This is a genomic window from Pseudophaeobacter sp. 1A16562, assembly GCF_041008785.1.
Taxonomy (GTDB): domain Bacteria; phylum Pseudomonadota; class Alphaproteobacteria; order Rhodobacterales; family Rhodobacteraceae; genus Phycobacter; species Phycobacter gallaeciensis_A.
The window spans coordinates 1-55,903 of record NZ_JAXGFT010000007.1; the positions used below are offsets into that span (position 1 = coordinate 1).

Annotated in this window: 52 protein-coding genes and 1 tRNA gene (1 of these 53 cut by a window edge); 24 read left to right on the forward strand and 29 right to left on the reverse strand. The window is 62.5% G+C overall.

The window, feature by feature from the left end; translation table 11 throughout:
- Positions 1 to 579 precede the first annotated feature (579 nt).
- From SM764_RS11090 to SM764_RS11100, 3 genes are all read right to left on the reverse strand, one after another.
- Positions 580 to 654: transfer RNA gene (locus SM764_RS11090), tRNA-Asn, on the reverse strand.
- 318 nt (positions 655 to 972) lie between these two features.
- Complete coding sequence (locus SM764_RS11095; RefSeq protein ID WP_369001801.1) at positions 973 to 3,471, reverse strand: hybrid sensor histidine kinase/response regulator; 2,499 nt, start codon at positions 3,469 to 3,471, stop codon at positions 973 to 975.
- Between the two features lie 12 nt (positions 3,472 to 3,483).
- The gene (locus SM764_RS11100) at positions 3,484 to 3,993 is read right to left on the reverse strand and encodes a putative pterin-binding protein (protein WP_274839260.1); all 510 of its coding nucleotides are present in this window, start codon (positions 3,991 to 3,993) and stop codon (positions 3,484 to 3,486) included.
- Positions 3,994 to 4,320: 327 nt separating this feature from the next.
- Between SM764_RS11100 and SM764_RS11105 the strand changes: the two genes are divergently transcribed.
- A complete protein-coding gene (locus SM764_RS11105; RefSeq protein WP_274828475.1) occupies positions 4,321 to 4,935 on the forward strand; it encodes a response regulator transcription factor in 615 nt (204 codons plus the stop codon).
- A 91-nt stretch (positions 4,936 to 5,026) separates the two neighbouring features.
- On the opposite strand, the gene SM764_RS11110 is transcribed toward SM764_RS11105, so the two are convergent.
- Complete coding sequence (locus tag SM764_RS11110) at positions 5,027 to 5,887, reverse strand: hypothetical protein (protein WP_368947362.1); 861 nt, start codon at positions 5,885 to 5,887, stop codon at positions 5,027 to 5,029.
- Positions 5,888 to 6,036: 149 nt separating this feature from the next.
- Positions 6,037 to 7,263 carry a cytochrome P450 gene (locus SM764_RS11115; protein ID WP_369001802.1) on the reverse strand — a complete coding sequence of 409 codons (1,227 nt, stop codon included), beginning with the start codon at positions 7,261 to 7,263 and terminating at the stop codon, positions 6,037 to 6,039.
- Between the two features lie 123 nt (positions 7,264 to 7,386).
- On the opposite strand from SM764_RS11115, the gene SM764_RS11120 reads away from it, so the two are divergent.
- Positions 7,387 to 7,734 (forward strand): TfoX/Sxy family protein, encoded by a 348-nt coding sequence (locus SM764_RS11120; protein ID WP_369001803.1) that lies wholly within the window; start codon positions 7,387 to 7,389, stop codon positions 7,732 to 7,734.
- 95 nt (positions 7,735 to 7,829) lie between these two features.
- On the opposite strand, the gene ndk is transcribed toward SM764_RS11120, so the two are convergent.
- The gene (ndk, locus tag SM764_RS11125) at positions 7,830 to 8,252 is read right to left on the reverse strand and encodes a nucleoside-diphosphate kinase (protein ID WP_065273293.1); all 423 of its coding nucleotides are present in this window, start codon (positions 8,250 to 8,252) and stop codon (positions 7,830 to 7,832) included.
- A 140-nt stretch (positions 8,253 to 8,392) separates the two neighbouring features.
- Positions 8,393 to 9,595, reverse strand: a complete 1,203-nt coding sequence (locus tag SM764_RS11130; protein ID WP_274828479.1) for a multidrug effflux MFS transporter — start codon at positions 9,593 to 9,595, stop codon at positions 8,393 to 8,395.
- A gap of 145 nt (positions 9,596 to 9,740) precedes the next feature.
- On the opposite strand from SM764_RS11130, the gene SM764_RS11135 reads away from it, so the two are divergent.
- The 3 genes from SM764_RS11135 to SM764_RS11145 are packed head-to-tail and all read left to right on the forward strand — an operon-like array spanning position 9,741 to position 12,844.
- The gene (locus SM764_RS11135; RefSeq protein ID WP_369001804.1) at positions 9,741 to 11,594 is read left to right on the forward strand and encodes an ABC-F family ATP-binding cassette domain-containing protein; all 1,854 of its coding nucleotides are present in this window, start codon (positions 9,741 to 9,743) and stop codon (positions 11,592 to 11,594) included.
- Positions 11,591 to 12,217, forward strand: coding sequence for a MarC family protein (locus SM764_RS11140; RefSeq protein ID WP_065273291.1), 627 nt, complete (start codon positions 11,591 to 11,593; stop codon positions 12,215 to 12,217). The genes SM764_RS11135 and SM764_RS11140 overlap by 4 nt, the downstream gene beginning before the upstream one ends.
- A 45-nt stretch (positions 12,218 to 12,262) precedes the next feature.
- A complete protein-coding gene (locus tag SM764_RS11145; protein WP_369001805.1) occupies positions 12,263 to 12,844 on the forward strand; it encodes a retropepsin-like aspartic protease family protein in 582 nt (193 codons plus the stop codon).
- Between the two features lie 72 nt (positions 12,845 to 12,916).
- Here the strand turns inward: SM764_RS11145 and SM764_RS11150 are convergent, their stop codons facing one another.
- The 6 genes from SM764_RS11150 to SM764_RS11175 form a co-directional block, all read right to left on the reverse strand.
- Positions 12,917 to 14,290 (reverse strand): SPOR domain-containing protein, encoded by a 1,374-nt coding sequence (locus SM764_RS11150; protein ID WP_369001806.1) that lies wholly within the window; start codon positions 14,288 to 14,290, stop codon positions 12,917 to 12,919.
- A gap of 150 nt (positions 14,291 to 14,440) precedes the next feature.
- Positions 14,441 to 15,073 (reverse strand): uracil phosphoribosyltransferase, encoded by a 633-nt coding sequence (gene upp, locus SM764_RS11155; RefSeq protein WP_065273288.1) that lies wholly within the window; start codon positions 15,071 to 15,073, stop codon positions 14,441 to 14,443.
- Positions 15,074 to 15,152: 79 nt separating this feature from the next.
- Entirely contained in the window at positions 15,153 to 16,388 is a 1,236-nt protein-coding gene (locus SM764_RS11160) for a phosphopentomutase (protein ID WP_369001807.1), read from the reverse strand.
- Positions 16,388 to 17,692 carry a thymidine phosphorylase gene (locus SM764_RS11165; RefSeq protein ID WP_369001808.1) on the reverse strand — a complete coding sequence of 435 codons (1,305 nt, stop codon included), beginning with the start codon at positions 17,690 to 17,692 and terminating at the stop codon, positions 16,388 to 16,390. Before SM764_RS11165 ends, SM764_RS11160 begins: the two co-directional genes overlap by 1 nt.
- Before the next feature lie 6 nt (positions 17,693 to 17,698).
- A complete protein-coding gene (locus tag SM764_RS11170; RefSeq protein ID WP_368947371.1) occupies positions 17,699 to 18,091 on the reverse strand; it encodes a cytidine deaminase in 393 nt (130 codons plus the stop codon).
- Positions 18,088 to 19,191, reverse strand: coding sequence for a cupin domain-containing protein (locus SM764_RS11175; protein ID WP_368947372.1), 1,104 nt, complete (start codon positions 19,189 to 19,191; stop codon positions 18,088 to 18,090). The genes SM764_RS11170 and SM764_RS11175 overlap by 4 nt, the downstream gene beginning before the upstream one ends.
- A 161-nt stretch (positions 19,192 to 19,352) precedes the next feature.
- Here SM764_RS11175 and SM764_RS11180 point away from each other — a divergent pair, with 161 nt between their 5' ends.
- Both SM764_RS11180 and SM764_RS11185 read left to right on the forward strand, forming a co-directional pair.
- Positions 19,353 to 21,626: an NADP-dependent malic enzyme gene (locus tag SM764_RS11180; RefSeq protein ID WP_274868774.1), complete on the forward strand. Its 2,274-nt coding sequence runs from the start codon at positions 19,353 to 19,355 to the stop codon at positions 21,624 to 21,626.
- A gap of 271 nt (positions 21,627 to 21,897) precedes the next feature.
- Positions 21,898 to 23,982: a putative bifunctional diguanylate cyclase/phosphodiesterase gene (locus SM764_RS11185; RefSeq protein ID WP_274831175.1), complete on the forward strand. Its 2,085-nt coding sequence runs from the start codon at positions 21,898 to 21,900 to the stop codon at positions 23,980 to 23,982.
- Between the two features lie 25 nt (positions 23,983 to 24,007).
- Here SM764_RS11185 and SM764_RS11190 read toward each other — a convergent pair whose 3' ends face one another.
- Complete coding sequence (locus SM764_RS11190) at positions 24,008 to 24,466, reverse strand: DNA polymerase III subunit chi (protein ID WP_065273281.1); 459 nt, start codon at positions 24,464 to 24,466, stop codon at positions 24,008 to 24,010.
- 7 nt (positions 24,467 to 24,473) lie between these two features.
- A complete protein-coding gene (locus SM764_RS11195; RefSeq protein ID WP_274833738.1) occupies positions 24,474 to 25,949 on the reverse strand; it encodes a leucyl aminopeptidase in 1,476 nt (491 codons plus the stop codon).
- 195 nt (positions 25,950 to 26,144) lie between these two features.
- On the opposite strand from SM764_RS11195, the gene lptF reads away from it, so the two are divergent.
- From lptF to rsmA, 6 genes are all read left to right on the forward strand, one after another.
- Positions 26,145 to 27,284: an LPS export ABC transporter permease LptF gene (gene lptF, locus SM764_RS11200; RefSeq protein ID WP_369001903.1), complete on the forward strand. Its 1,140-nt coding sequence runs from the start codon at positions 26,145 to 26,147 to the stop codon at positions 27,282 to 27,284.
- The gene (gene lptG, locus SM764_RS11205) at positions 27,281 to 28,414 is read left to right on the forward strand and encodes an LPS export ABC transporter permease LptG (RefSeq protein WP_065273279.1); all 1,134 of its coding nucleotides are present in this window, start codon (positions 27,281 to 27,283) and stop codon (positions 28,412 to 28,414) included. Before lptF ends, lptG begins: the two co-directional genes overlap by 4 nt.
- A gap of 1 nt (position 28,415) precedes the next feature.
- Positions 28,416 to 30,578 carry an LPS-assembly protein LptD gene (locus SM764_RS11210; protein WP_369001809.1) on the forward strand — a complete coding sequence of 721 codons (2,163 nt, stop codon included), beginning with the start codon at positions 28,416 to 28,418 and terminating at the stop codon, positions 30,576 to 30,578.
- Entirely contained in the window at positions 30,563 to 31,831 is a 1,269-nt protein-coding gene (locus SM764_RS11215; protein ID WP_065273277.1) for a peptidylprolyl isomerase, read from the forward strand. Before SM764_RS11210 ends, SM764_RS11215 begins: the two co-directional genes overlap by 16 nt.
- The gene (gene pdxA / locus SM764_RS11220) at positions 31,828 to 32,805 is read left to right on the forward strand and encodes a 4-hydroxythreonine-4-phosphate dehydrogenase PdxA (RefSeq protein WP_369001810.1); all 978 of its coding nucleotides are present in this window, start codon (positions 31,828 to 31,830) and stop codon (positions 32,803 to 32,805) included. The genes SM764_RS11215 and pdxA overlap by 4 nt, the downstream gene beginning before the upstream one ends.
- A 70-nt stretch (positions 32,806 to 32,875) precedes the next feature.
- Positions 32,876 to 33,721 (forward strand): 16S rRNA (adenine(1518)-N(6)/adenine(1519)-N(6))-dimethyltransferase RsmA, encoded by an 846-nt coding sequence (gene rsmA / locus SM764_RS11225; protein WP_274828493.1) that lies wholly within the window; start codon positions 32,876 to 32,878, stop codon positions 33,719 to 33,721.
- Positions 33,722 to 33,898: 177 nt separating this feature from the next.
- Here rsmA and SM764_RS11230 read toward each other — a convergent pair whose 3' ends face one another.
- The 3 genes from SM764_RS11230 to prfA form a co-directional block, all read right to left on the reverse strand.
- Positions 33,899 to 34,585, reverse strand: coding sequence for a DUF4167 domain-containing protein (locus tag SM764_RS11230; RefSeq protein WP_274828494.1), 687 nt, complete (start codon positions 34,583 to 34,585; stop codon positions 33,899 to 33,901).
- Between the two features lie 221 nt (positions 34,586 to 34,806).
- A complete protein-coding gene (gene prmC / locus SM764_RS11235) occupies positions 34,807 to 35,694 on the reverse strand; it encodes a peptide chain release factor N(5)-glutamine methyltransferase (protein WP_369001811.1) in 888 nt (295 codons plus the stop codon).
- The gene (gene prfA, locus SM764_RS11240) at positions 35,657 to 36,712 is read right to left on the reverse strand and encodes a peptide chain release factor 1 (protein WP_065273272.1); all 1,056 of its coding nucleotides are present in this window, start codon (positions 36,710 to 36,712) and stop codon (positions 35,657 to 35,659) included. The genes prmC and prfA overlap by 38 nt, the downstream gene beginning before the upstream one ends.
- A gap of 87 nt (positions 36,713 to 36,799) precedes the next feature.
- Between prfA and SM764_RS11245 the strand changes: the two genes are divergently transcribed.
- Positions 36,800 to 37,102, forward strand: coding sequence for a hypothetical protein (locus SM764_RS11245; RefSeq protein WP_369001812.1), 303 nt, complete (start codon positions 36,800 to 36,802; stop codon positions 37,100 to 37,102).
- Positions 37,103 to 37,252: 150 nt separating this feature from the next.
- Here the strand turns inward: SM764_RS11245 and SM764_RS11250 are convergent, their stop codons facing one another.
- From SM764_RS11250 to SM764_RS11265, 4 genes are all read right to left on the reverse strand, one after another.
- On the reverse strand, positions 37,253 to 37,690 hold the full coding sequence (locus tag SM764_RS11250) for a DUF1499 domain-containing protein (RefSeq protein WP_065273270.1): 438 nt from the start codon (positions 37,688 to 37,690) through the stop codon (positions 37,253 to 37,255).
- A gap of 67 nt (positions 37,691 to 37,757) precedes the next feature.
- The gene (speB, locus tag SM764_RS11255) at positions 37,758 to 38,705 is read right to left on the reverse strand and encodes an agmatinase (protein WP_274828932.1); all 948 of its coding nucleotides are present in this window, start codon (positions 38,703 to 38,705) and stop codon (positions 37,758 to 37,760) included.
- A gap of 7 nt (positions 38,706 to 38,712) precedes the next feature.
- The gene (gene speB / locus SM764_RS11260; protein ID WP_274833723.1) at positions 38,713 to 39,684 is read right to left on the reverse strand and encodes an agmatinase; all 972 of its coding nucleotides are present in this window, start codon (positions 39,682 to 39,684) and stop codon (positions 38,713 to 38,715) included.
- 108 nt (positions 39,685 to 39,792) lie between these two features.
- On the reverse strand, positions 39,793 to 40,968 hold the full coding sequence (locus SM764_RS11265; RefSeq protein ID WP_369001813.1) for a M20 aminoacylase family protein: 1,176 nt from the start codon (positions 40,966 to 40,968) through the stop codon (positions 39,793 to 39,795).
- A gap of 62 nt (positions 40,969 to 41,030) precedes the next feature.
- Between SM764_RS11265 and mazG the strand changes: the two genes are divergently transcribed.
- From mazG to SM764_RS11290, 5 genes are all read left to right on the forward strand, one after another.
- The gene (gene mazG / locus SM764_RS11270; RefSeq protein WP_369001814.1) at positions 41,031 to 41,855 is read left to right on the forward strand and encodes a nucleoside triphosphate pyrophosphohydrolase; all 825 of its coding nucleotides are present in this window, start codon (positions 41,031 to 41,033) and stop codon (positions 41,853 to 41,855) included.
- A gap of 32 nt (positions 41,856 to 41,887) precedes the next feature.
- Complete coding sequence (locus SM764_RS11275; RefSeq protein WP_369001815.1) at positions 41,888 to 42,829, forward strand: nucleoside hydrolase; 942 nt, start codon at positions 41,888 to 41,890, stop codon at positions 42,827 to 42,829.
- A complete protein-coding gene (locus SM764_RS11280; RefSeq protein ID WP_369001816.1) occupies positions 42,826 to 43,281 on the forward strand; it encodes a GNAT family N-acetyltransferase in 456 nt (151 codons plus the stop codon). The genes SM764_RS11275 and SM764_RS11280 overlap by 4 nt, the downstream gene beginning before the upstream one ends.
- Before the next feature lie 139 nt (positions 43,282 to 43,420).
- On the forward strand, positions 43,421 to 43,696 hold the full coding sequence (locus SM764_RS11285) for a YMGG-like glycine zipper-containing protein (RefSeq protein WP_369001817.1): 276 nt from the start codon (positions 43,421 to 43,423) through the stop codon (positions 43,694 to 43,696).
- A 251-nt stretch (positions 43,697 to 43,947) separates the two neighbouring features.
- Entirely contained in the window at positions 43,948 to 44,196 is a 249-nt protein-coding gene (locus SM764_RS11290) for a DUF2798 domain-containing protein (protein WP_274828503.1), read from the forward strand.
- Positions 44,197 to 44,267: 71 nt separating this feature from the next.
- Here the strand turns inward: SM764_RS11290 and eno are convergent, their stop codons facing one another.
- The 3 genes from eno to SM764_RS11305 form a co-directional block, all read right to left on the reverse strand.
- On the reverse strand, positions 44,268 to 45,542 hold the full coding sequence (gene eno / locus SM764_RS11295) for a phosphopyruvate hydratase (RefSeq protein ID WP_065273261.1): 1,275 nt from the start codon (positions 45,540 to 45,542) through the stop codon (positions 44,268 to 44,270).
- 160 nt (positions 45,543 to 45,702) lie between these two features.
- Positions 45,703 to 46,584 (reverse strand): DMT family transporter, encoded by an 882-nt coding sequence (locus tag SM764_RS11300; RefSeq protein ID WP_065273260.1) that lies wholly within the window; start codon positions 46,582 to 46,584, stop codon positions 45,703 to 45,705.
- A gap of 150 nt (positions 46,585 to 46,734) precedes the next feature.
- Positions 46,735 to 47,148 (reverse strand): Fur family transcriptional regulator, encoded by a 414-nt coding sequence (locus tag SM764_RS11305; RefSeq protein WP_065273259.1) that lies wholly within the window; start codon positions 47,146 to 47,148, stop codon positions 46,735 to 46,737.
- A 364-nt stretch (positions 47,149 to 47,512) separates the two neighbouring features.
- On the opposite strand from SM764_RS11305, the gene SM764_RS11310 reads away from it, so the two are divergent.
- The gene (locus SM764_RS11310) at positions 47,513 to 48,844 is read left to right on the forward strand and encodes a DEAD/DEAH box helicase (protein ID WP_065273258.1); all 1,332 of its coding nucleotides are present in this window, start codon (positions 47,513 to 47,515) and stop codon (positions 48,842 to 48,844) included.
- A 77-nt stretch (positions 48,845 to 48,921) separates the two neighbouring features.
- Here the strand turns inward: SM764_RS11310 and SM764_RS11315 are convergent, their stop codons facing one another.
- A complete protein-coding gene (locus tag SM764_RS11315) occupies positions 48,922 to 49,623 on the reverse strand; it encodes an endonuclease/exonuclease/phosphatase family protein (RefSeq protein WP_274832005.1) in 702 nt (233 codons plus the stop codon).
- A gap of 148 nt (positions 49,624 to 49,771) precedes the next feature.
- Between SM764_RS11315 and SM764_RS11320 the strand changes: the two genes are divergently transcribed.
- A complete protein-coding gene (locus SM764_RS11320; protein ID WP_369001818.1) occupies positions 49,772 to 50,680 on the forward strand; it encodes a DMT family transporter in 909 nt (302 codons plus the stop codon).
- 167 nt (positions 50,681 to 50,847) lie between these two features.
- Here SM764_RS11320 and SM764_RS11325 read toward each other — a convergent pair whose 3' ends face one another.
- Complete coding sequence (locus SM764_RS11325) at positions 50,848 to 52,266, reverse strand: protein adenylyltransferase SelO (protein ID WP_369001819.1); 1,419 nt, start codon at positions 52,264 to 52,266, stop codon at positions 50,848 to 50,850.
- 71 nt (positions 52,267 to 52,337) lie between these two features.
- On the opposite strand from SM764_RS11325, the gene SM764_RS11330 reads away from it, so the two are divergent.
- Positions 52,338 to 52,757: a cupin domain-containing protein gene (locus tag SM764_RS11330; protein ID WP_369001820.1), complete on the forward strand. Its 420-nt coding sequence runs from the start codon at positions 52,338 to 52,340 to the stop codon at positions 52,755 to 52,757.
- 122 nt (positions 52,758 to 52,879) lie between these two features.
- Here the strand turns inward: SM764_RS11330 and SM764_RS11335 are convergent, their stop codons facing one another.
- Positions 52,880 to 53,992 (reverse strand): anhydro-N-acetylmuramic acid kinase, encoded by a 1,113-nt coding sequence (locus SM764_RS11335; RefSeq protein WP_369001821.1) that lies wholly within the window; start codon positions 53,990 to 53,992, stop codon positions 52,880 to 52,882.
- Positions 53,993 to 54,134: 142 nt separating this feature from the next.
- Here SM764_RS11335 and tyrS point away from each other — a divergent pair, with 142 nt between their 5' ends.
- Entirely contained in the window at positions 54,135 to 55,388 is a 1,254-nt protein-coding gene (gene tyrS / locus SM764_RS11340; RefSeq protein WP_274868799.1) for a tyrosine--tRNA ligase, read from the forward strand.
- Between the two features lie 160 nt (positions 55,389 to 55,548).
- Here tyrS and SM764_RS11345 read toward each other — a convergent pair whose 3' ends face one another.
- A complete protein-coding gene (locus SM764_RS11345) occupies positions 55,549 to 55,686 on the reverse strand; it encodes a hypothetical protein (RefSeq protein ID WP_165832663.1) in 138 nt (45 codons plus the stop codon).
- A 48-nt stretch (positions 55,687 to 55,734) separates the two neighbouring features.
- Here SM764_RS11345 and SM764_RS11350 point away from each other — a divergent pair, with 48 nt between their 5' ends.
- Positions 55,735 to 55,903, forward strand: the beginning of a protein-coding gene (locus SM764_RS11350; RefSeq protein ID WP_369001822.1) for a GNAT family N-acetyltransferase. It continues 773 nt past the right edge of the window; 169 of the gene's 942 nt are visible here — the first part of the coding sequence; the start codon lies at positions 55,735 to 55,737; the stop codon falls past the right edge of the window.

The following is a 55,903-nucleotide window of genomic DNA, read 5'->3' on the forward strand; positions in this document are numbered from 1 at the left end:
GTTCTTTGATCATTCCGATGATCTGTGCTTCTGTAAAACGGCTCTTTCGCATCTGTTTGCTCCATCAAGAGGTTGAGCAAACTCTACATTAAAGTGCGGGAGATTTCGGGGGGCAGGTCACCTGCTGGCCTTCTAAGTTACATTCTGGTCTCCAGTTGAGCGCTAGAGGTCAGAATGGCGAAGCGCCACGTCCGCGTTCTGCGGTCCGAATCCTGTGTCCGTGGATGTGGCATTTGAGGCCATCAATTACTCCATTTAATGCGACAGCTTTTTGTGTTCCTTACCGTCCTCCGAGATGTGAAAGAGAGTGCAGTGGGGCACTGCCCTTGCGCCATGCTTTTTGAGCTCAAACCCAAAGACAGACGTTTTGATTTCCAACAAAGAGGAAAAATTATCTATGCGTTTGGAAGTCCAGACGCCAGAGGTAATCAGTTGGTAACTCAGGTTGCTTGGCCACCCTTAAGGAAGGTGCAGTGCCTCTCCCCTAAGCGCAGGCTTTCATCAAAAGGATGGAGCTATGGCGTCAAACTCTCCGACACCAAAAAAGCCCTCAGGTCTGCGCGACCTGAGGGCTTTTTATGGCTCCGGCGGTAGGGATCGAACCTACGACCAATTGATTAACAGTCAACTGCTCTACCGCTGAGCTACGCCGGAATGTGAGGCGTGGTATAGAATCTCCGCTCTGCCGCGTCCAGAGAAAATTCTCTCCAAGCTGCAGTTTTTTTCAGCCCCTAAAGTCAGAGCGCGCTTTCTGCCTAACATATTGGTCTTAAGCCCTCTTTCGTCTCCGCGCCGACACCCCCTGTCACCTTAATAGGCCCACTGTGGAACCGACCTCTGTCCACGCGTCTTCGGCAACAAGGGGATCCAAAAGCCCGACCGGATTGCCACGTTGTCCGGCTCGGCGCCGAAGCCCCCCTTCCCCTGTTGATGGTCAACAGCGCGGAGAGCCTGTGCCGCGGTGCGCCGACTTCAGGCGCACATATGGACGGACAAAAAGCTCTCGGCCTCGCACCAGATCTCATCGAGCAGTTCGATCTGGGTGATGTCGCAGCCTTCTGCGTGTTCGATCTCCAGCATCAGCTCGCGGAACCGGGTCAGGCCCAGGACCGCTGCCGATCCCGCCAGGCGGTGTGCCTCCTGGCGCAGCTCTGTCGTCAGCTCCTCGGCCTCGGCCAAAGCTGCCTTCAGCCGCTCCACGTCCTCGCAATATGTCGCGAGGAAGCCGCGAGCGCGTTCCGGGCCAAGCGCATCGAAGAACTGCACGATGTTTTCGTCCTGATTAACCTCCGGCAGCACCGGGGTTCGCCCTGCCCGGCGAGCGATCACATCGGCAAGTTCCTGTTTGCTGATCGGCTTGGTGATGACCTCGGCGAATCCCGCGTCCAGAATGCGGGCGTGATCTTCGGCGGCGGCATGCGCTGTAAGGGCTACGATGTCGGTACCTTCCGCCAGTTTCCGCGCGCGGATCCGGCGAATTGCCTCGATCCCGTCCACCTCTGGCATGCTGATATCCATCAGGATCAGATCGAAACTGCCCGCTTCGGCGCAGTTGATCGCCTCCAGCCCGCCTGCTGCCGTGGTCACCCGCTGCCCCTGCTGGATCAGCATCTTCTCCAAGAGCAGGCGATTGATGTCATTGTCTTCGACGATCAGGACGGCACTGGTCTCCTGTTCCTGATCCGATTGCGCCTCGGCCTTGACCATGGGCGCGCTGGCCACCGGCAGCGGCAGCGACATCGAGAACAGGCTGCCTTCGCCAAGTTCGCTTTCGCAAGTGATTTCACCATCCATCGCCTGCACGATGCGGCGGGTGATCGCCAGGCCAAGCCCGGTGCCCTCATTGCCGCGCCGATAGCTGGAATCGAGCATGGTGAACTCTTCAAAGATGCGCTGCAGATCCTCCTGCGGGATACCGGGGCCGGTATCGGCGACATGGAAGTCCACCACATCCGTCTCCGGCAGGCGTTGGATATCGACAGAAACGGCGCCTTCATTGGTGAATTTCACAGCATTTGCGATCAAGTTGAGAAGCGCTTGCTGAATGGCGCGGGGTCGCCCTGCCACCACCGAGGACGGGCCAAGGCTGCAATGCAGCGACAGATCGATTCCCCGGCTCTTTGCGGTGGCCTGCTGGCTTTCGATCAGACCTTCGGCCAGTTCCCTGAGGTCGAAGACACGAATCTTTTCCGGGTCCACCCCTGCTTCAAGCCGGGACAGCTGCAACACGTCGTTCACATGATGCAGCAGAAGCTCCCCCGACACTCGCATTGCCTGGAGATAGCGCATCTGTTCGCCCGAGGGATCGGTGTCTTCCAGAAGGTCGATCGCCCCCAGAACCCCGGTCAGAGGGGTGCGCATTTCGTGGCTCATGACGGTGAGCAGATTGGCCTTGGCACGTTCACCTGCAAGGGCATCATCGCGGGCGGTGCGCAACTCTTCTTCGGCCTGCATCCGGTCCGAAATGTCACGCATGAAGCTGACAAAGACCATATCCTGCCCCGACTGGCTGAGCGAGACCGAGAGTTCGACCGGAAAAATTTCACCGGACTTGCGCAACCCTTCGAGCTGGACCCGGCCGGCGCCGATCACTTTGGTCTGGCCGGTATTGAGGAAACGCGCCATGCCCCGGGCATGCGCTTCGCGCAGGTGCATCGGAATGATCAGCTCCTGCATCTTCTGCCCGATGACTTCGGCGCTGTTGTAGCCAAAAATCGTTTCGGCCGCGCCGTTGAACGCCTGAATACGGCCTTCGGTGTCGACCACCAGAATGGCGTCGAGAGAGGAGGAAATCATTGCCTCCATCTGCGCGGCGGCGCGGCTGCGCTCTTCGGCCAGCTGGCGCCCGCGCCGGTACATCTGCGCCAGCATTAGCGCGGTGATCGCAATGGCCGCGAATAACGCCAGAATGACCCAACCCAACTGGTAGAGGATATCGAACAGCTGCAGGCGCTTGGCCTCGGTTCCCTCGACCTGCATCACCACCCCGAACAGGGCAAGTTCACGCACCTTGTCGCCGTTCTGATTCAGTTCCGAACGGACCTGAGAGATATTTTCAATCAACTGCTCGTCGCTGACATCGATCAGATCAGCCAAGCGATCCAGCCGTGCACTGAGATCGGACAGTAACTTGCTGCCCGCCTCGTTGTCGCGCAGCTCCTGAAACAGCGGGCTTTCCTGAAAGGTCGCAATGCGGCTGTAATAAATGTCAAAGCGACGGCGCAGCAGGGGCAGGTCCTTTGCCTGCCGCGCTGCACCGGCTGCTGCATCCAGTTTCAGATGCTCGACCTCGGCCTGCGACATGACCCATTGCATGTTGTCCGTCGCGGCCGTCGATAGGCCCTCGAGCCTGAGGAGAACCTGTTGACCCAGGCGCACGGACTGTACCACCAGCAAAGGCAGAACGATCAGGGCCGCGACCAGAACCCAGCGCGATGCTAGTGGAAATCGCCAGTCCGTTTCTTTGGTCACCGGGCCACACCTTTACCGTTGGACGTTGATCCCCTCCAGCTGCCAGATGCTTCTGGAGTAGATCGCTTCGGTTTTATACGAGGGATTGCTATCGTAAGGGTAAACGATCCACAAAGGCCCCTTGGAGCGGACCGACATGGTCTTGCCGTTGCGTTCATAGGCGATGATCGGCCCCCCTTCGATCGCATCGGACAGAGGCACCTCGACCATGTAATCGTTGATCGCCCGCGCTTGCAGGACACCGGAGGTCACCCCGAGATGGGCCATGAGATCCTTCAGCGATACGCCGGTGAAGGCCTGCGTGCCAGAGGTCCAGATGGTTTCCGTTTCAAAGGAGGTCTGGCCCAGCGCCATTAGCTGATCGCGGGTGAAGGTCGTCGTCGAGGCATCATCCCCTTCGATCTGAACCGTCAGCAGCACGGTGTCGTCGCTGGCGGCCTGCGCCGACGCCCCAAGCCCGAGCATCAGGCCTACCCCCAGCGCCAGAACCAGCGCGCCCAAAACATTCATCCAGCGGATCATCACAACACTCCTTTTGAAAATACCCAATTTCACCGCGTCGGACACTGACAGATTGTGCCCCCTCTGGCACCAACGCCTCGGGATATGCGCCTATCCCAAAGGATAGGACGCCTGCCGGATGGGTTATTAAAACCCAACCTTTTCAGCTGTCCTTCTCCAGCTTAATTCAGTTATCTTTCTAAATGTTTTATTGAAAACCGGCCCGGGGCACTATTGTCTGCAAGAGGGAAGACACGTCCAGCCGGGGATTGATACTTATGAAACCCTTGTCGTGTAGGTGTCGACTTTGATTGACCTTCGCTGTCGCTAACAGACTCTAGGAATTCTATGCGTATTCTTTTGGCAGATGATCATGACATGGTTCGCGAGACCATTTCCGCCTACCTCAAATCCGAGGGGGGCGCAGAGGTGTTGCTTGCCACCGATCTGCCGGGCGCGATGGAGCTGATTTCCGCGGAAGGCCCGTTTGACCTGGTGTTGCTGGACTACCAGATGCCCGGAATGACGGGACTGGATGGTCTGGCTGAGGCGCTTGCGGCCAATGGCGGCAAGGGCGTTGCGATCCTCTCTGGCAGCGCTCCGGCCAATACTGCCCGGGCGGCGCTCGATGCCGGGGCCATCGGGTTCATTCCCAAGACCATGGGCGCGCAGTCGCTTTTGAACGCGGTCCGCTTCATGAGCGCGGGGGAAATCTATGCTCCGGTCGAATTGATGCGCGCGGAAGAGAGCGCAAATACGCACCCCCTGGCCGAGCGGCTGAGCCCGCGGGAGCTGGAAGTCCTGAACGGCCTTTGTCGCGGCCTGTCGAACAAGGAAATCGCCCGCGAGTTGGACTTGCAAGAGGTCACCATCAAACTGCATGTGCGCACCCTCTGCCGCAAGCTGGACGCCAAGAACCGCACCCAAGCTGCCCTGACCGCCAAGGAAGCCGGTCTTTTCTGAACCCCGCCCGCAGACTGCGCCGCACCGGTCGCATTCAGGTGTTCTTTGGCAAGAGGCGGCATTCTTCCTATCCGGCCGTGCGGCCTCTTGATCAGGCCGCCCTCTGCCGTTTCGCACGTCGGCGGGCCGCACCGGCTTCGGCCTTTTCATTCGCCATGTCCTGGATCCAGTCCTCCCAGATCGACCGGTTGTGGTCCAGTTGGACGCTGTCGACAATCTCCACCCGTCCCAGAATCGCAGCCTCAAAGCTTTCCTGTTTCACCTTGCCATAGGCATCGGGCACAAGCCGACGAACGATCTCGGTCTGCGCGATACCGGCAACGGCGGCCTTGGTGGCATGAAGGATACGCGGCGCATGGCGTTTGAATGCTGCAAGGAGACTGCCCGCCCGCACCAGATAGATGCCGGAATTCCACAGGACATCAGGATCGGCCTCATCACCCCCCACTCCAGCGCTGTACAGCGCCTGCATCGGCTCCTGTCCCCGGCGCCGCGACAAGGTTCTGAGACGACCATAAGACCCGTGATCACGGGTTGCCACCGCCACGATACCGCCCTGTTTGGCCGCAGGCAGTGCCGCCTCCAGCGTCTGAAGCAAACGGCCTTCGGAGGCGCAGGAATGGCTGGCAGGCATGATCAGTAACAGCGCATCCGGCGCATCGCGGAACCGCAGCGCAACGGCTGCCAGAGCCGCAGCGGATTTCGACAGCCCCGGCTCGACCAGCAGGGAGCCCTTTACGCCCACCGCGCACATCTGCTGCACTGCCAGACCTTGATTGGCTTCGCAGGTGACCACCGTCGGAGCGGCAAACATCGGATGATCCAGACAGCGGATAACCGATTGGAACCGGCTTTCGATCATCGCTTCCGCGAAGAAATGCGCCGGAACGCGCTCTTCCCCTGCCGGAACCACAGAATTTGCCTGCCCTGCCATCACCACTGGATAAATCATAACGACCCTCGCCGGAGTAAACTGATGCCGACAGGTTTACAGAAACTTCATACAAAAAGCGCCTATCCATGGGGCTGCGCAGCGCGCCCAAAAGGATAGGTCGCGCGCAAAGGCGCACCCCATGCGGGCAGCGCTAGGCCTGGCGGCGGTCAGCCTAAGGAGGCAGGCAGATGCGCATAGCCCCGGAACCGCATCCGACCGCCGGAGACCCGCCCCGGCAGCAGATTGTAATCCGGAAAGCGACTGAGGAAGCGTTCAATAGCGATCTTGCCTTCCAGCCGTGCCAGGGTCAGCCCGACGCAGACATGGGGTCCCCCGGCGAATGCCAGATGCCGGTTTGGCTTGCGCGAGATGTCGAAGCGTTCAGGATGCTCGAACACCTCCGGATCGCGGTTGGCGGCACCGATCACCAGATGCAGGTTGGTACCCCGCGGGATCTCAAGCCCGCCGATCTCCACCATCCGCGTGGTTTCCCGGTTGCCCAGCTGGTTCGGGGACCGCATCCGCAACATCTCCTCCACCGCCGGTTTGATCAGCTCCGGATCCGCCTGCAGCCGCGCGCGCTGGTCCGGGTGGTCGTTCAGCAGCGCCAGACCATTGCCGATCAGGTTGGTGGTGGTCTCATGCCCTGCGTTGAGGATGAAAATACAGTTCTGGATCAGCTCAATCTCGCTCAGCTGCTCATCCGCGCCCTCGCCCCGGATCAGTCGGGTCAGCACGTCGGTTTCCGGATCGCCCGGCTGGGCACGGCGCCGCGCGATGAGATCCGTCAGATAGGCTTTGAACTCTTCCACCGCCTTATGCCCGAGCTTCAGCTCCTCATCGCTGAGCGCAGGTTCCAGCGCCCCGAGGATCGCCAGCGACCAATCGCGCAGCGGCCCGCGTTCCTCCATCGGGACGTCCAGCAGGTTGCCGATGATCTGGATCGGAATGGTCGAGGCGAAATCCTCGATCAGATCTACCTCCTCGCGCCCTTCCATGGCATCCAGCAGATGATCGACGGTCTCAACCAGCCCCGCCTCCATCCGCCCGATGGCACGCGGCGTCAGGGCCGAGGTCATGATCTTGCGCACGCGTGTGTGCAGCGGCGGGTCAGAAAACACCAGCGATGTGGTGTGATGTTCAAAGAGCGGTGAACCTTCGCCGAACTTGGGAGCAAAGGCGGCCTTCTTATCCGAGGAGAAAGACGTGGTGTCCCGATAGATCCGGTCCAGATCCGCATGGCGGCAGATCAGCACCGAGCCATCGGGCTGCTGCAGAATGGGCGCCTCAGCCAGCAGGGCATCGTAGAAGGGAAACGGATCCTCCACAAAGCCCTCGGGTGGGTTTGCCAGATCAAAATTCAGAATGTCGGGTGCGGTTTGCGGTTGTGTCACGTCGTCTCCTCCCAGAACGTGCCGTAACGTCCGCTGTCGTTTTGAGACTGTCAATCGCTGCGGCGCAAAATTCCGCTGCGAAACCAGCGTGACAGCCCCGGACGCCCCGGATATGTTCGCCCTATGTCCACGCCTATCTCATCCATCCGCAACCTTGGCCCGGCCTCGGAAGAGTCCTTTGCCCGTGCAGGCATCCACTCCGCCGAGGAGCTGCGCGAGCTTGGCGCGGATGCGGCCTATGCGCAGCTGCTGCAGGCGGGGAGCCGCCCCCATTTCATCGGGTACTATGTGCTGGTGATGGGGCTTCAGGGGCGCCCGTGGAACGACTGCAAGGGCGAAGAGAAAAAAGCCCTGCGCAAACGGTTCGACCAGATCAAGGCGGAAAACACCACGGCCAAGAGCGAGGCCGCCGGTCTGTCCCGGCTAGAACGCGAGCTCGACGCCATAGGCGTCATTCCCCGCCGGGGATAAGCGCTCCTCTCCCTTTCCGAAGGAAACGGACGAACGAAAAAGGCCGCCCCGGTGTCCCGAGGCGGCCCTGAAATCCGGGTCACGGAAAGGCAAGCTTAGCCGACCAGTTCCAGACCGGAGAAGAAGTATGCGATTTCAACCGCTGCGGTTTCCGGCGCGTCGGAGCCGTGAACCGAGTTTTCGCCAACCGATTCCGCGAACTCGGCGCGGATGGTGCCGGGAGCGGCGTCTGCCGGGTTGGTGGCGCCCATGATTTCGCGGTTTTTCGCGATGGCGTTTTCACCTTCCAGAACCTGACACACGATCGGCTCGGAGGACATGAATTCGCACAGTTCGTCGTAGAAGGGACGCTCGGCGTGCACTTCGTAGAACTTGCCGGCCTGTTCCTTGGTCAGGTGGATGCGCTTTTGCGCGACGATGCGCAGACCTGCTTCTTCAAATTTGGCGTTGATTGCGCCGGTCAGGTTACGGCGGGTTGCATCGGGCTTGATGATCGAAAAGGTGCGTTCCAGTGCCATCGGGCGTTCTCCATTAGTGTTCGGCTGGGGCAAATCCCCGCGCCGGATATATCGCGCGCCGGGTAACATGCCTGCGCTCGCTTGGGAAGGGCTGAGTTGCTCCCAGGCGCTCAAATCCACGCTGTCAACACGGCCTGCGATCAGCCCGCTTCGGGCAAAGGTTCGCGTATATCGACCCAGCGCACATACAGCGCCGAGGCCAGCGCCAGGATACTGGCGCACAGGATGATCCCCAGCACCATGAAGGGCGCGTTTTCAGGCGCCACCAAAGCACCGGTCAGCGAGGTCAGAACCGCCCCCAGCGCCACCGACAAGGCCCCCGACAGCCCCGAAGCGCTGCCCGCCAGATGCGGGCGCACCGACATCAGCCCGGCGCTGGCATTGGCGATGGTCAAACCGTTGCCAAATCCGACGCAGATCGCGGCGCCGAAAAACACCGGAACCGAGCCCTGCCCCAGCGCGAACAGGAACAATCCGCCAAGCGGGCCGAGCGTCGCGCTGATACGGCCAATCAGGATCAGTGTCAGCAGCGACACCCGCCCCGCCACCCGTCCGGTGATGAAATTGCCCACCATGAAACCGCTGGTGATGATGCCGATGCCCAGCCCCACCATGGCAGGGCTGAGGTCGAACCAGGCCGCTGCCACCAGCGGCGCCCCGGTGATGAAAGAGAAGAACCCGCCGACCGAAAAGGCCACACAAAGGCTGTACCCCCAGAACCGGCGCGAGGCCAATAGCTCCGGATAGGTGCGCATCTGGGCGCCAAAGGTGGCCGAGCGGTTGTCGTTTGTCTCGCCCCAGTCGCCCCAGGCCAGCGCCAGCATGGCAAGGCCCATCACGGTATAAAGGATGAATCCCGCCCGCCAGCCAAAGGCCATTTCGAGAAAACCGCCCAGCATCGGCCCCAGCATCGGCGCCAGCGCCATCGCCATGGAGACATAGCCCATCTTGCTGGCGGCCTCTTCGGCGCTGTGCATGTCTCGGATCGCAGCGCGGGAGACCACCTGCCCCGCCACCACGGCCCCTTGCAGCAAGCGAAAGCCAAGGAACACCCAGATCGATTGCGCCAGCGCACAGCCGATTGAGGCAAGGGCAAAGACCAGCAGCGACACCAGCACCACCGGACGGCGTCCGAAGCGGTCCGACAAAGGCCCCATAACCAGCTGCAATACCGCAGAAATCGCCAGGTAACCGGCGATGGACAGGTTCACCAGACCATAGTCGGCCTGAAAATCCTCTCCGATCCGTGCCAGCGACGGCAGGAACATGTTGAGCGACAGCACCGAAAGGGCAGTGCCAAAGATCAGCGTGGCAATATGAGGGGCCGTTTGCGCAGCTCGCATGGCAGTCACCGGACGTAGAACGGGAGAAAGACGAATTCCCGCCTTGGCTATCATGTGCTCTGGGTATGGGCCAGTTGATACCCAGTTGAGACGCAGCGTGCAAAGGCGCTGGTCGGGCGCGATACCCTCTGCTATGAGCGCGGCCATGTTACGTATTCAGGACATCACCTATTCGGTCGAAGGCCGCCCGCTTTTTGACGGGGCCAGCGCCACCATTCCCACCGGCCACAAGGTTGGTCTTGTGGGGCGCAACGGCACCGGGAAGACCACCCTCTTCCGCCTGATCAAGGGCGAACTGGCGCTGGAAGGCGGCAGTATTTCGCTGCCGTCCCGGGCGCGCATCGGCGGCATTGCACAAGAGGCACCTGCCTCGGACGTGTCGCTGATCAACACGGTTCTGGCCGCCGACATCGAACGTGCCGAACTGATGGCCGAAGCCGAAACCACAACCGATCCTGATCGCATCGCCGAGGTGCAGACCCGCCTCGCCGATATCGACGCCTGGTCCGCCGAAGCCCGCGCGGCCTCCATCCTCAAGGGGCTTGGCTTTGACGAAGAGGCGCAACAGCGCCCCTGCGCCGATTTCTCGGGCGGCTGGCGTATGCGGGTGGCGCTTGCCGCTGTGTTGTTCTCTGAGCCCGATCTGCTGCTGCTCGACGAGCCGACCAACTATCTCGACCTCGAAGGCGCGCTCTGGCTTGAGGCCTATCTGGTGAAATACCCTCATACGGTCATCATCATCAGCCACGACCGCGAACTTCTGAACCGCTCGGTCGGGGGGATCCTGCATCTGGAGGATCGCGGCCTCATCTACTACGGCGGCAACTATGACCAGTTCGCCCGCCAGCGCGCCGCCAACCGCGCCAATCAGGCCGCAGCCGCCAAGAAACAAGAGGCGCAGCGCGCCCACCTGCAGGCATTCGTGGACCGGTTCAAGGCCAAGGCCAGCAAGGCCAAGCAGGCGCAAAGCCGCGTGAAGATGCTGGAAAAGATGGAAACCATTCGCGCGCCCGAAGACGCAGCACGCACAGTCTTCACCTTCCCGGAGCCCGAAGAACTGTCGCCGCCGATCATCGCCACCGAGGGCGTTTCGGTCGGCTATGGCGACACGGTAATCCTCAGCAAACTGGACCTGCGCATCGATCAGGACGACCGGATTGCGCTGTTGGGCAAGAACGGCGAAGGCAAATCCACCCTGTCGAAAATGCTCTCGGGCCGTCTTGCACCGATGTCCGGCAAGATGACGCAATCGAGCAAGCTGCGCATCGGTTTCTTTGCCCAGCATCAGGTCGACGAGCTTTATATCGACGAAACCCCGCTGCAGCACCTGCAGCGCGAGCGCCCCGAAGAAGGTCAGGCGAAACTGCGGGCACGCCTTGCGGGCTTTGGCCTTGGCGCCGCGCAGGCGGATACCGAGGTCGGACGCCTGTCGGGCGGGCAAAAGGCGCGCCTGTCACTGCTTCTGGCAACACTGGATGCGCCGCATCTTCTGATCCTCGACGAGCCGACCAACCACCTTGATATCGAAAGCCGCGAAGCGCTGGTGGAAGCGCTGACCGCCTATACCGGGGCGGTGATCCTTGTCAGCCACGACATGCACCTTCTGAGCCTTGTGGCCGACCGGCTGTGGCTGGTGTCGCAAGGTACGGTGAAACCCTATGAGGGTGATCTGACCTCTTACCGGTCGCTGCTGCTGGAAAAGGACAAACCTGCGTCGAAACCGGCCGCTGCCAAGCCAAAGCCGAAACGCCCCACGCGCGATGCCATGCTGGCGCTGCGCGCGGAGGCCCGTAAAGCCGAGGAACGCGTCAGCAAACTGACCGCAATGAAGGACAAGCTTGACATCAAGCTGGCGGACCCGGAACTCTACGAGGCAGAGAAGAAGGACGAAGCCCGCGTCTGGCAAGGCAAGCACGCCGAAGTCATCGAGGCGCTGGACCGCGCCGAACTGCTGTGGATGCGGGCGCTGGAGAAACTGGAAAAAGCCGAAGCCCTATGATCGACACGGCCTTTATGATCACCTCTTTTGTCACGCTTTTCGTGATTATTGATCCTATTGGCCTGACCCCGATCTTTCTGGCGCTGACACAAGGCATGACCGCGTCCGAGCGGCGTGGCGTGGCCATTCGCGCTTCGCTGACCGCGACCTTCATCCTCGCGCTATTTACCCTGTTCGGAGAGGCGGTTCTGGCCTTTGTCGGCATCTCAATGCCCGCCTTCCGCGTCGCAGGTGGCGCGCTGCTGTTTCTCACCGCGCTCGACATGCTGTTTGAACGGCGCACCAAACGCCGCGAACATCAGGGCGAGGAAGCCACCGAGGTCGAAGACCCGTCCGTCTTCCCCATCTCCATCCCGCTGATCGCAGGCCCTGGCTCGATTGCAACCGTGATCCTGCTCGCCGGTCAGAAACCGGGCATCGAAGGCTTTGCCCTGGTGATGAGCATCGTTCTGGCGGTGTTGTCGCTTATGCTGGTGATGTTCCTTGTCTCCGGCGTGCTGGAGCGGCTTCTGGGCAAGACCGGGATCAACGTGGTGACCCGGCTTCTGGGCATGCTTTTGGCGGCGCTTTCGGTGCAGTTCATTCTGGACGGTCTGCGCGCCTTTGGCTTTGCCGCAGGCTAGTATCGCGGCGCGAACTTCCTACATCAGAAAGCAGGAGGCGCGCTGATGACTGATATGGACTATGCCCGGGTGATTTATCTTGTCCTGCTGCTGGTGGCGGTAGGATCCTGGGTCTTCGTGCAGAACCGGCAGTCGCTGGGCAAGACGGTGCAGATGCTCGCCGTTTGGGCGTTTATCTTCCTTGGGGTGATCGCTGCCTATGGTCTGTGGGGCGATATCCGCAGCACGGTAATGCCACAGCAAAGCGTGATCACCGAACAAGGCCGGGTGGAGGTGCCAATGGCGCCGGATGGTCACTACTACCTGACCCTGTCGGTCAACGGCACGCCAGTCAATTTCCTGGTGGATACCGGCGCCAGTCAGGTGGTGCTGAGCCACGCAGACGCTGAGCGCGCCGGGATCGACATCGACAAACTGGCCTATCTGGGCCGCGCGCAGACCGCCAATGGCGAAGTGCGCACCGCCTCTTTCTGGGTGGATGAGATGTCGCTTGGCGGGATCACCGACAGCGATGTGCGGGTTTGGGTCAACGCCGGTGAGATGGATAAATCCCTGCTTGGCATGGGCTATCTGCAACGCTGGTCACGGATCGAGATCCAGAACCGCGCCCTTGTGCTGACCCGTTAAGTTACGGAGCAACGCAACGGGGCAGAGATGCGCCCTGCCCCATAGCCTGAACGCCCATCTTTCTTGCTGAGCTTACTTGCTGAGCCGCGCCTTGGGATACCCCGCGCCGCGCACGGCGTTCAGGGCTTCATCACCTGCCCCAGTGGCCGTGAAAGGCCCTGCCAAAACAACTTTGTAGGTCTTGCCCTTGCGGGTGAGTGTGCCCAGACGGACCGGCAAGCCAGTGCTGCGGGCCAGATCCCGCGCAGCAGCGCGCGCCGCCGCCGGATCGGCAAAGGTCGCCGCACGGACGTAGCGACGCGGTGTGGCTTCAGATGCAGCCGCTCCCGCCTCGGGGTCCGACCTAGTCGACAGACGCAATGCCAGCGGCTCGCGCGCCTCGGCGGCGCTGCGGGCCTGACGCCCCGACAATGTGACCGTCTGCCGGTCCAGCGGTTTGCGCACCAGTTTACGCGGCAGGCCATCGGTCCAGACCTCGGCCATCTGCGCATCTCCTGCAGCGCTGCGCACGCCGCGCATTGTATTCATGCGGTCGTCATCCCGTTCCACCCGGACGTAACCCGGCGGCACCGCAGTCTGTCCATTCGGCGTGGCCGTTGTCAGCGTACGCTCGGCGCGCCGGGGGTTCAGACGATCATCCTCCCAGACTGGGCGGTAGCCTTCCGGCACCGTCAGCCCCGTGCTCAGTCGGCGCTGCTGATAGACATGTGCCGGCAGGATACGGGTGTTGGGCGCCAGTTGAAGCGACGAGTTCTGATCGCCTGCCCTGTCCCGGCCATAAGTCACCGGCGCTTCGGCCTGCGGGCCACAGCGGACGCCTGCGGATTTGTTGATGTACTGCTGGCTGATCGCCGAAGCCCCAGGGCAGCCGCCAGACGTCGGCGCCGTGCGCACTTGCTGCGGTGCAGGCTGCGGCGCCGGAACAACCGGAGCCGGTTTCACGACACGCCGGGGCGCGGCGGTGGTGACCCGCGTGGGGCGGGCACTGGTGCTCTGCGCAGTGCGGCGCGGTTTGGTGGTTGCGGCGACTGCAGGGGCGCTTGCAGGAGCCGTCGTCCGAGACGTGGGCGTCGCCTTTTTGGCGGGAGCCGTTGCAACCGCGGTCGCGGCGGGCTGCTGTTCCTGCGGCAGGGTGATGATTTCAGGCCCCGCGTTCGCCTGCGGCTGGCGTTTAGCAGCCCCTGCGATGGTAGTAGGCTTGTAGCCGCACAGTTGCTTGCGGCTGCGGGTTACGCGGGGCACCCAGTTCACATTGCCGTCGATCCCGGCGCGGATATAGATACAACCGCGGCTGTCGACATATTGCTTACCCTTATAAGAGGCCGGGGGCACCTCTGCTGGGGGACCGGAGGCCCGCAGGGTCTGCGCCTCCACGGCCTGACCCACGCCTTGAACGCTCAGCGTGCCTGCAATGATGGCGAGCGCGACAATTCTTGTTATCTTCATACCAGAGCCCCACAACATATGGGCATACGATGCCTGATAACCAAATCTTAGTAAACCCGGCGCCGGGCACAATCTGGCGGCGTTCGGGCAAATTGTTGCCCCGGCTCCGCTGCCAAGGCAGGCAGCGGGCCCAGAGCCACCAAATGCGGATTACTTGGTGCCGAACATGCGGTCGCCGGCATCGCCAAGACCGGGCATGATATAGCCTTTTTCGTTCAGCTCGCGATCCAGCGAGGCAGTGACGATCGGCACATCCGGATGCGCCTCTTTCATGCGCGCAACGCCTTCCGGCGCGGCCAGGAGGCAAAGGAAACGAATGTTGTTGGCACCGGCCTCTTTCAAGAGGTCGATGGCCGCTGCCGAGGAGTTTCCGGTCGCCAGCATCGGATCGACGGCGATCACCAGACGGTCCTTCAAACCTTCGGGCGCCTTGAAGTAATATTGCACCGGCTGCAGGGTTTCCTCGTCCCGGTAGAGACCCACGAATCCAACCCGGGCCGAAGGGATCAGTTCCAGTACGCCATCCAGCATGCCGTTGCCCGCCCGCAGGATCGACACCAGCGCCAGTTTCTTGCCCGCCAGGATCGGCGCTTCCATTTCCTCCATCGGGGTGTCGATGGTGGTGGTGGTCAGCGGCATTTCGCGAGTGATCTCATAGGCCAGAAGCTGGGTGATCTCGCGCAGCAGACGCCGGAACCCGGCAGTCGATGTGCCCTTGTCCCGCATCAGGGTCAGTTTGTGCTGGACCAGCGGATGATCAACAACGGTCAGATGTTCGGACATATCGGCACTCTCCTGCGAATAAATTTGGTCTCTCTTATGCGCCCTTGCCCGGTGCAGGCAAGCCGGATTGCCCATTCCGCTACAGAAAGCTGCGCCCCGGGCCGCTGCTGGCCACGCCCAGATGCTGTGCAACCGAGACACCGACATCGGCAAAGGCCCGCGCGCCCAGAGATCCGGCGCCCGGTGCCTGACCTGGTGTCTGGCCCGGCCCGGCCACCAGAACCGGCACTTGCTCACGGGTGTGGTCGGTCCCCGGCCAGCTGGGATCATTGCCATGATCTGCGGTCAGAACCAGAATATCCCCGTCCCGCAGCCGCGGCAGGATCTTTCCGATTTCATGGTCGAACCATTCCAGCACCCGTGCATAGCCCGAGATATCACGCCGATGACCGTAAAGACTGTCAAACTCCACAAAGTTGGCAAAGGTCAGACTGCCCTCCTCTGCCGTCTCCACCGCCTCGGCCAGATGCTGCATCAGGTCGGCGTCGGGGCCTTTCTTCAGGGTGTCGATGCCGCTCATGGTGAAGATGTCGCCGATCTTGCCGATGGCGTGGACCTTCTGCCCGGCGTCCTGCACCCAGTTTGTCAGCAGCTTTGCCGGGGGCGTGATCGCAAAATCCCGCCGGTTGGTGGTGCGGGTAAATCCACTCTCTGGCGTGCCTACAAACGGGCGCGCGATCACCCGCCCCACCTTCATCGCATGCAGGCGCGGCGCCACCGCGCGGCACAGGTCCAGAAGACGATTGAGGCCAAAGCTCTCTTCATGCGCAGCGATCTGAAAGACACTGTCGGCAGAGGTATAGCAGATCGGGGCACCGGTCCTCATATGCTCGTCCCCGTGACGGGCAATAATATCGGTGCCCGAGGCGTGACAATCGCCCAAGATCCCGGGCGCCCCCGCGGCCTCTGCGACAAAGGCGCTGAGATCTGCCGGAAAGGCAGGTGTCTCGTCTGGAAAGAAATGCCAGTTCCATGGCACCGGAAGGCCTGCCAACTCCCAATGGCCCGAAGGCGTATCCTTGCCGGGGCTGACTTCAGCGGCGCAGCCCCACAGCCCTTCGGGCGCGGCATCCAGCCCCGGAAACGGCACAGCAGAGGCCAGCCGCATGGCCGATCCCAGCCCCAGCCGGTCCAGATTGGGTAGATGCAGCGGGCCACTGCGCCCCTCCTCAGCCCGGCCCTCGGTGCAGGCCTGCGCGATATGGGCCAGCGTGTTGGCGCCCAGATCCGGCAGGTCGCCGTTGTAAAAGCGATCCGCATCCGGCGCACCGCCGATTCCAACGGAATCCATCACCACCAGAAAGGCGCGCGCCATCAGATGATCCTTTCGTGAATGAGCGGCGGCAGTTCCGGCGCCGCCTCTGCGATGGTGATCGCCGCCAGGACCTCCTGCGCGGCGCGGTCGGCGGCCTCTTCCCGGGCGGCATGAATGCGCACCAGCGGCGTTCCGCGTGCAACGCGCGCGCCCAGCGGCAACAAATCCGACAGGCCGACAGCAGGATCGACAAGATCGCTTTCGACCATGCGCCCGCCGCCAAGGCCAACCACGCAAAGGCCCAGCGCCTCACCGTCGATGGCGGAAATATAGCCGGCCTGCGGCGCGGCCACTTCGCGGATGACGCTGGCTTCAGGCAAAACGCTCTGCCAGTCGCTGGCAAAGCCCTGCGGCCCGCCCATTGCGGCCACCATGGCTTCGAACCGGGCGGCTGCCCGGCCATCGGTCAATACCGTCGACAGGCGCGCGGCGGCCTCTTCCGGAGTTTTTTCCAGCCCCGCCTGCACGAGCAGCACCGCCCCAAGTGCGATGGTGATCTCAGCCAGCGGCCCGGAGGTCTCGCCGGTCAGCACGCGCATCACCTCAGCGACTTCTAGCGCATTGCCCAGAGCGGGCGCCAAGGGCTGGTTCATATCGGTGATCAGCGCCGAGGTCGGACAGCCTGCCGCATTGGCGGTGTCCACCAGCGAACGCGCCAGCGCGCGGGCCTCCTCGGCAGATTTCATGAAGGCGCCCGAGCCTGTCTTTACGTCCAGCACCAGCGCATCGGCGCTGGCAGCCAGTTTCTTTGACAGGATCGAGGCGGTGATCAGATCCAGGCTTTCGACCGTGGCCGTCACATCGCGGATCGCATAGAGCCGTTTATCTGCGGGGGCGATCTGCGCGGTTGCCCCGACGATGGCACAGCCGACATCGCGCATCAGACCGTCCAGTCGATCCTCGGACACTGAGGTGGTAACGCCGGGGATGGCCTCCATCTTGTCCAGCGTTCCGCCGGTATGGCCCAGGCCCCGCCCCGAGATCATCGGCACATAGGCGCCGCATTCCGCCAGCGCGGGCGCCAGCAAGAGCGATACACAGTCACCGACACCACCAGTGGAATGCTTGTCCAGCACCGGCCCATCCAGATCCCAGCTCAGCACATCACCGCTGTCGCGCATGGCAAGCGTCAGCGCGCGGCGGCCATCCGTACTCAGCCCCTGCAGACAGACCGCCATGGCAAAGGCCCCGGCCTGGGCATCGCTGACCGTACCATCGGCAAGCCCCTGGGCAAACCAGCGCAGATCGGCGTCACCCGGGGTCTCTCCCCGGCGCAGGGCAGCATTGATCGCACGGGCATCCATTTGGGGTCAGGCCCCGGCCATGTGGCTGGCACCAAAGGCACCGGGCAACAGATCGGCAATAGTGGCGTGCCGCTCGGCGCCTGCGGTGGTTCCCATGGTCACAGGCACATCTCCGCCGCCGAATTCAGCCAGTTTCTGACGGCATCCGCCGCAGGGCGGCACCGGGTCGGGACTGTCGGCGATCACATAGACCTCTGCCAACTGCGTCTCGCCCGCTGCCACCATGGCGGCAATCGCCCCGGCCTCGGCGCAGGTGCCTTCAGGATAGGCGACATTCTCTACGTTGCAGCCCACGTAGACCGTGCCCGAGGCCGCGCGAATGGCGGCCCCGACCTTGAAGTTGGAATAGGGCGCGTGCGCGTTCTCACGCACGGCAATGGCTGCTTCCTTCAGACTCATGCTTCCTCCAGCTTTGTGTTGAAGGTACCCGGCAGGCTGACCTCAAGCAATTCCAGATCCGCTGAGCCATCGCTGAGCCGCGTTTTCATGCCGGGCGGAATGACGAAGGCATCGCCTGCTTCCAGCTCATAAGGATCACGCCCTTCCCCGTGCAGGGTAACGCTGCCCTCCATCACGAAGGTAAAGAGGATGTCGGTGTCGTGGCTGGCCCAGGGGCTGTTGCCCGCCTCTGCACCCTCGGCGCGGCGTACCACCTGAACCGAGGCGACGCCCTTGGTGTTGTCGTTGATGGTGGTGTCGCGGCAGACAAAACCCGGCAGACGGAAAGGAACCCAGTCTGCGCCCGCTGCCTGATTGTATACAAACCGCTGTCCCTGCCATTCGCGATCAGGGCGGTAATGCGGGGTCGGCAGGGTCATCTGGTGGTCGATCTCGGTCACATGTTCCGCCGGAACGCCGATCTCGATCACCTGCACGTTGTCGCTTGCCTCCAGCACGCGGTGACGGATTTCAGGCGGCTGGATAAAACAATCGCCCGCCGTCAGGCGCATCTTCTCGCCCTGATCCTCATAGACCACATCGACCCAGCCGTGGATGCAGAAAATCAGCTGAAAGCCGACCCGGTGGAAATGCACCATATCCGGCACTGGCCCGCCATCGGGGATGCGGATGTGGCTGGCGATGATCGAGCCGCCCAAGCGGTCCGGCACCAGATCACGATAATGCATGCCCGCGCGCCCGATGATCCAGGGCGCCTGATCCTTCAGCCTGCGCACCACGAAGGAATGCACTGTGTCCGGCATCACAATTGGTTGATGACGCTCTTCGATTTCAATTTTGGTGCCGTTCGGGGCGGTCAGACTACGCGCCCCGCCCGCGAATCCCTCGGGGTCTTCGGTCAGAATGCGCAGGGTTCCGGGGCTCTCGGGGGCCCCCCGTTCGATACGCAGCCGCAGGCCATGCCCCGAGAAGACACCGATGCGCGGATCGTCCGCCGGATAGATCATATCCAGCTTCATTCCCAAGGTTTTAGTATAAAACGGAATATCGTCGCGTAGCTCCTGCGTGGGCAGGCGCATTTCTGCGATGGTCTCGGCCATCTCTCTTCTCCCTCAGACGGTCTGGTGCGGTTCTGCCCGGCAGAGTGATCCGATTGGATAAAATATGCAAGGATCCGCCCGCCGCCGAGACCACCCCGAAAACCCTGTTCCCCTCCGGCGCAATATAGTTTAACGCTAAACTATCAGTTTTGGAGGGCCCCATGTCCGATACCCCGAACCTGCGCGACGCCGCGCTGCGCTATCACGAATTCCCCCGCCCCGGTAAGCTGGAGATCCGTGCGACCAAACCGATGGCCAATGGCCGCGATCTGGCGCGGGCCTACTCCCCCGGCGTCGCCGAGGCCTGCCTTGAGATCAAAGCAGAGGCAGGCACCGCCGCGCGCTATACCTCGCGCGGCAACCTGGTGGCGGTTGTCACCAACGGCACCGCGGTTCTGGGGCTGGGCAATATCGGCCCGCTCGCCTCGAAACCGGTGATGGAAGGCAAGGCGGTTCTGTTCAAGAATTTCGCCGGCATCGACTGTTTCGACCTGGAGCTGAACGAAAGCGATCCGGAGAAGCTGGCCGATCTGGTCTGCGCGCTGGAACCGACATTCGGCGCCATCAACCTGGAAGACATCAAGGCGCCCGATTGCTTCATCGTCGAGAAGATCTGCCGCGAGCGAATGGGCATTCCGGTGTTCCACGACGACCAGCACGGCACCGCAATCGTGGTGGGGGCCGCCGCCCGCAACGCGCTGCATGTGGCAAAGAAATCCTTCGAGGACATCAAGGTCGTCTCGACCGGCGGCGGCGCAGCGGGCATTGCCTGCCTCAACATGCTGATGAAACTGGGCGTCAAACGGGAAAACATCTGGCTCTGTGACCTTCATGGTCTGGTCTACGAAGGCCGCACCGAAGACATGAACCCGATGAAAGCCGCCTTTGCCCAGAAAACCGATCTGCGCACACTGGAGGATGTGATCGACGGCGCCGATCTGTTCCTCGGCCTCTCCGGTCCCAATGTTTTGAAACCGGATCACGTCGCCCAGATGGCCAAGCGACCGATCATCTTTGCCCTTGCCAACCCGACGCCGGAAATCATGCCCGATGAGGCCCGCAAGGTTGCCCCCGATGCCATCATCGCCACCGGGCGCAGCGATTTCCCCAATCAGGTCAACAACGTCCTGTGTTTCCCGTTCATCTTCCGCGGCGCGCTGGACGTCGGCGCGACCGAGATCAACGACGAAATGCAGATCGCCTGCGTCGAAGGCATCGCGGAACTGGCGCGCCGGACCACCTCGGCCGAGGCGGCAGCGGCTTATCAGGGCGAACAGCTGACATTCGGCGCCGACTACCTGATCCCGAAACCCTTTGATCCGCGCCTTGTGGGGGTTGTCTCCTCTGCCGTGGCCAGCGCCGCAATGAAAAGCGGCGTTGCCACCCGCCCGATCGCGGATCTGACCGCCTATCGCGCCCAACTGAACCAGACCGTGTTCAAATCGGCGCTGTTGATGAAACCGGTGTTCGAAGCCGCCCGCGCTGCCGCCCGCCGCATCGTCTTTGCCGAGGGCGAGGATGAACGGGTGCTGCGCGCCGCGCAGGAGGTACTGGAAGAGACCACCGAAACCCCGATCCTGATCGGCCGCCCCGATGTGATCGAGGCACGCTGCGAGAAGATGGGCCTGCGCATCCGACCCGGCAGCGATTTCCAGATCGTCAACCCGGAGAACGATCCGCGCTATTACGATTACTGGAACAGCTATCACAAGCTGATGCAGCGCAAGGGCGTGACCCCGGATCTGGCCAAGGCGATCATGCGCACCAATACCACGGCCATCGGCGCCATCATGGTGCACCGCGGCGAGGCGGACAGCCTGATCTGCGGCACCTTTGGCGAATACCGCTGGCACCTTAACTATGTGACCCAGGTTCTGGGCGGCGGCACCTATGCACCGCATGGCGCCCTGTCGATGATGATCCTTGAGGACGGCCCGCTGTTCATCGCCGACACCCAGGTGCGGATCGAACCCACCCCCGAGCAGATCGCCCAGACCGTAATGGGGGCCGCCCGCCACGTGCGCCGCTTTGGTCTGGAGCCCAAAATTGCCCTGTGCTCGCAATCTCAGTTCGGCAATATCGATTGCGACACCGGTGCCCGGCTGCGCGACGCCATAGACATTCTGGACGATAAGCCACGCGATTTCATCTACGAAGGCGAAATGAACATCGACACCGCGCTGGATCCTGAGTTGCGCGGGCGGATCTTCCCCAATTCCCGGCTGGAAGGCGCCGCCAATGTGCTGGTCTTTGCCCATGCGGATGCTGCCAGTGGCGTGCGCAACATACTGAAAATGCGCTCGGACGGGCTGGAGGTCGGCCCCATCCTGATGGGCATGGGCAACCGCGCCCATATCGTCAGCCCGTCGATCACCGCACGGGGGCTTTTGAACATGGCGGCAATTGCCGGTACGCCCGTCGCCCACTACGGCTGATAGCGACCAATTTAGCGCGCTTGCGCGCCGCCCCCGGTGAGCGGCGCGCCAGTGCCGTCACGTCAGATGCGGAGCCTGCGCTCTGCCCCGCATATGAATTGCTGAATATAAACACAAAAGTAACCCCCGACACTTAGCAAGACATTGGTATGGCCCGTGCCAAGCGGTATTGACGCGGGCTGGTCACAGGAGGCGGTTCAGGACGTAACAGGTCCGGAATTGTCCGGCGCAAGGCAGGGTCTGCCAAGGCGCAGTGCGAAGGTTGGACGAGGTGACGGAACAGTTTCCGCAACATAGCCCAGAAGGAGACGGTGGAGCCGCCGGAGCCGAAAGGGACTGTCAAGCGCAGGAACAGCGGATCGGGCTGAGCCTCCTTAAGCACGCCTATCGCAACCATCTGTCCAATCTCTTCGTGAACGTCGCCTGCGTCCTGGGCGTTTACGCCCAGTTCCAGTACACGGGGCAAGGCAGCACCTTGGTCGATACTCTGACCGCCTGTCTGCTGACGCTGTCCATTGGCCGGACGATCCTGGCAGCGCGGGACGAAAGGCACCTGTCGCAGGAAACCGATCCTGGCTCATCTCTGGCAGTTGGTGCCAGTCGGCGTTATTTCCTCGGCACATTTCTTGGCAGTCTGATCTGGGGAGGCCTACTGCATGCTGCCCTGCAAAGCGGCAATCAGGACCTGAAGTATTTCACCGTCATCGTCGTCTCTGCCATGGCCTCCGGGGCGACCGGGGTGCTCGCGCCGATGGCAAACACGGGCCGTATCTATATCGCCACCCTGCTGACGCTGATCATTGCAGAACTGTGCCTGCAGCCTGTGCCGGAATTCGCTCTCGCCACTTTGGTTGCCGTCTTCATGGCCGTCATGTTGGTCACACACCAACGCAACTACAATATCCTACGCCATTCGATCCGCCTGCAACTGCGCAATCACGAACTGGTGCAGGACCTGCGCGTCCAGCAGGAAGCCCTGACCGAACTCAATGCAACGCTGGAAGACCGGGTCAAGAAACGCACCCGAGACCTGAAACGGCTGGCGGAACATGACAGCTTGACCCAGCTGTATAATCGCCGTGGCATCATTCAATGGGTGGAGGATCAGCAACCCAATATCCCTGACGGATATGCATTTGTGGTGATCTTCATCGATCTGGACCGGTTCAAGCAGATCAACGACGGCATGGGCCATGCCACCGGGGACTGCGCCCTTGCAGAAATCGGCGAACGTCTGGCTGACGCCGCGCCGGAACACGCGGCCTTCTGCCGTTGGGGCGGCGACGAATTCGTAGGATTGGTTGCGGTGCCTGAAGAGCGCTGCATCGACATCGGCTATGAATTCACCGAACAACTGCGCGCCATTATCGAAAAGCCCATCATCTTCTCCAGCCAGGAGGTCACCGTGGGGTTCAGCGCCGGTCTCGCCGTCTCGCGCCCCCGTCCGGTCGCAGTCAGCGAGGCGATCAGATCTGCGGATCTAGCCGCCGGAGAGATCAAGCGAACCGGACGCGGCAACACGCTGCTGTTCTCCAAAGAGCTGGTTGAAGAAAAAGAGCGCCACCTGATCATTGCCCAGCGCCTGAAACACGCGGTGCCTGCCAATGAAATGCACCTGGCCTTTCAACCGCTCGTGCATGCGGATGATTTCTCGTTGCATTCGTACGAGGTTCTGCTGCGCTGGGACAATCCGATCCTTGGCCGTGTCAGCCCGGAAGAGTTTATTCCCATCGCCGAAGACATCGGCGAGATCGTCCGCATCGGCGAATATGTGCTGGATACGGCACTCTCGACCTACACCGAAGAACTTGGACGCGATTCACATGTGAAACTGGCGCTCAATATCTCGCTGCGGCAGCTGGTTGTGCCCGGGTTCGCAGACTTCATTCTGGGTTACCTTGAAAAATACGGCCTGTCCGCCCGATCGCTGATCCTTGAGGTGACAGAAACGATTTTTGACGCCCGGAATCAAAACCAGATCATCGCGGTTCTAAATGCACTGCACGCCAAGGGCATCGAAGTTCACATCGACGATTTCGGCACCGGCTATTCCTCGCTGTCACGCTTGCACGAAATGCCTATTTCGGCGCTTAAGATCGACAAATCCTTTGTTCAGCAGATCGACGATCAACGCTGCGCCATCATCGAAGGCAGCGTCATGATTGCTGAACGGTTCGGTGTGCATACCGTGGCCGAAGGGGTAGAAACCGTTGAACAGGCCCGCCTGCTGCACGCCATCGGCGTCACCTATCTGCAGGGCTACCTCTTTGGTAAACCCAAGCCCCATTTTGCCGAAGTGACAGTGCACTCCGACTTCCTGCTCTGGACCAAGGACAAACAGTCCCGCGCTTCCTAGATCTCGGCGCTCCGGCGGGAAAGTATCACTTCTCAGCCTTCTTTTCCCAGCGCCCGCTTTCTTCGGACCAGTATTGCGCCGAACAGCCTGCATCGGTCAGGGTTTTCCACTGCACACGGGCATGCTGCACCGCCTCGGGGTCGGTACCATCAAACAGGATACAGACGCGCTCCAGCGCCTGCACCTCTTCTGGTGAAACCGCTGCCCCATCCACCGCCATGACGCAGCTGGGCGTGTTTGCCGCCTCGGCTTCGGTGGTCAGCAGGATAGGCTGCAACGCATCATGTGGACCGCCCGCCAGCCCGTGCGGCAGGAAGGCGTCATCGCCCCCCAGCCACAGGCGTTCATCCAGCCAGGCCATGCGATCCGGGCTTTGGCCCCGCACAGCAATACGCCAGCCTGCGCCGCGCGCCTTATCCAGCAGCACCGGCAGCGTATCCTGCAGTGGCCTGCGCGTCAGATGATAGAAATAGGCGGCCCCCATGGCTGTGTCATTCGGCCTCGAACCGGTCCTGCACCAGCCGGTTCAGCGCCATGACGCCCCAGCCCGTCGCCCCTTTGGGTGCATAGGCGGTTTCGGTCTTAACCGAGGCGACGCCCGCGATATCCAGATGGATCCACGGCATGCCGTCCTGAATGAACCGTTGCAGGAACTGAGCGGCGGTGATCGAACCTGCAGGACGGCCGCCGACGTTTTTCATATCGGCAATGCGCGATTTCAGCTGATCATCATAGGCTTGCCCCAGAGGCAGACGCCATGCGCCTTCATCCTCGGCTGCGGCGGATTTCAGGAAACCGTTGCACAGGCTGTCATCATTGGAGAAGACGCCAGCGTTTTCGTGGCCAAGACCGATGATGATCGCACCCGTCAGGGTGGCCAGATCGATCACGCCCGCCGGTTTGAACCGCTCCTGCGCGTACCAGAGCACGTCGCACAGAACCAGACGACCTTCGGCATCGGTATTGATGACCTCAACCGTATCGCCCTTCATCGTCTTCACCACATCGCCGGGCCGGGTGGCGTTGCCCGATGGCATATTCTCGACCAGACCAACCAGACCCACCACATTGGCCTTTGCCTTGCGCAGGGCCAGCGCCTTCATGGTACCGGTCACAACTCCGGCGCCGCCCATATCCATGGTCATGTCTTCCATGCCTGCAGCCGGTTTCAGCGAGATACCACCAGTGTCAAACACAACCCCCTTGCCCACCAACGCCAGCGGCGCGGCATCGCTCGGGCCGCCCTTCCATTGCATGACGGCGACTTTGGACGGGCTGTCCGATCCCTGCCCCACCGACAGGAGGCAATGCATGCCCAGCTCTGCAAGCGCTGCCTCGTCGAGGATCTCGACCTCAAGACCGATATCGGAAAGCTCTTCGATCCGGCGCGCGAACTCGGTGGTGGTCAGCACGTTCGCCGGCTCGTTGATCAGATCGCGGGTCATATGCACGCCTTCAGCCACCGCCAGGAGCGGAGCGAAAGCCGTCGCCATCTCCTCCGGTGATTTATGCGCGATCACCACTTCCCCCTTCGGTGCCTCATCGGCAGCGGTCTTGTGCTGATCAAACCCATAGGCCCGCAGCGCCAGCCCCAGCGCCAGATCTGCCGCCCGAGGCATCGGACCCGCCATAACGGTAAGCGCCTTGCCGCCTGCGCGTTTTGCCAGTTCAGCGCCGGCCTTTCGGGCCTCGGTCTGGCTGGCGCGTTTGGGCAGCACCAGTACATGAAGTGCCTCAGCGGCGAGGCCAGCAGGCCAGGCCATGGTGATCACCGAGCCGGTTTTTGCCTTCTTGAACCCTTCCGATTCGATCAGCCGGGCAATGCCACCCTTGCCCAGACGGTTGGCGGTACGCGCCGCCTGATCCATTGTCCCCTCCGGCGTCACCAGAACCGCGACATGGCCAGTCATTTCGGCCAGGGTCTTGGGATCATAGTCATCAAAACGGATCGGGGTCAGAGTGCTCATCGCATGGGCTCCTGTCGGTCTTTTACATGGTTTTGCAACAGCTACCCTGTGCTTGACGGCTTGACCAGCCCTGCGGATTGCACGCCGCGCCCGGCTTTGATCATTGCCTGTCGGCTGTGCAGATTGCAGTTTTCCCCGCCGGACAAATCCTTTAAGCTGCGGCGCAATCACAACCGCAAGATCTGGGGGGATCAGGTGTCACGCTACGACAGATATGTGCTGTCGCAATACCTGCTGTTCTTCGGCTTCTTTGCGCTCATCCTTGTAGCTGTGTTCTGGGTGAACCGGGCCGTGGTGCTGTTCGACCGGCTGATCGGAGACGGGCAGTCAGCGCTGGTCTTCCTGGAATTCACCGCCCTGACGCTGCCGAATCTGATCCGCATGGTGCTGCCAGTCGCCGCCTTTGCCGCCTCGGTCTGGGTGACCAACCGGCTGCACAATGAAAGCGAGCTGACCGTGCTGCGCGCGACGGGAACCAGCCCTTGGCAAATGGCCCGCCCGGCGCTGGCTTTTGGCATCATTACCGCGCTGATGATGTCAGTGCTGACGCATTTCCTGTTGCCGTCCTCGATCAACCAGCTTGCGCTGCGCGAACGGGAGGTGTCACGCAATGTCACAGCCCGCCTGCTGACCGAAGGCAAATTCCTGCACCCGGCCAAAGGCGTCACCTTCTACATCCGGCAAATCGACCCTGACGGCACTCTCAACGACGTGTTCCTTTCCGACCGGCGCGATCCGGAGCAATCGGTCACCTACACCGGAGCCCGCGCCTTTCTGGTGCGCGATGGCGACAAGGCCCATCTCATCATGGTGGATGGCATGGCGCAGCGGCTGGATCACAAGACCCAGACGATGTCGACCACCGTCTTTTCTGACTTTTCCTATGATATCAGCTCTCTGACTCAAAAGATTGGTCAAACGACCCGCAATATCCGCGCCATTTCCAGTCTTGAGCTTATGACCGCAAAAGAGGCGATCACCGACAGCGAAGGCTTTTCGCAGGGTGCCCTCACTGAAGAACTGCATCTGCGGTTTGCCCGGGCGCTGGTCTGCGTCACGGTCGCCCTGATTGGGTTTTCCGCGCTGATGTTGGGAACATTTTCGCGCTTTGGGGTCTGGCGGCAGGCGCTGATAGCCTTTGCGCTGCTGATCGGGGTCGAGGGCCTGCGCGGTATCGTCTCGGAACCCGTTCTGAAGAACCCCGATCTTTGGCCGCTGATTTATCTCCCCGCACTGAGCGGCCTTGCCATTGCGCTGCTGTTTCTGCATCTGGCCAGCCACCCTAGCCTGCTGCGCAGGCGGCGGCGGGCTGAACCGGGAGAGCAGCTGGCGTGAAACTCGATCTCTATTATGCACGCAGATTTGCGCAGTGGTTCCTCGTTATCGCTGGCGTCCTAATGACGTTGGTGGTGCTGATCGACCTCAACGAGCAGATCCGCCGGTTTGACAGCCTCGACCTCGGCGCCGGTAAGTTGATCGGTCTGACACTGTTGAACGCCCCCGCCGCCTTTGACGAATTCCTGCCGCTTATCATGATCCTCAGCACCATCGTGCTGTTCGTTGGGCTCGCGCGCAGCAGTGAGCTGGTGGTGACCAGAGCCATCGGTCGCTCTGGCATTCGGGCGCTGGCCGCGCCGGTTCTGGTAGCCGCGCTGATAGGCATTCTGGCCCTCAGCACCCTGAACCCCATCGTCGCGGCGACGACCAACCGTTTCAAAACCCTTTCGGAAACCTATCGCAACGGCGGCCCCTCGGCGCTGTCGCTGTCCGGCGAGGGGCTGTGGCTACGTCAGGGTAGCCCGCAGGGGCAATCGGTGATTCACGCGTCGGGCTACGCGGGCGAGCAGCAAGACTCCAGCCTGGGAAACGGCGATGCCGACAGTATCAAACTGTTCGACATCACCATTCTCGACTACGCCCCCGGCGGCACACCAATCCGTCAGATCGTCGCCGAAAGCGCCCGGCTGCAGGGCGGCGACTGGCTGCTGACCAAGGCCAAAGTCTGGCCATTGGCCGCTGGATTGAACCCCGAAACCAGCTCGGCTGAGCACGAAGTGTTACTGGTGCCGACCACACTGACCACCGACCGGATCCGCGACACGCTTGGCACCGCTGACGGGATCTCGGTTTATGACCTACCCGCCACCATCCGCGATCTGGATGAAGCCGGGTTCTCCACCAAACGCTACGAGGTTTGGTATCAGGCCGAACTGGCCCGGCCGCTGTTCCTGGTGGCCATGGTGTTGGTCGGTGCGGCCTTTACCATGCGCCATGCCCGCTTTGGCGGCACAGGTCTGGCGGTACTCACTGCCGTCTTGCTAGGCTTTGGCCTTCACTTCATACGAAACTTTGCGCAGGTTCTTGGCGAGAACGGCCAGATCCCGGTGGCCTTGGCCGCTTGGGCTCCACCGGTCGCCGCGATTCTGCTGACTATGGGCCTGCTTTTGCATGCCGAGGACGGTTAATATGCGCCGCACCCTTTTGCTTTCCGTGCTGCTGCCGTGGCTGGGCCTGACCGTCCCCGTGCAAGCGCAGGACACCAATGCCGCTGACGCGCCGCGACAGCCTGCAATGCTGGTTGCAGACCGGGTATTCATCGCCCCGGACCGGACGCTGGTTGCCAGCGGCCATGTCGAGGCCTTTCAGGGTGACGTCCGCCTCAAGGCACAAAAGATCACCTATGACCAAAGCAGCGGCACTCTGGAAATCGAGGGGCCGATCCGGATTGATCAGGGCGGCGAGATCGTCATTCTTGCCAATGCCGCCGAAATGGACCGGGACCTGCGGAATGGTCTTCTGAGCAGTGCGCGCATGGTGTTCCAACAGCAATTACAGCTGGCCTCGCTGCAAATGACGCGAGTCAGCGGGCGTTATACGCAGCTGTACAAGACCGCCGTCACTTCGTGTCACGTCTGCGAGGACGGAAGCCCGCCGCTCTGGCAGATCCGGGCTGAACGCGTGACCCATGACCAGCTCGAACGCCAGCTTTATTTCGAGAACGCCCAGCTGCGGGTTCTGGATGTGCCGGTGTTCTATTTCCCAGGAATCCGCCTGCCCGATCCGACGCTGAAGCGAGCCACCGGTTTCCTGATCCCCTCTTTGCGCACAACCTCGAACCTCGGCTCCGGGGTCAAAGTGCCGTATTTCTTCCGGCTTGGTGACCACCGGGACCTGACGCTGTCGCCCTATGTCTCGCGCAAGACCCGCACGCTGGAGGCACGCTACAGGCAGGCGTTCCGTACCGGCACGATTACATTCGAGGGCGCCCATACCCGCGATGACCTGCAACCCGGCGACAGTCGCGGCTATTTCTTCGGGACCGGCAGTTTCGATCTGCCCCATGATGTCCGCCTGGGGTTCGATGTAAAAACCGTCTCGGACGACGCCTATCTTGCCGACTACGGCCTCGACGATCTTGACCGGCTCCGCTCGGATCTGACGCTAACCAAGGCGCAACGCGACATGATGTTCAGGGCCGGTCTTTATCACTACAAGACGCTGCGCGACAGCGAACAGCAGGAGTTCATCCCCTCGGCCGTCGCCGATCTCACCTTCCAGCGCCGCTATTTCCCGCAGACTATCGGTGGCGAAATGCGCCTGACGCTGGAGGCCCATGGCCACCGTCGACAGTCGGATCAGACCAGTACCGGCGCCTTGCCGCTGGGCCGGGACATTGCCCGTGTGACCGCCGATATCGACTGGCGCCGTCAATGGCATTTCGCGAGCGGCCTGGTGGCCGAGTGGCAGGTAGGCGCTGCGACAGATGCGTTTTCGATCTACAACGACGCCAAGTTTGACAACACCGCAACCCGGCTAACGCCGCGCAGCGCCCTGACCCTGCGCCTGCCGATGAGCAAGGTTAGCACCACCGGCAACCGCACCTATCTGGAGCCCATCGTCCAGCTGGGCTGGAGCGATGTCACCGGCGATGCGGTGCCCGGCGACGAAAGCGGCTTTGTCGAATTCGATCAGGGCAATCTTCTGGCCCTGTCGCGCTTCCCCGCTGTCGATGCGCGCGAAGACGGGCTGACCCTGGTCTACGGGGTCAACTGGGCGCATTACGCGGTCAATGGATGGCAAGCCTTTGCCACCGTCGGACAAATCTTCCGGCAGGATGCCGACACCCGCTTCACCAAAAGCTCAGGCCTCGGCGGCACCACCTCAGATATCCTGATGGCAGGGCAGCTGAAGCTGAGCCAGGATCTGTCGCTAACCACGCGCGGCCTACTGAACGGGTCGCTGAACTTTTCCAAGGCGGAGTTCCGCGGCGATTGGCGCCACGAAAAGGGGTCGTTGTCAGGCACCTACCTCTGGCTTGGCACCGACCCGGCCGAAGGGCGCAGCGAAGAGACCTCGGAAATGTGGTTCGACGGCTCCTACGAGATTTCACCGGCCTGGCGCGCCAGCGCCAACCTGCGCTATGACATCTCTGATGCACAGGCCACGCGGGCAGGTATCGGCCTTGCCTACAGCAATGAATGCGTCACCGTCGACGTTTCGCTCAACCGGCGTTATACATCTACAACAAGTGTTGAGCCTTCGACCGATTTTGGGTTTACCATCGCGTTGAACGGGTTCTCCGTGAACAGCGGCAACAAAAAGTACAGGCGATCATGCAGCAATACCTGACCCTCCGGACTCCGGCCTCCCTGATCCATCGCGGCCTGCGGTTTGCGGCCAAGTCGGCCACGGCCCTGACGCTCTGCGCCGTTCTTCTGACGCCGGTGCCTGGCGCCGCGCAGGGGTTGTTCTCGCCTGCCATCACGGTCGATGACTCGGTCATTACATATTACGAACTCGAACAGCGCGCCCGTTTCATGGGGGTGCTGCGGGTTCCGGGCGACCTGATGAAGGCGGCCCGCAAGGAGCTGATCAATGACCGCCTGAAACTGGCGGCCATGGCTGAGGCTGGCATTGAGCCCAGCGAAGAAGAGATCACCGCAGGCATGACTGAACTGGCCGGGCGCGCCAACCTGTCGCTGAACGAATTCCTGTCGGCGCTGCAGGAAAGCGGCGTCGATCCGGAAACCGTGCGCGATTTCTCCCGCGTCGGGCTGGGCTGGCGTGATCTGGTCGGTGCCCGCTTCCTGTCACGCGCCCGACCGACCGAGGCAGAGATCGACCGCGCCATGGGTCAGGCTGGCTCCGGCAGCGTTCAGGTTCTTCTGTCCGAGCTGATCCTGCCGATCAACGAACAAAACGCCGCACAGGTCGAGGATCTGGCGCGTCAGGTCTCGCAACTGCGCAGCTATGATTCCTTTTCCGCCGCCGCCAGCCAGTATTCCGCTGCCCAAAGCCGCGAACGTGGTGGCCAGCTGAACTGGATGCCGATCACCAAACTGCCGCCGCAGCTGCAAGAGGTCGTGCTGGCCCTCAGCCCCGGCGAGGTGACCGATCCGCTGCCGCTGCAAGGCGCGGTTGCCCTGTTCCAGATGCGCGATCTGCGCGAGGTCACAGGACGTGCGCAACGCTATGCCGCGATCGATTACGCCGCCTATTACCTGCCCGGAGGGCGCAGTGCCGAGACATTGGCGAAGGCGCAAAGCATCATCTCCCAGACAGATACCTGCGACGATCTTTATGGGGTGGCAAAGGGGCAGGATCCTTCGGTTCTGGATCGTGTCAGCCTGCCCCCGGCAGAGATTGACCGCGACATCGCGATCGAGCTTGCGAAACTCGATCCCGGCGAAACCTCGACCGCAGTGACGCGCAACAACGGAAATACATTGGTTCTGCTGCGCCTGTGTGGTCGTACGGCCGAACTCGGCGAAGGAGAAAGCCGCGAAACCGTCGCCAATGCCCTGACCGCGCAGCGGGTTGATTCCCTGTCCGAAAGCTATCTGGAACAGCTGCGCGCCGACGCCCAGATCAAAGAAAAATGACCCATACGCGCCCCGTCGCGATCAGCTGCGGCGAACCGGCCGGTATCGGCCCTGAAATCGCAGCAAAGGCCTGGGCTGAGCTGCGGACCAGCTGCCCCATGCTGTGGCTCGGCGATCCGCGCCACCTTCCTGCAGGCACGCCTTATCAGGAGGTTGCGCAGCCGCAGGATGCCGCAGCTATCTGCCCGCAGGCGCTGCCGGTGCTGAAGGTGCCTTTTGCCGGGGACGCCAATACCGGAACACCGGACCCACGCAATGCATCCGGTGTGATCGCCGCAATCGAAACCGCCGTATCGCTGGTGCGTGCAGGCGAGGCCTCGGCCATCTGCACCGCCCCCATTCACAAGAAGGCGCTGATCGACGGCGCGAGCTTTGCCTATCCCGGCCACACCGAATTCCTGGCCCATTTGGCAGGGCGCGACAGGGTGGTGATGATGCTGGCGAGCGACCAGCTGAGGGTGGTGCCGACAACCATCCATATTGCCCTCTCTGAGGTCCCCCGCGCCCTGACGCCGGATCTGCTGCGCGAAACCATCGCCATCACCGCCGAGGGCCTGCGGCGTCAGTTCGGCATTTCCAAGCCGCGCATCGCTGTTGCCGGGCTCAACCCGCATGCAGGTGAAGGCGGCGCCATGGGCCGCGAGGAGCTGGAGTGGATCGCGCCGCTAATCGCCGAGCTGCAATCGCCGGATATGACCCTGACTGGGCCGCATCCGGCGGATACCATGTTTCATGCTGCCGCCCGCGCCCGCTATGATGCGGCGGTCTGCATGTATCACGATCAGGCGCTGATCCCGATCAAGACGCTGGATTTCGACCGGGGCGTCAACGTCACCCTTGGCCTGCCGTTCATCCGCACCTCCCCGGATCATGGCACCGCTTTTGACATCGCCGGAACCGGTCGGGCGAACCCGTCGAGCATGATCGAAGCTCTGAAAATGGCGCAGCGCATGGCCTTGGCAACCTCTGGCTGAGCCTGCTCCCGCCAGCCTTTGCGCCTGCTGCCCCTTGCCTTGACCCGGTATTTCGCCGCATAGGAAGGGCATGAGCCAGATCGACACCCTCCCCCCCCTGCGCGAGGTCATCGCGACGCATCAGCTGTCCGCCCGCAAATCGCTGGGCCAGAACTTTCTGCTGGATCTCAACCTGACAGCAAAGATCGCCCGCCAGGCCGGCGACCTTACTGGTTGTGATGTGCTTGAGATCGGGCCTGGCCCTGGTGGCCTGACCCGTGGGCTTCTGGCCGAGGGCGCGCGCCGGGTGCTGGCGGTGGAAAAGGACAGCCGCTGCCTGCCGGTGCTGGAGGAGATCGCAGACGCCTATCCGGACCGTTTGCAGGTGATCAATGGCGACGCGCTTGAAATTGACCCGCTGCAATACCTGACACCGCCGGTGCGGGTGGTAGCCAACCTGCCCTACAACGTCGGTACCGAATTGCTGGTGCGCTGGCTTACGCCAAAAGACTGGCCGCCGTTCTGGCAAAGCCTGACGTTGATGTTCCAACGCGAGGTGGCCGAACGCATCGTGGCGCAGCCCGGCTCCAAGGCCTATGGGCGGCTCGCCATTCTGGCGCAATGGCGTGCCAAGGCGCAGATCGTACTGTCGCTGCCGCCAGGCGCCTTTACCCCGCCGCCGAAGGTGAGCAGCGCCGTGGTACATCTGGAGGCGCTACCCGAACCGCGCTACCCGGCGGATGCGGCGACCCTGTCGCGTGTTGTGGCTGCGGCCTTCAACCAGCGCCGAAAAATGCTGCGTGCAAGCCTTAAAGGGGTGTCCCCGGATATCGAAGCGCACCTGGAGGCAGCAGGCATCCCCCCAACAGAACGCGCCGAGCAGGTCAGCCTGGAAGCCTTCTGCGCGCTGGCCCGCAGCCTGAAGCCAGTCGGGTAAGACGCCGCCCCTGCGGCAACGCACTCATTTGACGGTGCTCCAAACCTGTAGCCCAGAGCAAAAGAAAAACCCCGGCCCGCCATCGGCGACCGGGGTTCTCTATTTCGTTCGCAAAAGACCTGAACCACAGGGTGGACGCAGGAACGGGACACATCTGCCCCAATCCCATTGCAGCCCTTACTCAGCTGCTTCCGGAGTGTCTTCTGACGGTTTGGGCTTGGAGCGGCTGCGCGTGGGCTTCTTGGCCGGTTTCTTGGCCTCATCCTCTTTGCCTTCCGCTGCGGCCGGTTCTGCGACCTCGCCTTGTGCCCCTTCGGGCGCCTTCTTGGCAGCGGGCTTGCGCGGCGCGCGGGGTTTGCGCGGCGCAGATTTCTTCGGCGCAGCCTCGGAACTCGCGCTTTCCGGTGTCTCAACCAGACCGCTGTCCTGATCCTGACCGCCAGCTTCGCGCGGGTCGATCACTTCGGGCTGCGGCGCATCGGCGGGATCAGCTGCGGGTTTGGCCTGAGCCGCTTCGCGTTCCTGACGCTCCATCCGCTCGGCGCGTTCGCGATCACGTTCGGCCTGGCGTTCGCGGTTCTGCCGCTCCTGCTCTTCACGGCGCGCGTCGATTTCCCGCTGCGCTTCGTTCAGAAGGCGCAGGTAATGCTCGGCATGCTGCTGAAAGTTTTCAGCCGCAACGCGGTCATTGCTCAGCTGCGCATCGCGAGCCAGCTGGTTGTACTTGTCTATGATCTGCTGCGGAGTTCCGCGCACCTTGCCCTCGGGACCAGAGCTGTCAAAGACACGATTGACAACATTGGCGCCATTTGCAGGGCGATTTCGGTTCGACTTGGAACGCGAACGTGATTTTGACGATCTCATATGCCTAACGTCAGCCTTGATTGTAAGCGTCGTAGACCCAATCGAGCGCGCCTCAGCGCCGGGTCATCGACATTTTTGGGCTTGATGTCGCCGGGAGGAAAAACGCCCTCACCTTTGTGCGACAGTTTGAGTAACCACTTTAAGCGCCCCCATACAAGAGGCACAGCTTCTTTTTCGACCTTTTTTCTTTCTAAAGTGCGAATTTTCCCATTCGATCCGGCCTAGGCAGGCGCATTCCCGCAAACAACCCGGTCCCGTCCATCAAGATCGGGAAGAACCTGAACCGCCTCCAGCCCTGCCGAGTGGAACAGATCCGCGACATCCGCGCCCTGACTTGGGCCGATTTCGACCAGCAGCCGCCCCCCCGGCACAAGATGCTGCATGACACCGGCCAGAATACTGCGATAGGCGCCCAGACCATCGCCGCCATCGGTCAAGGCCATCTGCGGTTCATGGTCCAGAACCTCGGGGTCCAACGCCTCCATTTCAGACCGGGCGATATAGGGCGGGTTGGAAACGATCAGATCGAATGTCCCGCTCACGTCTTGCAACCAATCCGACTGGCGGATATCGGCGCGCTCCGCCACCCGGTGCAGCACCGCATTGGCGCTGGCCTGCAGGCAGGCCGCCTCGCTGAGATCGACGCCAAGCCCAGAGGCATCCGGCTGTTCGGCGAGCAGCGTCACCAGAATGCAGCCCGACCCGGTGCCCAGATCCAGCACCCGCTTGAAGGGGCGCGACAGCGCGGCTTCGATCAGGGTTTCGGTTTCCGGGCGCGGGTCCAGAACCTCGCCCGAGACCTTGAAACGGCGACCGTAGAACTCCCGCTCGCCAATTAGATGCGACACAGGAACGCGCACGGCGCGCAGGGCCACAAGTTGCTCATACCGGTCGGCGATCTCAGAAGACAGCTCTTCCGGTGCGATCAGTGTAACACGACTCGCTTCGATTCGCGCGGCATGCGCCAAAAGAACCCGTGCATCGCGTGCAGGATCAGGCACCCCGGCCGCCCGCAGCCGCGATGCTGCGGCAGCCATGGCCTGCGCTGCGGTATTTCCCGAATGCGTCACGTCACTGCCCCAGTTCGGCCAGAAGACGCGCCTGATCATCCGCCGTCAGCGCGTCGATGATCTCATCCAGATCGCCCTGCATGATCTGATCCAGCTTATAGAGCGTCAGGTTGATCCGGTGATCCGACATCCGCCCCTGGGGGAAATTATAGGTCCGTATCCGCTCCGAGCGATCGCCCGAGCCGACCTGGCTGGCGCGGCTTTCCGAACGCTCGCTGTCGATGCGCTGGCGCTCCAGATCATAAAGCCGCGTGCGCAGCACCTGCATGGCAATCTCGCGGTTGCGGTGCTGGGATTTTTCCGAGCTGGTGACAACCGTGCCGGTCGGCAAGTGGGTGATCCGCACCGCAGAATCCGTGGTGTTGACGTGCTGCCCCCCCGCGCCAGAGGACCGCATGGTGTCGATACGCAGATCGTTCGCATCAATTTTGATGTCGACGTCCTCGGCTTCGGGCAGGACCGCGACGGTGGCCGCCGAAGTATGAATACGACCTCCGGATTCGGTGACGGGAACCCGCTGTACTCGGTGCACGCCGGATTCATACTTCAGCCGGGCAAAGACATTCTCGCCCTTTATATGGGCCACGACTTCCTTGATGCCCCCCAGTTCGGTGGCCTGTTCTTCCAGGATCTCGAACTTCCAGCCGCGCGCCTCGGCATAGCGCTGATACATGCGGAGCAGATCCCCCGCAAAAAGCGCCGCCTCGTCGCCGCCGGTGCCGGGACGGATTTCCAGGATCGCGGGCCGCGCGTCAGCCTTGTCCTTGGGCAGCAGCGACAGCTGCAGCTGATGTTCCGCTTCGGGCAGCGCCGCCTTCAGCGCCGGGATTTCCTCTTCGGCCAGTTCCTTCATATCGGGATCGGCCAGCATGGCTTCGGCCTCGGCCAGATCCGCCACCAGTTTGCGATAGGCTTGCACCTGCTCAACCACCGGCTTCAGATCGGAATATTCCTTGGCCAGGGTCGCAATATCGCCGCCGCTGGCACCATCTGCCATCGCCGCTTCAAGGTATTGAAACCGTTGCAGGATCTGCTCCAGCCGATCTTCGGGTACCATCGGGAACGCCTATTTTGTTCTTGTCATAAGGGCCATGGGCCGCCGGGGCGCTTTGGCGCGGGCCGCGCCCTGTGATATGCTAGGGGCATGCATTATACCAGTCTCCTTATCGCAACCGCGCTGATCGGCACCGCCCTGCCCCTGCAGGCGGATGTCACCGGTCCGGGCGGCAAAGTGCTTGATTGCTATTGCACCGACAAATCCGGCAGCCGGGTCGAGATTGGCGAGTTTCGCTGTCTCTCGGTCGATGGGCGCAGCTTCATGGCGCAATGCCAGATGTCCCTGAACGTACCCATGTGGCGCGAGGTCCAGTCGGCCTGCCCTTCAGCCGCGCTGAACGGCGCGCAGTTGCCGCAAACCGAAACAGACCACCCGCTGCCGAGGCTTTAGGCGCAAGACCGCGAAACCGTGCGCACGCCGCACCTTGGTGCGGCGCCCGGCCCAACGGGAGCGGCGCATTCCGCAATGCGCCTGCGACGGGCGGGAGCGCCTCCCCCTACTTGTTGAGCATCGCTGCCGGTTGAAAAAGCTGCGGGTTTCCTAGTCCACCGCAGCAGTGTCGCCCGCCATCTCCATCTGCGACAACCAATTGTCGATCCGGGCCTTGTTGCTGCCCAGATCGGAGCGGCCAAAGCGCAGCCGAGCGTAGACCTTCAGCAACTCCCCATCCTGCCGGGCCGTGGTGTAATCGGGAAATCCGAACAGCTTGGTCCGGGTCACATAGGTCACCATCTGGTCCTCGACCGAGCCAGCGAGCAATTGCGTGCGCGGCGCCTGCCCGGCGATACGGTCGAACCGGCGCAGCCCGTCCGGGCCTGTGTTCACCACCCGGAAGATACCACCGCGAAATTCCTTGTCCTCGGACAATTCCGGCTGGGTGTTCCAGTCCAGGGGATCAGAGGGCGCCAGCCGGATGAAGCCAAGCACCACAACGACAGCAGCAAGAACGATCCACCCAAGCAGCATAACACGTCCCATCTGGTCTCCCCCCGCCCCGTCTGCTGTCACCGCAGACCGCGGTGCCCTGCGCCGCGGCTGAGGTTGCCTATTTCGTCTTCACGCCCGGCAGCACGCACATCAATTCGTACAGCAGGTTCGCCGCCGTCAGCGCCGTGTTGCCCGATGCATCATAGGGCGGCGACACCTCGACCAGATCGCAGCCCACGATATTGAGCCCCTTCAGGGATCGGATCAGCTCCAGCGCCTGCGGTGTCGTCAGCCCGCCGATTTCAGGCGTGCCGGTGCCCGGCGCATAGGCCGGATCAAGACTATCAATATCATAGGTCACGTAGACCGGCCTATTGCCGATATCGCGACGAATTTCCGCACCCATGTTGTGCAGCTGCCGCCCCCACAGCTCCTGCGCCGGAAAATGCTGGAATCCCCAGGACTGCGCCTCGGCAAAATCCTGTGCCGAATAGCCAGTGCCGCGAATGCCGATCTGATAGGTCTTGTCGGGAACGACCAGCCCTTCTTCATAGGCGCGGCGGAAGACGGTGCCATGGGTTTCCTTTTCGCCGAACATCTCGTCGTTGACGTCGGCGTGGGCATCCACATGAACAAGCGCCACGGGGCCATATTTCGCGGCGATGGCGCGCAGGATCGGCAGGGTGATCGAATGATCGCCGCCCATGGCCACCGGAATGGCCGAGCCCGACAGGATCGCCGCATAGCTGTCCTGAATGATGCGCAGCGAATCCTTCAGCGAAAAGGTATTGATCGCCAGATCGCCGATATCGGCGATGTTCAGGCTGTCAAAGGGCGCCGCGCCGGTGGCCATGTTATAGGGCCGCAGCATCGCGCTTTCGGAGCGGATCTGTTTCGGGCCAAACCGGGTGCCCGAGCGCCAGGAGGTGCCGATGTCCATCGGAATACCCAGCACCGCCACGTCCAGCCCGGTCAGCGAGGTCGCTTGCGGCAGCCGCATAAAGGTATTGGGCCCGGAGAACCGCGCCAGATCGTTGCCACTGATGGGTTGATTGAACTCTGCCATTCTCTGCTCAGCCATTCTTCTTTGTCATATTCCAGCCCAGAAGGCAGATGATTTCCATCGCCACATGAGCCCCCGCAATCGCCGTCGCGCCGGTCGTATCGAACGGAGGCGAAACCTCCACCACATCGCCGCCTTTGATGTTGATCCCGGCGATATCACGCAGGATCCGCGCCACCTGCGCCGAGGTCAGCCCGCCCCAGACCGGAGTGCCGGTACCGGGTGCATAGGCCGGGTCCAGCCCGTCGATGTCAAAGGTCAGATAGGTCGGCCGGTCGCCGAGGATGTCCTTAATGCGGCGGGCAGTCTCAGCCGGGCCGATCTCATGCACGGTGGGGGCGTCGATGATATTGACGCCCAGCGTGTCCTCGTTGGTGGTGCGGATGCCCACCTGAACCGAGGTCGCAGGGTCCACGATCCCCGATTTCACCGCCTTATAGAACATGGTGCCGTGATCCACGCGCGAGAAATCATCATCGGCCCAGGTGTCGGTATGGGCATCAAACTGCAACAGCGAGATCGGACCGTATTTCTCGGCATAGGCTTTCAGGATGGGAAAGCTGATGTAGTGATCGCCGCCCAGCGTGACCGAAGCGGTGTCGCTGTCGAGAATGCCCTTGATATGGGCCTGCAGGGTGCCGGGAAAGGCCGGGACGTTGGCATAGTCAAAGGCCAAATCGCCGTAATCCGCTATCGCCAGCTCGCTGAGGGGATCAAAGCCCCAGCCATAGGGGGCATCGGGGCTTTGCAAGAGGCTCGCCTCGCGGATCGCGCGCGGGCCCAGCCGGGTGCCGGGGCGGTTGGTCACCGCCTGATCAAAGGGCACGCCGGTAACGGCGATATCTGCGGCGTTCAGATCCTTGGTGTAGCGGCGGCGCGCAAAGGACGGAGCCCCACCAAAGGTGTTCTCATAGCTGAGCCCCTTCAGGTCTTCGCGGGTGAAAGCCTGATCCACCTGGGTCTTTGCGTCTTCCAATGCCATCGGCCTGCCCCGTTACAAGTTGTTAACCCCGTTTCAGCCGGGAATACCCGACTGAAACTATGTTGTCACCTGCTGAGGGTGGTATGAATACCCGCCCTTGCAAGCCGGTCACGCTGCGGGTTGTGCGCGCTCCACCAGGCGGGCGAAAAAGGACGCCCCGACCGGCGCGATGGCATCATTAAAGTCATACTTGGGGTGGTGCAGCCCGGCGGTATCGCCCTGGCCGATATACAGATAGGCGCCGGGGCGGGCGTTCAGCATGTAAGAGAAATCCTCGGCCCCCATGTCGCGGGTGGCATCGGGGACCACCCGGTCCTCGCCGACGATTTCGCGCGCGACGCCAACCGCGAAATCCGCCTTGTCCGCATCGTTGATGGTCGCGGGATAGCCGACCTCGTAATCCAGCGTCGCTTCGACGCCGTAAGAGACCGCCTGCCCCGCCACGATCTCCTCCATGCGGCGCATCACCATGTCCTGCACTTCGGGATCAAAGGTGCGGACGGTGCCGTTGATATAGGCCGTGTCGGGAATGACGTTGTCGACGGTGCCGGTATGGATCTGGGTGACCGAGACCACCAGATCCTGAAGCGCATAGTGATTACGACTAACGATGGTCTGTATCGCCTGGGCAATGCCGCAGGCCGCCATCACCGGATCGCGGGTCTCGTGCGGCATGGCGCCGTGCCCGCCAACCCCCTGAATACGCACATGGAAGGTATCCACCGCCGCCATGATCGGCCCCGGCGTGGTCAGGAAACTGCCCTCGGCCAGCCCCGGCAGATTGTGCAGCGCGTAGACCTCGCCGATGTTGAATTGCTCCATCACGCCTTCTTCTACCATGATACGGGCACCGCCGATGGCCTCTTCGGCGGGTTGGAAGATCAGCGCGACGCAGCCACTGAAATTACGCGTCTCGGCGAGGTATTTCGCTGCGCCCAGCAGCATGGTGGTGTGTCCGTCATGGCCGCAGGCGTGCATGTTGCCCGCGTGGCCCGAGACGTATTCGACGCCGGTTTCCTCGGGGATGGGCAGTGCATCCATATCGGCGCGCAGGCCAATCGTCGGCGCATCCGGCGCGTCATGCCCCTGACCGTTGATGATCGCCACCATGCCGGTCTGAGCGATGCCCTCGTGCAGCTCATCCACACCGAATTCGCGCAGGCGCTCGGCCACGAATGCGGCGGTCTTGGGCAGATCCAGCGCCAGCTCCGGGATCTGGTGCAGATGGCGCCGCCATGCGGTCATATCAGTGGCAAAATCGGCGATGCGGTTGACGACCGGCATGGGGTGGACTCCTTGGTCAGACTCGGGATGATGCATCTGACACCGATCAATAGGCAGCTGCAATGGCCGATACAGAGCTCATCCACGACGAAACCGCCGGAATCGAACGACTTTTGGAAATCATGCGCGCCCTGCGGAATCCCAAAACGGGCTGCCCCTGGGATGTGGCGCAGGATTTCGTCACCATCGCGCCCTATACCATCGAAGAGGCCTATGAGGTCGCCGATGCGATCGAGCGCGAAGCCTGGGATGAGCTGAAGGGAGAGCTGGGCGATCTGCTGTTCCAATCCGTCTTTCACGCGCAGATGGCCGAGGAAGCCGGGCATTTCACCTTTCAGGACGTGGTCACCACCATGTCGAACAAGATGGTCAGCCGTCATCCGCATGTCTTTGGTGACGAATCGCGTGACAAATCCCCCGAGCAGCAGACCCGCGACTGGGAGGCGATCAAGGCCGCAGAACGCGCGGGCAAGGCACAACAGGGCACGCTGGATGGCGTCGCCGTCGGTCTACCCGCACTGCTGCGGGCGCATAAGCTGCAAAAACGCGCCGCCCGGGTGGGGTTCGACTGGCCCGATGCCAGCCACGTGATCGACAAGATCCAGGAAGAGGCCGCCGAACTGGTGGAGGCGCGAGACGAGCTGACACAGGACGCGGTGGAAGAGGAATTCGGCGATCTGATGTTCGTGATGGCCAATCTCGGCCGCCATCTGGGGGTGGAGCCCGAGGCCGCCCTGCGCCGCGCCAACGCAAAATTCATCCGCCGGTTCGAAGGCGTCGAAGCGCGCCTTGCCGATCTGGGCAAACGCCCCGAGGACAGCACGCTTGAAGAGATGGACGCCCTGTGGGATGCCGAAAAGGAAGCCCAGCGCGCCAAAGCCACCTGACCGTGACCAAAAGAGATACAGAAAGACCTTTCATGACCGCACGCAAGATCATCATCGACACGGATCCCGGCCAGGACGATGCCGTTGCCCTGCTGCTGGCGCTGGCCAGCCCGGACGAGCTGGAGGTGCTGGGCATCACCTGTGTGGCCGGCAACGTGCCACTGGCGCTCACGCAGAAGAACGCCCGCATGATCTGCGAAGTCGCCGGGCGCAGCGATGTGCCGGTGCTGGCGGGCTGCGATGCGCCACTGGCCCGGCCGCTGGTGACGGCGGAACATGTGCACGGCAAGACCGGCCTCGATGGCCCCGAGTTGTGGGAGCCCCAACTGCCGCTGACCGACGGGCATGCGGTGGATTTCATCATCCACAACCTGCGCCGCCATGCCCCCGGCTCGGTCACCCTTTGCCCGCTGGGACCGCTGACCAATATCGCGACGGCCTTCAGGAAGGCGCCAGATATTATCGACCGGGTGCAGGAAATCGTGCTGATGGGCGGCGCCTATTTCGAAGTCGGCAATGTCACCCCCGCCGCCGAATTCAACATCTACGTCGACCCCGAGGCTGCCGAAGCCGTCTTTACCTCCGGCGTGCCGCTGGTTGTGATGCCGCTGGATGTCACCCATAAGGCGCTGGCAACTCGGCCCCGGGTCGCTGCGATCCGCGCTTTGGATACTCGCGCCGGTCATTTCACCGCCGATATGCTGGATTTCTTTGAACGGTTTGATGTGGCCAAATACGGCTCCGAAGGCGGACCGCTGCACGATCCCTGCGTCATCGCGCATCTTTTGCAACCGGATTTGTTCTCCGGTCGTCACGTGAACGTTCAGGTCGAAACCGGGTCGGAGCTGACCCTTGGCATGACCGTCGCCGACTGGTGGGGCGTCACCGACCACGCGCCCAATGCCATGTTCATGGGGGATGTGGACGCGGACGGCTTTTTCGCACTGATCACCGACCGTCTGGCCCGGCTATGAGCGCCGCGCTGCATCTCGCCAAGCCCGAGCATCTGGGCAAGTTGCTGCCCTTGGTTGCTGCCTGCCACGAGGAGACGGGCCTCGACAGCAGCGCCAAGCAGCGCGAAACGGCAATCGCGCCGCTGCTGGAGGGCATGCCTTATGGAGCAGTCTATATCATCGGCCCCACCCGTGCGCCCATTGGCTATATCGTGGTCACCTGCAGTTGGTCGGTCGCCTTTGGCGGCATGGACGGCATGGTGGATGAGATCTACATCCGCCCCGCCGTACGCGGCCGCGGCATTGCCACCGAAGTGCTGACAGAATTGCCCAAAACCCTGGCCGAAGCCGGGATCACGGCGCTGCACCTCACCGTCGATCAGGCCAATGAGCAGGCACAGCGCCTTTACGCCCGCGCCCGTTTTCAGCCGCGCGAAGGCGAGATGCTGATGAGCAAGAGACTCATCCCCTGAGGCCCTAAACAGCGCATCAGGCAGGTTTTCGCCACTTTGGGCGTGTCCTTCGGATTTTTCCCAAAAGTTGATCCAGGACAGATCGGGGCGCTGAAATCGGCGCAATACTCCCCCTCAGACCACTGACAGGAGATGTCCGATGAAAGCAAAACTCGCCGCACTCACCGCTGCTGCCGTTCTAGCCCTGACCGGCTGCGAGAACCTGACCACCGAACAACGCACCGTCGTTGGTGTCACCGGCGGCGCCGCTGCCGGTCTGATCGCCGCCGAGGCGCTGGATGCCAACAAGAACTGGCGCATCATCGCTGCCCTTGCCGGTGCGGCAGCTGGCACCGTGGTGGCCCAGAACCAGGCCACAAACACCTGCGCCTATGCCCGCGGCGACGGCACCTATTACGAAGCGCCCTGCCCCTGATCGCAATCTGACACCGCACGCCTTGACCGGTGCCCTGACCGGGTGCTAGCGAGGCTTACGCTGAAAAACGCAGGGCCGGTCCGGTTATCCCGGCCCTTGCGGGACGCCGCCCTAAAGCGGCGCCTGCAAGAGTTAGTCAGGCTGGACATCTCTGCCTGAACCCGCAGCAGTCCCCGTCACCGGGGTACTGCGGTATATCGTGAAATGACCCGTCGCATCCCGTTTACACAGATAGAAAACGGAGTGCGTTCATGCCTCACCCCAAAACGACAGTCATCCTCGCCCAGTTCTTCATCGCGCTGATGATGGCCTTTCTGATGACCGGTATCTTCACCGCCTTTCCCACCGGCTTTGCGCCCGGATGGGTTGGCCTCTGGCTGGGACGGTTCGTGATCGCGATGCCCATCGCCTTTGTCCTGTCGCTGGGCGTCGGCCCACTCGCCTTTTTCCTGGCCAGCCGCCTGATCCGCCTCCTGACGCTGTCACGCAGCGCCGGGTGAACCGCCCGCAGGACACGCAAAAGGCCCCGCCGATACCGACGGGGCCTTTCATCAGATCTGTCGCCTGATCCTTACTTCAGGATCGAACGGCCTGCGTATTCGGCCACTTCGCCCAGCACTTCTTCAATGCGGATCAGCTGGTTGTATTTCGCGAGCCGGTCGGAACGCGCCAGCGAGCCGGTCTTGATCTGGCCGCAGTTGGTGGCAACCGCGAGATCGGCAATGGTGGCATCCTCAGTCTCGCCCGAACGGTGCGACATCACGTTGGTAAAGCCCGCGCGGTGCGCCATGTCGACGGCCCGCAGGGTTTCGGTGAGCGAGCCGATCTGGTTCACCTTCACCAGCATCGAGTTGGCCGAGCCGCGCTGGATGCCTTCGGCCAGACGCGCCGGGTTGGTCACAAACAGATCGTCACCCACCAGCTGAACCTTGTCGCCGATGGCGTCGGTCAGGGCTTTCCAGCCGTCCCAGTCATCTTCGCCCATGCCGTCTTCGATCGAGATGATCGGGTAATCGTTCACCAGCGCCGACAGGTAAGCGACGTTTTCATCGCTCGACAGGGTCTTGCCTTCGCCCGAAAGGACGTATTTGCCATCCTTGTAGTATTCGGTCGCAGCACAATCGAGCGCCAGATAGATGTCCTCACCCGGGCGGTAGCCTGCCTTCTCGATGGACTTCAGAACAAAATCCAGCGCTTCACGAGTCGATGCGATATTGGGGGCAAAGCCGCCCTCGTCTCCGATCCCCGTGCTGAGGCCCGCTGCGGTCAGCTCTTTCTTCAGGGTGTGGAACACTTCGGCGCCCATGCGCACGGCGTCACGGATATTCTCCGCTGCCACCGGCATGATCATGAATTCCTGAATGTCGATCGGGTTGTCGGCATGTTCGCCGCCGTTGATGATATTCATCATCGGCACCGGCAAAACCCGCGCCGAGGTGCCGCCCACATAGCGGAACAGCGGCTGGGTGGTGAAATCGGCAGCCGCCTTGGCCACGGCCAGCGATACGCCCAGAATGGCATTGGCGCCCAGACGGCCCTTGTTGGCGGTGCCGTCCAGCTCGATCATCGCGCTGTCGATGGCAACCTGCTCGGTCGCGTCAAAGCCGACAAGCTCTTCGGCAATCTCACCGTTGACGGCGGCCACGGCCTCCAGAACGCCCTTGCCCATGTAACGGCTCTTGTCACCGTCGCGCTTTTCCACCGCTTCATGCGCGCCGGTCGATGCGCCCGAGGGGACAGCGGCGCGGCCCATGGTGCCGTCTTCGAGGATCACATCAACCTCGACGGTCGGGTTGCCCCGGCTATCAAGGATTTCGCGGGCGTGAATGTCGATAATGGTGCTCATCGGTCGGTTCCTGACTGTGGCAATTGGTTGCCAGCGTCATAGCAGCCGAGGGCAGATTGTAAACCGCTTCCGTTATCGCTAACGCACCTTTATTTCACCGGTTAGGGCTAACAATTCGCTGTTTGCGCCAACAGTTTTGCAGCTGCGGCGATGTGCCTGATCAGGCCGCCGCCGGAACGGCGCGGGCCAGTCGACGTTCGCGCAGGAAGGTATAAAGGCCAGAGGCGATGATCAGCCCGGCCCCGGCCAGGGTCATGGCATCGGGGCGTTCGTTGAACATGATGACGCCCGCCAGAAGCGAAAAGACAAGCCGCGTATAGCGGAAGGGCGTCACAGCCGAGGCATCCCCGACCCGCATCGCCGAAACAATACCGTAGTAACCCAACACACCGAACAGAACGCCGCCCAGCATCATCAGCGTTTCGCCCCCCTCCAGCGCCCGCGCCTCTCCGGGCGTCAGCACCAAGAGCAGCGCCGCCGCCGGAATGACGGCTGCAAAGGCCTGAAAACTGACCACGGTGGAGGGCACGGCACTGTCCATCACACGTGTCAGCAGATCCCGCGCGGCAACCGCCCCAACCGAGACCAGCACCAGCAGGGCAGCAGGCTCAAATCCGCTGAGCCCCGGCCGGATGATCATCAGAACCCCGGCGAAACCAACAAGGATCGCGCTCCAGCGCCGCCAGCCGACCTGCTCACCCAGAAACAGCGCCGCGCCCATAGTGATGACCAAAGGCGTTGCCTGAAACACGGCGGCCACAACGGAAATATCCACCAGCGCCAGCGATGTGGCAAAGCTGACCGCAGCCAGCGCCTCGGTCAGGGCGCGCAGCACCGGCCTCCGGCGCCAGGCGCGCGGGGCAAAGATCCGGTGCCCCTGCAATTTCGCCAGAACTGCAAAGACGCTGCCGCTGCCGAGCCCCAGAAGGATCAGGATCTGCCCCACCGGAAGCCCCTCGGACAGGGTCTTGATGAACATATCCTCCAGGGTGAAGGCTGCCATCGCTCCGATGACCAGAAGAATACCGTTGATGTTGTTCATGCGCGCGCCCTTCCTGTGCCCGGCCCCCGCGATAGGCGCCCTGCAAATCCGGGCATGCCCAGCATTGCCGCCACCGGCAAGCGGTTTCGCGACAGGATGACGCAACATGTTGTGATGTTAATCATCACGCATCGTGATGAATGTAGCTTGTCAGCTCTTTTTTGTCGGCACGCCGTAGAGTTCCAGCTTGTGCCCCTTCAGCTGGTATCCAAGCTTGGCCGCGATCTTTTCCTGCAGAGCCTCGATCTCGGGGTCGCAGAATTCGATTACTTCGCCAGTGTTGATGTCGATCAGGTGGTCGTGATGCTCACGGTCTGCGTCCTCGTAACGGGCGCGGCCGTCGCCAAATTCCAGCCGGTCCAGAATACCGGCCTCTTCGAACAGCTTTACCGTGCGATACACCGTGGCCAGCGAAATCCCGGCATCCAGCGCGCTGGCCCGGGCGTAGAGTTCCTCCACATCCGGATGATCATCGCTGTCCTGCAGGGCGCGCGCAATCACACGGCGCTGGCCGGTCATACGCAGGCCCTTGGCCTCGCAGCGGGCGATAATCGATTCTGCCATCGCAGTCCTCTCCGTTTCTGGGCTCCCTGTGTAACGAACCAAACTCGGGGCGCAAACCGTCAAATCACCTGTCGTGCCCATTGACATTCCGGGCCGGGGCCTCCATTTGGGCGTCAGGCATCCATCCCTGCCGCGTGAGCAGAGACGGCCCGGTTGCACCTGAGGTGCAGGCATTTCCCGGCGTCTTAGTGATATGCCCGTGTTCCCAAAATCACGCGTGGGGCGTTTGCAGAGGCCAGCGGCCTGGCATCCGGCCAGCCCCCGCTCGAGGTCCCTGCCCCACCCATCTCCGCAATCCGGGACGCGGTCCCGGAGCTGCGGCACCGGTCTTTTGCATGATGCGAAGGCCGCGAAAGGACGACAAGTGACTGAATTTTCGACTATGGGGCTGCCGCAGCAGCTTCTCGCCCGCCTTGATGACATGGGTCTGAAGGATCCGACCCCGATTCAGGCGCGCGCCATTCCCCATGCCCTGAACGGCGAGGACGTACTGGGTCTGGCCCAGACCGGCACCGGCAAGACCGCCGCCTTTGGCATTCCGCTGATCACCCGCATGCAGGACTACGGCCGCAAACCAGCGGCCAAGACCGTGCGCGGTCTGGTTCTGGCGCCGACCCGTGAACTGGCCAACCAGATCGCCGCGACCCTCAAAGGGCTGACCGAAGGCTCCCCGATGAAGATCGGCCTGGTGGTCGGCGGTGTTTCGATCAACCCGCAGATCCAGCGTATTGCCCGCGGCACCGATATTCTGGTGGCCACCCCCGGTCGCCTGCTGGACATTCTGGACCGTAACGCGCTGGATCTTGGCTCCTGCGACTTCCTAGTGCTGGACGAGGCCGACCAGATGCTGGACCTCGGGTTCATCCACGCCCTGCGCAAGATTTCGGCCCTTCTGCCGGAAGAGCGCCAAACCATGCTGTTCTCTGCCACCATGCCGAAACAGATGAACGAGATCGCCAACTCCTACCTGCAGCGCCCGGTGCGCATCGAAGTGACCCCTCCGGGCAAACCGGCGGCCAAGGTCACCCAATCGGTGCATTTCATCGCCAAGGCGGAAAAACTGAGCCTGCTGAAAGAGTTGCTGACCGAGCACAAGGACGAGCGCACGCTGGTCTTTGGCCGCACCAAACACGGCATGGAAAAGCTGATGCGGGTGCTGGACAAGGCCGGTTTCGCCGCTGCCGCAATCCACGGCAACAAGAGCCAGGGTCAGCGCGAACGTGCCCTTGCCGCCTTCAAGTCTGGTGAGATCAAGGTGCTGGTGGCCACCGATGTGGCGGCGCGGGGTCTGGATATCCCAGACGTGAAATACGTCTACAACTACGAACTGCCGAATGTGCCGGATGCCTATGTGCACCGCATCGGCCGCACCGCACGCGCGGGCAAGGACGGTCAGGCCGTCGCATTCTGCGCACCGGACGAGATGGATGAGCTGAAAGCGATCCAGAAGACCATGAAGATCACCATTCCGGTCGCCTCGGGCCGCCCGTGGGAAGTGCTGCCCGATCCGGCAGCGCCCAAGGGACGTCGTGGCGGCCCGGGTGGCGGCGGCAAACCCGGCGGCGGCGGACGCCCCGGTGGCAACCGTCGACGTCGTGGCGGCGGCGGAGGCCGCGGTGGCCAGGGTCAAAGCGGCGGTCAAGGTGGCAGCGGCCAGGGCAACGGACAAGGCGGCCAGCGCCGTCGCTCCAGCTAAGCCAAAGCTGCTAACAGATCAGAAGAATCGGAAACCGCCGCGCCATTGCGTGGCGGTTTTCTTTGTGCGGCGGATGCCTAACCGGCGCGCCGCAGATCCGCCCAGACCGGCAGGTGGTCCGAGGCAATGTGCGCTGGCTGCGCCTGATGCACCCCAGCCCGCACCACCTCCAGACCTGTGCTATGGGCAATTCGGTCCAGCGCGCCAAGCGGTCGCAGCGCCGGAAAACTGGGGGCAGGCGGCAGGAACCGCATCATGGGCGCAAGCCGGTCCAGCACAGAGCTGCGCGACCAGTCGTTGAAATCCCCCCCCCAGACCGTCGGCATATCGGTCCATTTCGCGCTGTGCTGCGCCAGATGCCGCACCTGCGCCCGCCGCGCCCGCCCGGTGAGCCCCAGGTGCGCGCCAACCACCCGCAGGGGGCCGATGGGGGTGTCAAAGGCCGCCCAGACCGCGCCGCGCGGCTCCAGGCCTGGCAGGTCGATGTGGCCCTTGTCGCGCAGGGAAATGCCCTGGCCCTTCCAGATCACCGCATTGCCATGCCAACCCAGCGATCCGGCACCGCCCAGATCCACATCCTGCCAACCCGCCTCGTTCAGAACGAAATGCGGCAGCGCCGCGGGCCGGGGCGGCAGACGCTTGTCCGCCTCCTGCAACAGCACGATCCGCGCGCCCATGTCCTCCAGCACGTTCAGGATACGGCGTGGCTGGCGGCGCAGGTCCAGACCAACGCATTTCTGAATGTTGTAACTGGCCAGACGCAGGGTGGTCACGGGCATGAGGGCTCCTTTCCCTGCCAGTGTTCATCGCCCGCAAAGCCGGTGCAAGCCAAGATCGCCTTGCCTGCGTCAAGGCGCGCACGATTGCAGCCGATTTTGGCGAAACGTCTTGCTTGACAGTCCGTTACCTCCCGGTGCTGATGCGCCCATGACAGAAAAGAGATCCATGGACGCCGCGGGCGCCCTCGCCCTGACCGGCTTTGCCGCCCTTCTTGGCTTCAATCAGGTTGTTATCAAGATCGCCAACGGTGGCTTTGGCCCGGTGTTCCAGGCCGGGCTGCGCTCGCTTATCGCACTGGCGGTGATCCTCATCTGGGTCTGGCTACGCCGCTCCAAGCTGCGCCCCGAAGGCGGTATGCCAGCGGGGGTCCACGGCTGGGGCATCGTGGTGGGCCTCTTGTTCACCGGTGAATTCATCTGCCTGTTCTGGGCGCTGGATGTCTCATCGGTGTCGCGGGTGACGATCATTTTCAACTCGATGCCCGTGTGGCTGGCGCTGGCCGCGCATCTATGGCTGCCGGGAGAACGCTTGAGCGGGTTGCGCGTTGTTGGCCTGGTGCTGGCGATGGGCGGTGTGGTTCTGGCGGTGCTGGATCGGGACGCCAGCGGCGCTTCGGTTCTGGGCGATGTGCTGGCGCTGATCTCGACCCTGTGCTGGGCCGGGCTTGCCTTCTGCGTGCGGGCAACGCCCTTGTCGCGGGTGCCCGCGGTGACGCAGCTGATCTACCAACTGGCGGTCTCGGCCGTGCTTTTGCTGGCGCTGTCGCCGCTTTTCGGGCCGCTGCTGCGCGCACCCGAGCCGATCCATATCGCAGGCGTGCTGTTTCAGGCCATTGCGATTGCCAGCCTCGGATACCTGCTGTGGTTCTGGCTGTTCACCATCTACAAGGCCGGCTCGGTCGCCTCCTTCAGCTTTCTCTCGCCGGTGCTGGCGGTGGTGATGGGCTGGCTGATCCTTGGCGAGACACTGTCATATGAGGTCTGGCTGGCACTGGCACTGGTAGCGGCAGGCGTCTTCCTGATCAACCGCCCCGACAAACGCACCACAATCGGATAAGCAAGCTCTCCCGCCCGTCGCGGACGCATCACAGATGTATCCGCTCCCCTTGGGTCTGGTGCGTCAAGGCGCGCACGCCGTGCGCAGCACGGCGCCGGGCCCAAGGGGGAGAGCGCCTCCGCAAGGAGGCCGAGCCCGCGCGGGAGCGCTGCCCATGCTTCTCTGCCTTAGGTGCCGCAGAAAGTTGCTGCGACCACCTCTTCGGGGCGCGGCGGATTTTGCAGTTCCGCGCGCTCCGGCTGTTCCTCAAAGGGGCGCGCCAGCACCAGATTGAGCCGTTCAAACGGCGCCATGTCGCCATCGACCGCAGCCGCTATCATCTCTTCGATACGGTGGTTGCGCGGTATGAAGGCCGGGTTGACCTGCCGCATCAGCGCCTCGGGGTTTTCCTCTGTCTCCAACCTCTGGCGCCAGCCCATCGCCCAGCTGTCAAAGGCAGCCGGGTCAAGGAACTGGTCACGGGCATTCTCACCCGCCAAAGCCCGGAAGGCATTGGTGAAATCCGCCTGCCCCGCCGCCATACGCTCCAGCAGATCCTCGATCAGCGCCATGTCGCCCTCTTCCGGCGTGGCGATGCCGACCTTTGCGGCAAAGCGGCTGAGCCATTCGCGCTCGATCACTCCCGGCATTGCATGCACGATTTCGGTGGCTTCCTCGACGCCTGCCTGCGGATCGTCCAGCTGCTGGATCAGCGCCGTGGCCAGCTGCGCCAGGTTCCAGACGATGATCCCCGGCTGGTTGTCGTAGGCATAGCGCCCCATCCGGTCGATCGAACTGAAGACCTGCGAAGGGTTGTACGTATCCATGAAGGCGCAGGGGCCGTAATCGATCGTCTCGCCCGAAATGGCGCAATTGTCTGTATTCATCACGCCGTGGATAAAGCCGACCGACATCCATTGCGCCACCAGCCGCGCCTGCGCATCGCGCACCGCGCGCAACAGGCCCATCGGCCCCTGCACGTCGGGATAATGGCGATCAATGGCGTATTGCGTCAGCCGCTGCAGCGCCGCGACATCACCGCGCGCAGCAAAGATCTGGAAGGTTCCCACCCGCAGATGGCTTGCCGCCACCCGCGTCAAGACCGCGCCGGGCTTGGCGCCTTCACGCCAGACGGGATCGCCGGTTTCCACAGCAGCCAGCGCCCGGGTGGTGGGGATGCCAAGCGCATGCATCGCCTCGGACACCACGTATTCCCGCAACACCGGCCCCAGCCAGGCCCGCCCGTCGCCTTGCCGCGAATAGGGCGTACGGCCTGAGCCTTTGAGCTGGATATCCCGGCGCTTGCCGTCGCTGCCGATGGTTTCGCCCAAAAGGATCGCGCGCCCATCTCCCAGCTGCGGATTGAAGTTGCCGAACTGATGCCCGGCATAAAGCTGCGCCAGCGGATCGGCCCCCTTGGGGATGCGGTTGCCGCCGAACACCTCGGCCATCTCCGGCAGATCGCCCGGGGTGATACCCATGAGCTGTGCCAAATCGTTGTTGAAGGCAAGCAGGCGGGGCGCGGACACCGGTTCCGGCGCCTGTTTGCTGTAGAACTGAGGCGCAAGCTGCGCGTATGTGTTGTCAAAGGGGATGTGCAATGTCATGGCCCAAACATATGCGGCAAGGCACGGATTGCCAGATCAAACAGGCATAAGACAGCAGGAAAGAGGCACGGATGACGGCGGATCAGATCATCGAAAAGCTGAAACTGGAACCCCACCCCGAGGGCGGCTGGTACCGGCAGACCTGGGTTGCCGAGAACGAGGGTCGCCCCACCGGCACTTGCATCTATTTCCTGCTCAAAGCGGGGGAGGCCAGCCACTGGCACCGCGTCGATGCAGCCGAGATCTGGCTGTACCACGCAGGCGCGCCGCTGGTGCTGTCGCTGTCCGAAACAGATGAAGGCCCCGCCAGGGATCACCTTTTGGCCCCGGATCTGACCAAGGGCGCGCCGCAGCTGATCGTGCCCACAGGCCACTGGCAGGCTGCCCGCACGACCGGAGACTATACGCTGGTCAGCTGCACTGTGTCGCCTGGGTTCCAGTTCGAAGGCTTTGAATTGGCAGAACCGGGGTTTGATATTCCGCGCGCATAACCCTTTGGCGCGCACCCTCTGACACGCCCGTAGGGCCGGGTCGCGCCCGACCCTCCCCACGGGAGGGCGCATTCGCCCCCTCCCAGGGTCAGGCCCGCCCCTTCGTTCTACATGAAGGCCACCTACCCCTCGCCCGGCACGCTCACCACACCACCGCCGACACAGGCGCGTACGCCTGTGGTGCCGGGACAGGAGGTCGGCATGCCCCGCGCCACCCGCACCGCCAGATGGGCAAAGGCCTGCGCCTCCAGCATATCGCCATCAAGGCCAACGTCCTCGACCGGCTTGACCGGGCAATCGAGCGAGACCCGCAGCATCTCCATCAGCACCGGGTTCTGCCGCCCGCCACCAGTGACCAGAACCATTTCGGGTCCTTCGGGGCAATGCTCCATCCCCTGCGCCACGGCGGCGGCACACATGGCGGTCAGCGTCGCTGCGGCATCCGCATCGCTCAGCTCCCCGACCAGCTCTACCATTTCGGAGAAATCGTTCCGATCCAGCGACTTCGGCGGCATCTTTGCAAAGAACCCCTCAGCCAGGAACAACTCCAGTGCGCCCTCTTCGACCTGCCCCTTGCGGGCAATCGCGCCATCCTTGTCAAACGGCAACCCCAGCCGCGCCTGCAGCAGATCGTTGAGCGGCGCATTGGCCGGCCCGGTGTCAAAGGCCAAGAGCGCGCCGGGATCTTCGGGCCGCTCGAACCGCGGGTCCACATAGGTGAGATTGCCAACCCCGCCGAGGTTCAGAAAGCATAGCGGGCGCGTCGCGCCGATGTATTTGGCGCAGGCAAAGTGGAAGAATGGCGCCAGCGGCGCGCCCTCACCGCCGAGGGCCACGTCATCAGAGCGGAAATCCCAGATCACGGGCCGTCCCAACGCCTCGGCCAGGGCCGCGCCATCGCCCACCTGCAGCGTGCCCTGTCTGCGCGGCGCATGGGCCAGGGTCTGACCGTGAAATCCGACAATCTGCGCGGCGGGAAACCCGGACAATAGCTCGGCATGGACCTGATCGGTCAGCACGCCTGCGGCCTCAACCTCTGGCCCTGACCAATGGCCGAGCCCCGCGCGCAGCACCGCGCGCTCCGCCTCGCTATAGGGGCGGTAACCACTGTCACCAAAAGCAAAGATCCGCTCTCCGTCGGTCTCGACCAGCGCCGCATCAACGCCATCCAGCGAGGTGCCACTCATGGCGCCAAGCGCGATCACCCTACCGGTTTTTGCAATCGCTCGTGTCATTTCCCTGCCCTTCAGCCAGATCAACCGGGCCCGCCTGCCTGCAGACTGCCCAACGCGCATGGATTTTCTGCGCAAAAGCAGGTTCCATGTGCCCCTTTTGCGTTTTATACACCACGTCGCAATAGACAAGCCGAGGCATGCCATGACCTATCATCCCAAATCGGATTTCATCACCGTGATGATGGAGCGCGGGTTTCTCGCCGACTGTACGGACTATCAAGGTCTGGACGAGGCGCTGATGACCCCTGGCCAGTCCGGCTATATCGGCTTTGACGCCACCGCAAAATCGCTGCACGTGGGATCCCTGATCCAGATCATGATGCTGCGCTGGCTGCAAAAGACCGGCCACAAGCCGATCACCCTGATGGGCGGCGGCACCACCAAGGTGGGCGACCCCTCCTTCCGCGCCGATGAGCGCCCGCTGCTGACGCCCGAACAGATCGACGACAATATCGCCGGGATCAAAAAGGTGTTTTCGGCCTATGTCGATTATGGCGATGGCCCGAATGGCGCCATGATGATCAACAACGACGAATGGCTAAGCGATCTCAACTACCTTGAGTTCCTGCGCGACATCGGGCGGCATTTCTCGGTCAACCGGATGCTGTCCTTTGAAAGCGTGAAATCGCGGCTGGACCGGGAACAATCGCTTTCGTTCCTCGAATTCAACTACATGATCCTGCAGGCCTATGACTTTTTGGAACTGAACCGCCGCTATGGCTGCATCCTGCAGATGGGCGGCTCGGACCAGTGGGGCAACATCGTCAACGGTATCGACCTGACCCGCCGGGTGCTGGACCATGAGATCTACGGTCTGACCTCGCCACTGCTGACCACTTCAGACGGCAAGAAGATGGGCAAGTCGCAGAACGGCGCGGTCTGGCTGAACCCGGATATGCTCTCCCCTTATGAGTTCTGGCAGTTCTGGCGCAACACCACCGATGCCGACGTGGGCCGGTTCCTGAAGCTGTACACCGAGATGCCGCTGGACGAATGCGAGCGTCTGGGCGCACTGGCCGGATCCGAGATCAACGAGGCCAAGGTGATCCTCGCCAATGAGGTGACCACCCTGCTGCACGGCGCCGACGCGGCCGCCGCTGCCGAGGCCACCGCACGCGAGGTGTTCGAGAAAGGCGGCGTCGGGGACGATCTGCCGACCCTGACCCTGACACCCGCCGATCTGGGCGACGGAATTTCGATCGTGCAGCTGATCGTGAAGTCGGGTCTGGCGAAATCCGGCAAGGAGGCCAAGCGGCTGATCTCCGAGAATGGCGCGCGCATCGACGATGCCCCGCTGAGCGATGCAGGCCTGATGATCGACGCGGGTGCACTGGCCTCTCCGATCAAGCTGAGCGCGGGCAAGAAACGCCACGCGCTGGTGCAGTTGGCGGACTAAGCGCCACAGGCTATGTGATGAAGAACGTTAAAGAGGCAGGGCTTCCTGCCTCTTTTTTGTTGCTGCCTGCGCTGCTTTGCCTGCCGTGTCGGCCCTTCTCCTAACAGGAGTGGGAGTGCCCCGTTATTGAGCGCAGAGCACACCGCACCCAGCGGCAGGGCTAGAAGAACAGAAACTCCGCCAGCGTCAGCAGGATGAAGACCGGAACCGACAGGCCCGTCGCCACAAGAAGGGCTGCGGTCTTGGTGATCCGGGGGCTGGGGGCGCATCGGCCCAGAACTTGGGACTGTTTTTTCATGCGCCCCATTAACCCTGAATTAGGTTTCCACTCGGTAAACATATAGGCATGTTTGATTTCATTCCTGCCGGAACGGCCCAGACCTCGACCCAGCCCGGACGGCACGACTCCCTGCCCCAATCCGAGGAATTCCTGCGTGCGCTGCAAGCGACCGGGCAGGATCCGCTGGTGCTTGAGCGGATGAACAATACCACCGTCCTGCGGCAACGGTTCTGGG

What these genes read in the sequence shown, in the direction of transcription:
- SM764_RS11100 (WP_274839260.1), bottom strand. Translation starts at nt 3,993, where the DNA reads ATGATCCGCTGGATGAATGTTTTGGGCGCGCTGGTTCTGGCGCTGGGG.
- SM764_RS11105 (WP_274828475.1), top strand. Translation starts at nt 4,321, where the DNA reads ATGCGTATTCTTTTGGCAGATGATCATGACATGGTTCGCGAGACCATT.
- SM764_RS11110 (WP_368947362.1), bottom strand. Translation starts at nt 5,887, where the DNA reads ATGATTTATCCAGTGGTGATGGCAGGGCAGGCAAATTCTGTGGTTCCG.
- SM764_RS11120 (WP_369001803.1), top strand. Translation starts at nt 7,387, where the DNA reads ATGTCCACGCCTATCTCATCCATCCGCAACCTTGGCCCGGCCTCGGAA.
- ndk (WP_065273293.1), bottom strand. Translation starts at nt 8,252, where the DNA reads ATGGCACTGGAACGCACCTTTTCGATCATCAAGCCCGATGCAACCCGC.
- SM764_RS11130 (WP_274828479.1), bottom strand. Translation starts at nt 9,595, where the DNA reads ATGCGAGCTGCGCAAACGGCCCCTCATATTGCCACGCTGATCTTTGGC.
- SM764_RS11135 (WP_369001804.1), top strand. Translation starts at nt 9,741, where the DNA reads ATGTTACGTATTCAGGACATCACCTATTCGGTCGAAGGCCGCCCGCTT.
- SM764_RS11140 (WP_065273291.1), top strand. Translation starts at nt 11,591, where the DNA reads ATGATCGACACGGCCTTTATGATCACCTCTTTTGTCACGCTTTTCGTG.
- SM764_RS11145 (WP_369001805.1), top strand. Translation starts at nt 12,263, where the DNA reads ATGACTGATATGGACTATGCCCGGGTGATTTATCTTGTCCTGCTGCTG.
- SM764_RS11150 (WP_369001806.1), bottom strand. Translation starts at nt 14,290, where the DNA reads ATGAAGATAACAAGAATTGTCGCGCTCGCCATCATTGCAGGCACGCTG.
- upp (WP_065273288.1), bottom strand. Translation starts at nt 15,073, where the DNA reads ATGTCCGAACATCTGACCGTTGTTGATCATCCGCTGGTCCAGCACAAA.
- SM764_RS11160 (WP_369001807.1), bottom strand. Translation starts at nt 16,388, where the DNA reads ATGGCGCGCGCCTTTCTGGTGGTGATGGATTCCGTTGGAATCGGCGGT.
- SM764_RS11165 (WP_369001808.1), bottom strand. Translation starts at nt 17,692, where the DNA reads ATGGATGCCCGTGCGATCAATGCTGCCCTGCGCCGGGGAGAGACCCCG.
- SM764_RS11170 (WP_368947371.1), bottom strand. Translation starts at nt 18,091, where the DNA reads ATGAGTCTGAAGGAAGCAGCCATTGCCGTGCGTGAGAACGCGCACGCG.
- SM764_RS11175 (WP_368947372.1), bottom strand. Translation starts at nt 19,191, where the DNA reads ATGGCCGAGACCATCGCAGAAATGCGCCTGCCCACGCAGGAGCTACGC.
- SM764_RS11180 (WP_274868774.1), top strand. Translation starts at nt 19,353, where the DNA reads ATGTCCGATACCCCGAACCTGCGCGACGCCGCGCTGCGCTATCACGAA.
- SM764_RS11190 (WP_065273281.1), bottom strand. Translation starts at nt 24,466, where the DNA reads ATGGGGGCCGCCTATTTCTATCATCTGACGCGCAGGCCACTGCAGGAT.
- SM764_RS11195 (WP_274833738.1), bottom strand. Translation starts at nt 25,949, where the DNA reads ATGAGCACTCTGACCCCGATCCGTTTTGATGACTATGATCCCAAGACC.
- SM764_RS11210 (WP_369001809.1), top strand. Translation starts at nt 28,416, where the DNA reads ATGCGCCGCACCCTTTTGCTTTCCGTGCTGCTGCCGTGGCTGGGCCTG.
- SM764_RS11215 (WP_065273277.1), top strand. Translation starts at nt 30,563, where the DNA reads ATGCAGCAATACCTGACCCTCCGGACTCCGGCCTCCCTGATCCATCGC.
- pdxA (WP_369001810.1), top strand. Translation starts at nt 31,828, where the DNA reads ATGACCCATACGCGCCCCGTCGCGATCAGCTGCGGCGAACCGGCCGGT.
- rsmA (WP_274828493.1), top strand. Translation starts at nt 32,876, where the DNA reads ATGAGCCAGATCGACACCCTCCCCCCCCTGCGCGAGGTCATCGCGACG.
- SM764_RS11230 (WP_274828494.1), bottom strand. Translation starts at nt 34,585, where the DNA reads ATGAGATCGTCAAAATCACGTTCGCGTTCCAAGTCGAACCGAAATCGC.
- prmC (WP_369001811.1), bottom strand. Translation starts at nt 35,694, where the DNA reads ATGATCAGGCGCGTCTTCTGGCCGAACTGGGGCAGTGACGTGACGCAT.
- prfA (WP_065273272.1), bottom strand. Translation starts at nt 36,712, where the DNA reads ATGGTACCCGAAGATCGGCTGGAGCAGATCCTGCAACGGTTTCAATAC.
- SM764_RS11245 (WP_369001812.1), top strand. Translation starts at nt 36,800, where the DNA reads ATGCATTATACCAGTCTCCTTATCGCAACCGCGCTGATCGGCACCGCC.
- SM764_RS11250 (WP_065273270.1), bottom strand. Translation starts at nt 37,690, where the DNA reads ATGGGACGTGTTATGCTGCTTGGGTGGATCGTTCTTGCTGCTGTCGTT.
- speB (WP_274828932.1), bottom strand. Translation starts at nt 38,705, where the DNA reads ATGGCAGAGTTCAATCAACCCATCAGTGGCAACGATCTGGCGCGGTTC.
- speB (WP_274833723.1), bottom strand. Translation starts at nt 39,684, where the DNA reads ATGGCATTGGAAGACGCAAAGACCCAGGTGGATCAGGCTTTCACCCGC.
- SM764_RS11265 (WP_369001813.1), bottom strand. Translation starts at nt 40,968, where the DNA reads ATGCCGGTCGTCAACCGCATCGCCGATTTTGCCACTGATATGACCGCA.
- mazG (WP_369001814.1), top strand. Translation starts at nt 41,031, where the DNA reads ATGGCCGATACAGAGCTCATCCACGACGAAACCGCCGGAATCGAACGA.
- SM764_RS11275 (WP_369001815.1), top strand. Translation starts at nt 41,888, where the DNA reads ATGACCGCACGCAAGATCATCATCGACACGGATCCCGGCCAGGACGAT.
- SM764_RS11280 (WP_369001816.1), top strand. Translation starts at nt 42,826, where the DNA reads ATGAGCGCCGCGCTGCATCTCGCCAAGCCCGAGCATCTGGGCAAGTTG.
- SM764_RS11285 (WP_369001817.1), top strand. Translation starts at nt 43,421, where the DNA reads ATGAAAGCAAAACTCGCCGCACTCACCGCTGCTGCCGTTCTAGCCCTG.
- SM764_RS11290 (WP_274828503.1), top strand. Translation starts at nt 43,948, where the DNA reads ATGCCTCACCCCAAAACGACAGTCATCCTCGCCCAGTTCTTCATCGCG.
- eno (WP_065273261.1), bottom strand. Translation starts at nt 45,542, where the DNA reads ATGAGCACCATTATCGACATTCACGCCCGCGAAATCCTTGATAGCCGG.
- SM764_RS11300 (WP_065273260.1), bottom strand. Translation starts at nt 46,584, where the DNA reads ATGAACAACATCAACGGTATTCTTCTGGTCATCGGAGCGATGGCAGCC.
- SM764_RS11305 (WP_065273259.1), bottom strand. Translation starts at nt 47,148, where the DNA reads ATGGCAGAATCGATTATCGCCCGCTGCGAGGCCAAGGGCCTGCGTATG.
- SM764_RS11315 (WP_274832005.1), bottom strand. Translation starts at nt 49,623, where the DNA reads ATGCCCGTGACCACCCTGCGTCTGGCCAGTTACAACATTCAGAAATGC.
- SM764_RS11320 (WP_369001818.1), top strand. Translation starts at nt 49,772, where the DNA reads ATGACAGAAAAGAGATCCATGGACGCCGCGGGCGCCCTCGCCCTGACC.
- SM764_RS11325 (WP_369001819.1), bottom strand. Translation starts at nt 52,266, where the DNA reads ATGACATTGCACATCCCCTTTGACAACACATACGCGCAGCTTGCGCCT.
- SM764_RS11330 (WP_369001820.1), top strand. Translation starts at nt 52,338, where the DNA reads ATGACGGCGGATCAGATCATCGAAAAGCTGAAACTGGAACCCCACCCC.
- SM764_RS11335 (WP_369001821.1), bottom strand. Translation starts at nt 53,992, where the DNA reads ATGACACGAGCGATTGCAAAAACCGGTAGGGTGATCGCGCTTGGCGCC.
- tyrS (WP_274868799.1), top strand. Translation starts at nt 54,135, where the DNA reads ATGACCTATCATCCCAAATCGGATTTCATCACCGTGATGATGGAGCGC.
- SM764_RS11345 (WP_165832663.1), bottom strand. Translation starts at nt 55,686, where the DNA reads ATGAAAAAACAGTCCCAAGTTCTGGGCCGATGCGCCCCCAGCCCCCGG.